Annotated in this window: 54 protein-coding genes and 1 pseudogene (1 of these 55 cut by a window edge); 33 read left to right on the top strand and 22 right to left on the bottom strand. The window is 72.6% G+C overall.

The annotated features are described in order from the left end of the window. The 4 genes in view from ACFYYB_RS41650 to ACFYYB_RS41635 are tightly spaced (at most 29 nt apart) and all read left to right on the top strand, a layout consistent with a single transcriptional unit that may run on beyond the window. Window positions 1–317 carry the 3' portion of a hypothetical protein gene (locus ACFYYB_RS41650; protein ID WP_389443868.1) on the top strand. Its footprint begins 55 nt before the window's first position, so 317 of the gene's 372 nt are visible here — the last part of the coding sequence; its start codon lies beyond the left edge, outside the window; the stop codon is at window positions 315–317. A 29-nt stretch (window positions 318–346) separates the two neighbouring features. Further along, on the top strand, window positions 347–1696 hold the full coding sequence (locus ACFYYB_RS41645) for a hypothetical protein (protein WP_389443866.1): 1350 nt from the start codon (window positions 347–349) through the stop codon (window positions 1694–1696). Window positions 1697–1725: 29 nt separating this feature from the next. After that, complete coding sequence (locus ACFYYB_RS41640) at window positions 1726–2226, top strand: hypothetical protein (RefSeq protein ID WP_389443864.1); 501 nt, start codon at window positions 1726–1728, stop codon at window positions 2224–2226. Window positions 2227–2228: 2 nt separating this feature from the next. Continuing rightward, a complete protein-coding gene (locus ACFYYB_RS41635) occupies window positions 2229–2690 on the top strand; it encodes a hypothetical protein (RefSeq protein WP_389443862.1) in 462 nt (153 codons plus the stop codon). Window positions 2691–2725: 35 nt separating this feature from the next. Here ACFYYB_RS41635 and ACFYYB_RS41630 read toward each other — a convergent pair whose 3' ends face one another. The 4 genes from ACFYYB_RS41630 to ACFYYB_RS41615 are packed head-to-tail and all read right to left on the bottom strand — an operon-like array spanning window position 2726 to window position 6475. Then, window positions 2726–3997 carry a cation:proton antiporter gene (locus ACFYYB_RS41630; protein ID WP_389443860.1) on the bottom strand — a complete coding sequence of 424 codons (1272 nt, stop codon included), beginning with the start codon at window positions 3995–3997 and terminating at the stop codon, window positions 2726–2728. A 16-nt stretch (window positions 3998–4013) separates the two neighbouring features. Next, window positions 4014–4199, bottom strand: coding sequence for a hypothetical protein (locus ACFYYB_RS41625; protein WP_327305495.1), 186 nt, complete (start codon window positions 4197–4199; stop codon window positions 4014–4016). 39 nt (window positions 4200–4238) lie between these two features. Beyond that, entirely contained in the window at window positions 4239–5135 is an 897-nt protein-coding gene (locus ACFYYB_RS41620; RefSeq protein ID WP_389443857.1) for a class I SAM-dependent methyltransferase, read from the bottom strand. Further along, window positions 5132–6475, bottom strand: coding sequence for a cytochrome P450 (locus tag ACFYYB_RS41615; protein WP_389443856.1), 1344 nt, complete (start codon window positions 6473–6475; stop codon window positions 5132–5134). Before ACFYYB_RS41615 ends, ACFYYB_RS41620 begins: the two co-directional genes overlap by 4 nt. A gap of 388 nt (window positions 6476–6863) precedes the next feature. Here ACFYYB_RS41615 and ACFYYB_RS41610 point away from each other — a divergent pair, with 388 nt between their 5' ends. From ACFYYB_RS41610 to ACFYYB_RS41565, 10 genes are all read left to right on the top strand, one after another. Then, on the top strand, window positions 6864–7244 hold the full coding sequence (locus ACFYYB_RS41610; protein WP_389443855.1) for a hypothetical protein: 381 nt from the start codon (window positions 6864–6866) through the stop codon (window positions 7242–7244). A 44-nt stretch (window positions 7245–7288) separates the two neighbouring features. Next, entirely contained in the window at window positions 7289–8236 is a 948-nt protein-coding gene (locus ACFYYB_RS41605) for an ABC transporter ATP-binding protein (protein ID WP_389443854.1), read from the top strand. 140 nt (window positions 8237–8376) lie between these two features. Beyond that, the gene (locus ACFYYB_RS41600; protein ID WP_389443853.1) at window positions 8377–9135 is read left to right on the top strand and encodes an ABC transporter permease; all 759 of its coding nucleotides are present in this window, start codon (window positions 8377–8379) and stop codon (window positions 9133–9135) included. Window positions 9136–9184: 49 nt separating this feature from the next. Continuing rightward, window positions 9185–10447, top strand: coding sequence for a cytochrome P450 (locus ACFYYB_RS41595; protein WP_389443852.1), 1263 nt, complete (start codon window positions 9185–9187; stop codon window positions 10445–10447). Then, window positions 10440–11687, top strand: coding sequence for a flavin monoamine oxidase family protein (locus ACFYYB_RS41590; protein WP_389443851.1), 1248 nt, complete (start codon window positions 10440–10442; stop codon window positions 11685–11687). Before ACFYYB_RS41595 ends, ACFYYB_RS41590 begins: the two co-directional genes overlap by 8 nt. Then, window positions 11684–12625, top strand: coding sequence for a Rieske 2Fe-2S domain-containing protein (locus ACFYYB_RS41585; protein WP_389443849.1), 942 nt, complete (start codon window positions 11684–11686; stop codon window positions 12623–12625). Before ACFYYB_RS41590 ends, ACFYYB_RS41585 begins: the two co-directional genes overlap by 4 nt. Next, window positions 12622–13473 carry an alpha/beta fold hydrolase gene (locus tag ACFYYB_RS41580; protein ID WP_389443847.1) on the top strand — a complete coding sequence of 284 codons (852 nt, stop codon included), beginning with the start codon at window positions 12622–12624 and terminating at the stop codon, window positions 13471–13473. Before ACFYYB_RS41585 ends, ACFYYB_RS41580 begins: the two co-directional genes overlap by 4 nt. A gap of 97 nt (window positions 13474–13570) precedes the next feature. Next, window positions 13571–14446, top strand: coding sequence for a hypothetical protein (locus tag ACFYYB_RS41575; protein WP_389443845.1), 876 nt, complete (start codon window positions 13571–13573; stop codon window positions 14444–14446). Continuing rightward, a complete protein-coding gene (locus ACFYYB_RS41570) occupies window positions 14392–15060 on the top strand; it encodes a VOC family protein (protein WP_389443843.1) in 669 nt (222 codons plus the stop codon). The genes ACFYYB_RS41575 and ACFYYB_RS41570 overlap by 55 nt, the downstream gene beginning before the upstream one ends. Before the next feature lie 251 nt (window positions 15061–15311). Beyond that, a complete protein-coding gene (locus ACFYYB_RS41565) occupies window positions 15312–16733 on the top strand; it encodes an NAD(P)/FAD-dependent oxidoreductase (protein WP_389443841.1) in 1422 nt (473 codons plus the stop codon). Window positions 16734–16799: 66 nt separating this feature from the next. Here the strand turns inward: ACFYYB_RS41565 and ACFYYB_RS41560 are convergent, their stop codons facing one another. Further along, entirely contained in the window at window positions 16800–19343 is a 2544-nt protein-coding gene (locus tag ACFYYB_RS41560; RefSeq protein ID WP_389443839.1) for an AAA family ATPase, read from the bottom strand. Window positions 19344–19621: 278 nt separating this feature from the next. Between ACFYYB_RS41560 and ACFYYB_RS41555 the strand changes: the two genes are divergently transcribed. The 6 genes from ACFYYB_RS41555 to ACFYYB_RS41530 all read left to right on the top strand — a co-directional run bounded on the left by ACFYYB_RS41555 (window position 19622) and on the right by ACFYYB_RS41530 (window position 30011). Continuing rightward, complete coding sequence (locus ACFYYB_RS41555; RefSeq protein WP_389443837.1) at window positions 19622–21874, top strand: TOMM precursor leader peptide-binding protein; 2253 nt, start codon at window positions 19622–19624, stop codon at window positions 21872–21874. Between the two features lie 119 nt (window positions 21875–21993). Then, window positions 21994–23430: a SagB family peptide dehydrogenase gene (locus tag ACFYYB_RS41550; RefSeq protein WP_389443834.1), complete on the top strand. Its 1437-nt coding sequence runs from the start codon at window positions 21994–21996 to the stop codon at window positions 23428–23430. Then, window positions 23427–24239: an HlyD family efflux transporter periplasmic adaptor subunit gene (locus ACFYYB_RS41545; protein WP_389443832.1), complete on the top strand. Its 813-nt coding sequence runs from the start codon at window positions 23427–23429 to the stop codon at window positions 24237–24239. The genes ACFYYB_RS41550 and ACFYYB_RS41545 overlap by 4 nt, the downstream gene beginning before the upstream one ends. 61 nt (window positions 24240–24300) lie before the next feature. Further along, window positions 24301–26634, top strand: a complete 2334-nt coding sequence (locus tag ACFYYB_RS41540; RefSeq protein WP_389443830.1) for an NHLP family bacteriocin export ABC transporter peptidase/permease/ATPase subunit — start codon at window positions 24301–24303, stop codon at window positions 26632–26634. Then, window positions 26631–29630, top strand: coding sequence for an NHLP bacteriocin export ABC transporter permease/ATPase subunit (locus ACFYYB_RS41535; RefSeq protein ID WP_389443828.1), 3000 nt, complete (start codon window positions 26631–26633; stop codon window positions 29628–29630). The genes ACFYYB_RS41540 and ACFYYB_RS41535 overlap by 4 nt, the downstream gene beginning before the upstream one ends. A gap of 198 nt (window positions 29631–29828) precedes the next feature. After that, window positions 29829–30011, top strand: a complete 183-nt coding sequence (locus ACFYYB_RS41530) for a hypothetical protein (protein ID WP_327305514.1) — start codon at window positions 29829–29831, stop codon at window positions 30009–30011. 26 nt (window positions 30012–30037) lie between these two features. Here ACFYYB_RS41530 and ACFYYB_RS41525 read toward each other — a convergent pair whose 3' ends face one another. Further along, the gene (locus ACFYYB_RS41525; protein ID WP_389443825.1) at window positions 30038–31825 is read right to left on the bottom strand and encodes a serine/threonine-protein kinase; all 1788 of its coding nucleotides are present in this window, start codon (window positions 31823–31825) and stop codon (window positions 30038–30040) included. Between the two features lie 160 nt (window positions 31826–31985). Between ACFYYB_RS41525 and ACFYYB_RS41520 the strand changes: the two genes are divergently transcribed. Next, on the top strand, window positions 31986–32816 hold the full coding sequence (locus ACFYYB_RS41520) for an alpha/beta fold hydrolase (RefSeq protein WP_389443823.1): 831 nt from the start codon (window positions 31986–31988) through the stop codon (window positions 32814–32816). A 39-nt stretch (window positions 32817–32855) separates the two neighbouring features. Here ACFYYB_RS41520 and ACFYYB_RS41515 read toward each other — a convergent pair whose 3' ends face one another. After that, entirely contained in the window at window positions 32856–33191 is a 336-nt protein-coding gene (locus ACFYYB_RS41515) for a YnfA family protein (protein ID WP_389443821.1), read from the bottom strand. Between the two features lie 34 nt (window positions 33192–33225). Beyond that, complete coding sequence (locus ACFYYB_RS41510) at window positions 33226–34008, bottom strand: TSUP family transporter (protein WP_389443819.1); 783 nt, start codon at window positions 34006–34008, stop codon at window positions 33226–33228. Window positions 34009–34120: 112 nt separating this feature from the next. On the opposite strand from ACFYYB_RS41510, the gene ACFYYB_RS41505 reads away from it, so the two are divergent. Genes ACFYYB_RS41505 through ACFYYB_RS41495 form a run of 3 tightly spaced genes read left to right on the top strand, consistent with a single transcriptional unit; the run spans window position 34121 to window position 35548 of the window. Next, window positions 34121–34543, top strand: a complete 423-nt coding sequence (locus ACFYYB_RS41505) for an RNase A-like domain-containing protein (RefSeq protein ID WP_389443817.1) — start codon at window positions 34121–34123, stop codon at window positions 34541–34543. A 34-nt stretch (window positions 34544–34577) separates the two neighbouring features. Then, the gene (locus ACFYYB_RS41500) at window positions 34578–35138 is read left to right on the top strand and encodes a hypothetical protein (protein ID WP_389443815.1); all 561 of its coding nucleotides are present in this window, start codon (window positions 34578–34580) and stop codon (window positions 35136–35138) included. Between the two features lie 17 nt (window positions 35139–35155). Next, window positions 35156–35548: a hypothetical protein gene (locus ACFYYB_RS41495; protein ID WP_389443813.1), complete on the top strand. Its 393-nt coding sequence runs from the start codon at window positions 35156–35158 to the stop codon at window positions 35546–35548. Between the two features lie 41 nt (window positions 35549–35589). On the opposite strand, the gene ACFYYB_RS41490 is transcribed toward ACFYYB_RS41495, so the two are convergent. The 3 genes from ACFYYB_RS41490 to ACFYYB_RS41480 form a co-directional block, all read right to left on the bottom strand. Then, complete coding sequence (locus ACFYYB_RS41490) at window positions 35590–36546, bottom strand: sigma-70 family RNA polymerase sigma factor (protein ID WP_389443811.1); 957 nt, start codon at window positions 36544–36546, stop codon at window positions 35590–35592. A gap of 18 nt (window positions 36547–36564) precedes the next feature. Beyond that, window positions 36565–37803 carry an NAD(P)/FAD-dependent oxidoreductase gene (locus ACFYYB_RS41485; protein WP_389443809.1) on the bottom strand — a complete coding sequence of 413 codons (1239 nt, stop codon included), beginning with the start codon at window positions 37801–37803 and terminating at the stop codon, window positions 36565–36567. A gap of 86 nt (window positions 37804–37889) precedes the next feature. Further along, window positions 37890–38609, bottom strand: a complete 720-nt coding sequence (locus ACFYYB_RS41480; protein ID WP_389443807.1) for a TetR/AcrR family transcriptional regulator — start codon at window positions 38607–38609, stop codon at window positions 37890–37892. 137 nt (window positions 38610–38746) lie between these two features. Here ACFYYB_RS41480 and ACFYYB_RS41475 point away from each other — a divergent pair, with 137 nt between their 5' ends. Beyond that, window positions 38747–39271 carry a hypothetical protein gene (locus tag ACFYYB_RS41475; RefSeq protein ID WP_389443805.1) on the top strand — a complete coding sequence of 175 codons (525 nt, stop codon included), beginning with the start codon at window positions 38747–38749 and terminating at the stop codon, window positions 39269–39271. Between the two features lie 138 nt (window positions 39272–39409). Continuing rightward, window positions 39410–39916 carry a hypothetical protein gene (locus ACFYYB_RS41470; RefSeq protein ID WP_389443803.1) on the top strand — a complete coding sequence of 169 codons (507 nt, stop codon included), beginning with the start codon at window positions 39410–39412 and terminating at the stop codon, window positions 39914–39916. A gap of 6 nt (window positions 39917–39922) precedes the next feature. Here the strand turns inward: ACFYYB_RS41470 and ACFYYB_RS41465 are convergent, their stop codons facing one another. From ACFYYB_RS41465 to ACFYYB_RS41455, 3 genes are all read right to left on the bottom strand, one after another. After that, window positions 39923–41752 (bottom strand): alkyl/aryl-sulfatase, encoded by a 1830-nt coding sequence (locus tag ACFYYB_RS41465; protein WP_389443801.1) that lies wholly within the window; start codon window positions 41750–41752, stop codon window positions 39923–39925. A 222-nt stretch (window positions 41753–41974) separates the two neighbouring features. After that, window positions 41975–42370: a hypothetical protein gene (locus ACFYYB_RS41460; protein WP_389443799.1), complete on the bottom strand. Its 396-nt coding sequence runs from the start codon at window positions 42368–42370 to the stop codon at window positions 41975–41977. A gap of 69 nt (window positions 42371–42439) precedes the next feature. After that, the gene (locus tag ACFYYB_RS41455; protein ID WP_389443797.1) at window positions 42440–43072 is read right to left on the bottom strand and encodes a TetR/AcrR family transcriptional regulator; all 633 of its coding nucleotides are present in this window, start codon (window positions 43070–43072) and stop codon (window positions 42440–42442) included. A gap of 166 nt (window positions 43073–43238) precedes the next feature. Here ACFYYB_RS41455 and ACFYYB_RS41450 point away from each other — a divergent pair, with 166 nt between their 5' ends. Next, a complete protein-coding gene (locus tag ACFYYB_RS41450) occupies window positions 43239–44276 on the top strand; it encodes a GlxA family transcriptional regulator (protein ID WP_389443795.1) in 1038 nt (345 codons plus the stop codon). Between the two features lie 17 nt (window positions 44277–44293). On the opposite strand, the gene ACFYYB_RS41445 is transcribed toward ACFYYB_RS41450, so the two are convergent. Next, on the bottom strand, window positions 44294–45235 hold the full coding sequence (locus ACFYYB_RS41445) for an alpha/beta fold hydrolase (protein ID WP_389443793.1): 942 nt from the start codon (window positions 45233–45235) through the stop codon (window positions 44294–44296). Window positions 45236–45367: 132 nt separating this feature from the next. Here ACFYYB_RS41445 and ACFYYB_RS41440 point away from each other — a divergent pair, with 132 nt between their 5' ends. After that, window positions 45368–46006, top strand: coding sequence for a TetR/AcrR family transcriptional regulator (locus ACFYYB_RS41440; RefSeq protein ID WP_389443791.1), 639 nt, complete (start codon window positions 45368–45370; stop codon window positions 46004–46006). 84 nt (window positions 46007–46090) lie between these two features. Here the strand turns inward: ACFYYB_RS41440 and ACFYYB_RS41435 are convergent, their stop codons facing one another. The 4 genes from ACFYYB_RS41435 to ACFYYB_RS41420 form a co-directional block, all read right to left on the bottom strand. Beyond that, window positions 46091–46453, bottom strand: a complete 363-nt coding sequence (locus ACFYYB_RS41435) for a hypothetical protein (protein WP_389443789.1) — start codon at window positions 46451–46453, stop codon at window positions 46091–46093. 40 nt (window positions 46454–46493) lie between these two features. Beyond that, complete coding sequence (locus ACFYYB_RS41430) at window positions 46494–47246, bottom strand: CbtA family protein (RefSeq protein WP_389443787.1); 753 nt, start codon at window positions 47244–47246, stop codon at window positions 46494–46496. A 30-nt stretch (window positions 47247–47276) separates the two neighbouring features. Further along, window positions 47277–47495 carry a CbtB-domain containing protein gene (locus ACFYYB_RS41425; RefSeq protein WP_389443785.1) on the bottom strand — a complete coding sequence of 73 codons (219 nt, stop codon included), beginning with the start codon at window positions 47493–47495 and terminating at the stop codon, window positions 47277–47279. 210 nt (window positions 47496–47705) lie between these two features. Further along, window positions 47706–48998, bottom strand: coding sequence for a phytase (locus ACFYYB_RS41420; RefSeq protein WP_389443783.1), 1293 nt, complete (start codon window positions 48996–48998; stop codon window positions 47706–47708). Between the two features lie 127 nt (window positions 48999–49125). Between ACFYYB_RS41420 and ACFYYB_RS41415 the strand changes: the two genes are divergently transcribed. Continuing rightward, on the top strand, window positions 49126–49599 hold the full coding sequence (locus tag ACFYYB_RS41415) for a histidine phosphatase family protein (RefSeq protein WP_389443781.1): 474 nt from the start codon (window positions 49126–49128) through the stop codon (window positions 49597–49599). Between the two features lie 66 nt (window positions 49600–49665). Here the strand turns inward: ACFYYB_RS41415 and pucL are convergent, their stop codons facing one another. The 3 genes from pucL to ACFYYB_RS41400 all read right to left on the bottom strand — a co-directional run bounded on the left by pucL (window position 49666) and on the right by ACFYYB_RS41400 (window position 53051). Beyond that, window positions 49666–50583 carry a factor-independent urate hydroxylase gene (pucL, locus tag ACFYYB_RS41410; protein WP_243330865.1) on the bottom strand — a complete coding sequence of 306 codons (918 nt, stop codon included), beginning with the start codon at window positions 50581–50583 and terminating at the stop codon, window positions 49666–49668. A gap of 255 nt (window positions 50584–50838) precedes the next feature. After that, a complete protein-coding gene (locus ACFYYB_RS41405; protein WP_389443778.1) occupies window positions 50839–52218 on the bottom strand; it encodes an aspartate aminotransferase family protein in 1380 nt (459 codons plus the stop codon). 68 nt (window positions 52219–52286) lie between these two features. After that, window positions 52287–53051: an SDR family NAD(P)-dependent oxidoreductase gene (locus tag ACFYYB_RS41400; protein ID WP_389443776.1), complete on the bottom strand. Its 765-nt coding sequence runs from the start codon at window positions 53049–53051 to the stop codon at window positions 52287–52289. A 255-nt stretch (window positions 53052–53306) separates the two neighbouring features. On the opposite strand from ACFYYB_RS41400, the gene ACFYYB_RS41395 reads away from it, so the two are divergent. The 4 genes and pseudogenes from ACFYYB_RS41395 to ACFYYB_RS41380 form a co-directional block, all read left to right on the top strand. Then, complete coding sequence (locus tag ACFYYB_RS41395; protein WP_389443774.1) at window positions 53307–53486, top strand: hypothetical protein; 180 nt, start codon at window positions 53307–53309, stop codon at window positions 53484–53486. After that, window positions 53483–53572, top strand: coding sequence for a K(+)-transporting ATPase subunit F (gene kdpF / locus ACFYYB_RS41390; protein ID WP_383949882.1), 90 nt, complete (start codon window positions 53483–53485; stop codon window positions 53570–53572). The genes ACFYYB_RS41395 and kdpF overlap by 4 nt, the downstream gene beginning before the upstream one ends. Before the next feature lie 5 nt (window positions 53573–53577). Further along, window positions 53578–55242 carry a potassium-transporting ATPase subunit KdpA gene (gene kdpA, locus ACFYYB_RS41385; RefSeq protein ID WP_389443771.1) on the top strand — a complete coding sequence of 555 codons (1665 nt, stop codon included), beginning with the start codon at window positions 53578–53580 and terminating at the stop codon, window positions 55240–55242. Next, window positions 55239–55699, top strand: a pseudogene (locus ACFYYB_RS41380) (potassium-transporting ATPase subunit B); the annotation flags it as partial. The gene kdpA and the pseudogene ACFYYB_RS41380, both read left to right, overlap by 4 nt.

Raw genomic sequence — 55699 nt, 5'->3', positions numbered from 1 at the left:
AACCGGACTTCGCGTCGACTCCGGCGGAGAAGAAGGCGGCGGCCGGCACCATCGAGAACGAGCTGGAGCCGGACACGAAGAAGGCCGCGGAGCACGCGGACGACTCCACCGGCTCCGCGCACAAGGGCTTCGCCGGCTGGGAGACCGCCGCGGGCCTGAAGACGGTCGCGGACACGTGGGACCAGCAGGTGAGAGCCCTGATGGGCCGGCTGGCAGCCGAGAAGAACGCGCTGCGCGGCGCCTCGGGGCTCTTCGTGCGCAATGACACCGGCGTGGGCGACCAGCTGCTGTCCCAGTCCAAACTGAACACCCTGTAGGGGCTTCGGTGCCGACCTACCACGAAGTCATGACCACGGACCTGGGCCTGCTGACGACGGCCGCCTCCCAGTGGGAGGCCATGGCAGCCGAGTTGCACAAGGTCGAGATCCGCTACGGCGACACCGTCCAGAAGATCACCGTGGGCCCGGACTGGACCGGCGTGAGCGCCGGGGCCGCGCAGACCAAGTTCGCGGCCACCCGCTACGAGTACGCCGCGGCCCAGAGCCAGGCCAAGGCGATCGCGAGCCTGCTGCGGGACGCCCACGACCTGTTCACCGATCTGAAGCAGAAGCTCGAGAGCGCCCGCGACGACGCGATAGCCGCCGGCATGACCGTGTCCGAGCAGGGGCGCATCGGCTTCGACTACGCCAGGCTCACGCCCGCCGAGCGCAGCGCGTACCACCACGATCCCGACGGCCAGACACTCATCCGCGAAGCCGTGGCCACCTGGCAGCAGCACATCGATGACCGCGTGAAGGCCGTCTCCGGGGCCGACCAGACCGTCAAGACCGCTTTGAGCGCCGCCGTCGTGGACAGCAACAAGGACGCCTTCGGCAAGGGGAACGACGCCACCTTCAACGGGTTCAACGCCCACCCCGAGGGTGACCTCGGGAAGGCCGGGGCACCCGGGGCGGACGAGGTCCCGACGAAGACCGACGGATGGTCGTCCGAGGGCTCGGCCTCGGCGAAGGGGCCCGGGGCCGAGTTCAAGGTCACCGGCCCCAAGTACGGCAAGGAGGGCTCGGTCAAGGCCGCCGCCGACCTCTTCCACCTCAACGCCCAAGGGTCGACGACCAACGGGGACTGGAAGCTCTCCGGGGTCGCCGACGCCTACGGAGGCGCCCGGGCCAGCGCGAACTTCGGTTTCACCGACGCGGGCCTGAACGCCAAGGCCGAGGCGTCCGCGGGGCTCCGCGGGCTCGCCGAGGGCCGGGCCGAGTACGGTCCGTACGCCGGCGTCTACGGGCGGGCCGAGGGCTTCGCCGGCGCGGAGGCGAGCGCCGGCATCAAGGCGGGCAAGGACGGCGTCGTCGGCAGCGCGAAGGCGTTCGCCGGGGCGAAGGCCTCCGTCGCCGGAGGCGCCGAGGTCGCCGGCATCGGTTTCGGTGCCACGGCCGAGGGGTGGGCCGGTCCCGGTGCGGAGGCCAAATGGGGCTGGGAGAAGAACGACGAGGGCGTGTACAAGATCGGCGGCAAGGTGGGGCTCTCCCCCGCCCTGGGCGGATCCGTGGGCATGGAGTTCACGGTCGACCCGGACAAGGTGGCCGAGAGCGTCGGCGACGCGGCCGACGCGGTGGGTGACGCGGTCGGGGACGGGGTAGACGCGCTCGGCAATGCCGCGGGCTCGGTCAAGGACACCGTCGGCGGCTGGTTCTGATGTACTTCCCCGCGTAAGGAGGGCCCACCATGCCCATGGCACTGCCGGTACCGATCGAGTTCCGCCTACCGGAAGGCTGGCTCCCGGCCGCGCCCCCGGAGGGCGTCGACGTCCCCGGGGTGGCCTTCGCCGCGGTGCGTCCCGACACGGACGGCGGATTCACCGCCAACATCACCGTCTCCGGTGAGGTCCCGAAGGATTCGGCGACCCTGGCCGAACTCGCCGACGAGTCGGCGCAGCGCCTGCGCGAGTCCGTCGACCCGGTCGTGGTGGCCGGGCGCCGCGAGGTCGGGAACGCGGAGGCGCCCGCCCTGACCCAGCGGCTGATCTTCTCGGCCGTCGTCGGCGACGTGCGGCACGACCTCGTCCAGTCACAGGTGTTCCTGACCTTCGCGGACGTCCGGGACCCGCGCAGGCGGGCGGTGATCCGGCTGGCCCTGACCGCCACGGCGGCCCAGCACGACGAGGTCTTGGGGGACTTCCAGGAGTTCGTGCGCACGGTTCGCCCGGACACCGTGGCGGGGGCCTAGCGATGGGCCTCCTGGACCAGTACTTCGGCACCCGGCGTCCCGACGAGGGTGTCGCACCGCGTACGCCCCTCGAGGTCCGGTCGGCGCTCCTGGCGCTCAACGGGCCGGGCGTCCCCTTCGCCGTGCGCAACGGAACCCCGAAGGAGGGCGACCTGGTGGCCGAGTGCCGGCTCCCTCACCTGCGCGTGCGGCTCTGGACCCGGATGCGGCTGGACGCGGCGAAGCACGAGGTACGGGCCGTGGACGAGCAGTGGGAGGTCTCGCTGAGCGAGCACGTCCTCGGGCAGCGCTCCCGCGGGCCGGCGAACGCGGTGTACCGGGTGTGGGGGAAGGAGACGGGGCCCGACGGGCGCGAGCACAGGGTCGAGACCTTCCGCTTCGAGACCCGGGAGATGAAGGACCCCCTGCGCCAGGCGGTCCTCGACGCGGGCTGGACCTGGCGCGGAGTGCTGTTCCGGCTCTGACCGGCTCTGACGGTCTCCGGCTGTCCCCGGGGTGGTCAGTGGGTCGCGGTCGCGGGGTGTGGGGTGTCCGGGGCCGGGGCCGGAGGTGGCGGGGGCGCCAGTTTGAGCAGGGGGGCGGTCATCAGGGTGGTGATCAGGGCGATGGCCGTGAGGACCGCGAGGAGCGGGGCGTCGATGATGCCCGCCTCGTAGCCGATGCGCAGGACGACCAGTTCGGTCAGTCCGCGGGTGTTCAGCAGCACGCCCAGAGTGAACGACTCCCGCCAGGGCAGGCCCGCGTAGCGCGCGGCCAGACCCGCGCCGCCGATCTTTCCGAGGACGGCCACCGACAGCAGGGCCGGCAGCGCCGGCCCCCCGCCCGAGGACAGGTCCAGGGCCGACAGGTCCACTCCGAGCCCGAAGCCCAGGAAGAAGAAGGGCAGCAGTACGGTCTTGGACGTGGTGGCCAGCGGCTCGGCGGCGGCGACGGCGAACGGGTTCCCGGCCGGCCACACCAGGCCCACCAGGAACGCGCCGATGAGCTGGTGCACGCCGAGGGCGGCGGTCAGCGCCGCGGAGGCGGCGATCGCGATGACGAGCACGACCCGGAGGGTGGCGAGGTCGGTGGTCCCGCCCTTGCGCGCGAACCACCGGGCCGCCACCCTGCGCACCGGCCCCAGGTAGACGGCGACGACGACCACCACGATCAGCGCGCGTACGGCCGCGTCCCGGTGGTCCGAGCCCTGGGACAGCGCGAGGATCGCCGAGAGCGCCAGCCAGCTGCCCCCGTCACCGACGGCGGCGGCGAACAGGCTCAGCCGGCCGGGGCGGGTGCGGGAGAGGCCCAGGTCCTCCAGCATGCGGGCCAGCACCGGGAACGCCGTGATGCTGATCGCGCATCCGATGAACAGGACGAAGACGGACTCCGGCATGCCCTCGGGCGTGTAGCGGTCCGCGAGCGGCAGGGCGGCCAGCGCGCCTCCGGCGAACGGAATGATCAGGGATGCCTGGCTGACCAGGAGCCCCTCCCGGGCGGTGCCCCGCACCCGCATCGAGCAGAGCTCCTGCCCGGTGAAGAACATGAACACCGCCAGGCCGATCTGCGCGAGCCCGGAGAACATGGGCAGCACGGCCTCCGGGAACAGCCACGCCGCCGCCTCGGGGGCGAGCGCGCCCAGGAGCGAGGGGCCGAGGGCGATGCCCGCGACCACCTCGCCCATCACGCGCGGCTGGCCCACCCGGACGGCGAGGCCGCCGGCGGCCCGGGACACGGCGAGGACGACGGCCGCACCGAGGAAGAAGTGGCCGACGGAGTCGAGGGGAAACATGCGGTGTCCGCTGCCGTCAGTGCCGGGGGCGGCGGCTGAGGGCGATGCCGGCGAACAGGAAGACCACGCCGAGGCCGCCGGCGATGACGGCCGCGGTGGTCTGGGCGGGCTGGTCGCTCGCGTGCAGGACGGCTGTCACGACGCCCATCACGGCGCTGATGTAGCAGAAGATCGTCAGGAAGATCTTGAGGCTCGGATTCATGGGGGGTCCAATCGGATCGGGGCGGCCGTGCGGGCCGGGTCAGTGGGGGGCGGTGCCCGTGGCGGTGAAGCCGAGCAGCATCACGTACGCGTCCGGGTCGGTGCGGAAGCGGTTCCAGCGGTCGGCGGCCAGCGCGAACTCGCCCAGGCTCACCACCCCGGCAGCCACGAGCGGCTGGAGGCGGCCGGGTCCCAGGTGCGGGGCGAAGGCCTCGACGGGGTGGTCGTCGTTGGTGGTGGCGAACGGGCGCAGGGCCACGTCCTCGTAGCCCGCGCCGCGCAGCAGCCTGGTCAGGCGGCGTCCGACGGTCCGGTCTCCGCCCGCCGATGTCTGGGCCCGGGCCAGCTTGCCGTGGATCCCGGCCAGTTCGGGGTACGCGGGCTCGGCCAGGCCCCAGCAGGAGGCGTCGACCTCGGTCACGGCGATCCGCCCGCCGGGCCGCAGCACGCGCAGCGCCTCGGCGAGTACGGCCTGCGGGTCGGCCAGGTGCTGGAGTACGTAGCGCAGCAGCACGAAGCCGGCCGAGTCGTCGGGCAGCGGCAGGGCCGCGCCGTCGGCGACGAGGAGTTCGGCCCCGCAGCCGGCGGCGTGGGCCAGCAGGTCGCCGTCGATGTCGACGGCGGTGTGGGCGAGGTCGGGCAGGGCGGCGCGCAGCCTGCGGGTGACCGCCCCGGAACCGGCGCCGATCTCGAGGAACGGGCCGGCGTGCGCGTCCAGCCCCGCCTCGCGCAGGATCCGCAGCTCGGCGCCGAACGACAGCTCGGCCTGGGCCTCCAGCCGGGCCAGTTCGCCGCTGAGCCCACCGGCCGTGGTGGCGGCGGGATCGTAGGAGCCGCCGACCGGGCGGGCGCCGCCCGTCAGGGGGGCGGTGGTCATCGGGGACTCGGCGATCGAGGACGTGGTGATCGAGGACGTGGTGATCGGGGACGTGGTCATCGGGCCCTCGCAGTCATCCGCATGCCGTGCTTGGGGCGCAGGGTCACCAGGGCCTCCGGCTCCACCGGGAAGCCCGGCTCCAGTTCGAGACGGGTCGCGCGCATCAGGACGGCCAGGACCAGCGTGGCCTCGATCAGGGCCAGGTGCTGTCCGATGCAGACGCGCTCGCCCCCGCCGAAGGGCAGGTAGAGGTGGCTGGGCAGGTCGGCGTCCTCGAAGCGGCCGGGTACGTACGCATCGGGCCGGTCCCAGTGATCGGGGTGCCGGTGCAGCACCCACTGGCTGACGCACACCAGCGTCCCGGCGGGGATCTCGTAACCGCCCACGGTGTCGGGGCCCTTGGCGCGCCGGGAGATCAGCCACACCGGCGGGTAGAGGCGCATGGCCTCCTCGATCGCGCGCCGGCAGTGCACCAGGTCGGGCAGGTCGGCCGCGGTGGGGGTGCGGTCCCCGAGGACGGAGTCGAGCTCCGCCCGGACCTTGTCGGCTTCCTCCGGGTGCTGGTCGAGCAGGTACAGGGTCCACGTCAGGGCCTTGGCCGTGGTCTCGTGGCCCGCCATGACCAGGGTGAGCACCTGGTCGCGCAGTTCCTCGTCGTCCAGCTCGCCGATCATCGCGTCGAGCAGGGACGCGGACCCGTGCGCGGGGGGCTGTGCGCCGGCGACCGCCCGGCGGGAGGCGATGACGGTGCGGGTGATCAACTGGAGGAACATGCGCGCCTGTACGTATCCCTTGCGGCGCAGCGCCGTGTCCGCCGGGTCCGGGTCGGGGGTCGGTACGTAGTGCCCCATGAACCGGTTGGCCGCGTCGACTGCGCGCCCGAAGCCCTCGCCGGCCGCGCCCATGTCCACGCCGAGCACGGCCCGGGTGAGGATCGCCAGGGTCAGCGAGGTCAGGTGGTGTTCGACGGGGAGGGCGCTGCCGTCCCGCACGGCCGGCTGCCAGCGCGCCAGGAGGGCTTCGGTCTCCTCGGTGATGATGCGGTCGAAGGTGGCGACCTCGGTGCGCCGGAAGGCGGGGGCGCACTGCTTGCGCTGACGGGCCCAATCGGCTCCGTTGCTGGTCAGCAGCCCGTTTCCGAGGAGGGGCCGCAGCATCGCGTCGTCGGGGGTGCCGGCCTTCGTGTAGTTGGCGGTGTTGTCCTTCAGTACGTGCCGGGCCAGCTCGGGCCGGTGCAGCATGACCACCCGCTCACCGTCGCCGACGTGGCTGGTGATGTCGCCGTAGCGCCGGTTCATTCCGGTCACGAAGGCCAGCGGGTCGGCACGCATGAGTGCCATGTCCACAGGGGTGTCCGGCCCCGGTGGGACGGTGCCCGCCGGTGCGGTGGTGGCTGTCACGTGAACCTCCGTGGATGACTTGATCCGATGTACGTACGCCCTCTACGCAATCCGGTCCCGCGCTACGTACCGGCTGTCGGCAATTCCGTAATCACCGCAGGAAATACCCCGGTTGTGCTTCCGGCAGGCTCCGTACGGCGATCTGCGTGAGAGCATGCCTACGCACGCAGGGCAGCCGGGCCTGCGGGCGCGGGTGGTTGGGCCACAGTAACTCCCGGAAAGAACAGGCTCAATGCTTATTGAAGCGGCCGGATACTCATCGTCCGGCAGCCTTCGGATTACGTTTCATTGCGTCTTGGCGGGTGGTTCCCGCCGTGTGAATCTTTTGTTGTCGCCGACACGACGACCGCATCGAATCCGCAGCAATCGCATGGAATGGAGAGTCCACATGGCACTCGACCCGCAGCAGCGCGCTGAGTTCGTGAACTCATACACCCGGGTTCTCATCAGCGCCTGGTCCGACGAGGCGTTCTCCGCCAAGCTCGCCTCCGAGCCGCGGACCGCGCTCGCCGAGGCCGGCCTCGAACTCCCGGCGGATGCCCAGGTCGTCATCGTCACCCAGGCCCCCGACGGCCACGAGCAGGGCAACCTGGACGTCCAGGTCGACCTGTGGGAGACGGGCCTGGAGACCGGCCGCTACGAGTTCCACATCCCCGCCACCCCGACGGTCGACGCCGTCGAGCTCAGCGAGGGTGACCTGTCCGACGTCGCCGCCGGCGTGCTCGACGCCTGCAACTACTGCTGCTGCCCCTGCTGCTGCTGCACCTGACAGGTGCGGTGCCCGCAACCCTTCCCACTCCGCTGGAGCGTCGCATGCCCAATGCGCTGACGGAACACCCCGTTTCCGTGCGCGGACTTTCCAAGCGATACGGCGACGTCCAGGCAGTACGCGACATCAGCCTCGATATTCATCGCGGCGAAGTGTTCGCACTGCTCGGGCCCAATGGCGCCGGAAAGACCACGACCGTCGACATTCTGACGGGAGTGCGCAGACGCACCGGTGGAGAAGTGCGGGTCCTCGGCCATGATCCGGCCGAGGATCCGCGGGAATGGCGGGCCAGAATAGGCGTGGTGCCGCAGACGGCGGGCGCCTACTCGGATCTGACCGTGAAAGAAGTCGTCAGGCATTTCGCCGCCATGTATCCGGCCCCGCTGCCGGTCGGCGAGGTGCTGGAGATGGTGGGGCTCGGCTCCTTCCACTCCCGCCAGGCCACCGCGCTCTCCGGTGGCCAGCAACGCCGTCTGGACGTCGCGGTCGGGGTCATCGGCGACCCCGAACTGATCTTCCTGGACGAGCCGACCACGGGGCTGGACCCGGTGGCCCGCCGCGAGGCGTGGGAGCTCGTCCGCTACTTCGCCGACCGCGGCCGTACGACCGTCCTGACCACGCACTACCTCGACGAGGCGGAGGAACTGGCCCAGCGGGCCGGCGTCGTGGTGGGCGGCCGGCTCGTCGAGTACGGGCCGCTGGCCTCGTTCGGCGGGCGCGACCAGACGCCCGCCACCGTCTCCTTCCGCCGCGGCGAAGCGCTGGCCGGCGTCGCGCTGCCCGCGCTGCCGCCCGGCACCGAGGTGGTGCGCTCCGGCCCCGGGACCGTGACGCTGCGCACCGCCGCGCCCTCGCACGCGCTGAGCCTGCTGCTGCCCTGGGCACGCGAGGCGGGCTCGCTGGAACTCCCGGACCTGCGCGTGCACCGGCCCACCCTCGAAGAGATCTACCTGAGTCTGATCGACAGGGAGAGCAGGGAGACCGCCGCATGACCGCGATCGTGCCCGAAATCAGGTCCGGGACGCCGGACTTATCCGGTACCAGGGCGATCAGCCAGGCCGAGCCCGTGTCCGCACGCCCTGCCGCGCGCGGTGCGCGAGGGTACGCGCGGGCCTGCGCGGCGCGGTCGTCGGTGGAACTGAGAGCGTTCTTCCGCAACAAGCAGTCCCTGGTGTTCACCCTGTTCTTCCCGGTGATCCTGCTCGTCGTCTTCGGCTCGATCTTCGAGGGGAAGGTCGAGGGCACCGACACGGACTTCCGGCAGGTCTTCATGGCCGGGGTGATCGCGGCGGGCGTCATGAGCACCGCGTTCTCCGGCCTGGCCATCAACGTGGCCATCGAGCGGGACACCGGCACCATCCGCCGCCTGGCCCTGACGCCGATGCCCAAGTCGGCGTACTTCGTGGGCAAGCTCGTCCGCGTGGTGGTCACCACCGTGCTGGAGACGGCCCTGCTCATCGGCATCGCCGTGACCGCGTTCGGGCTGCCCCTGCCGCAGACCGCCGAGCGGTGGAGCACCCTCGCGTGGTGCCTCGCCCTGGGCACGGCGGCCTGCGCCCTGGCCGGCACCGCCTACAGCGCGCTGATCCCCAACAGCCGGTCCGCCGCGGCCGTGGTCACACCCGTCTTCATGGTGCTGCAGTTCATCTCGGGCGTCTTCTACCCCTTCGAGAACCTGCCGCTGTGGATGCAGAACACCGCCGCCCTGTTCCCCGTGAAGTGGATGGCCCAGGGCTTCCGCTCGGTGTTCCTGCCGGACTCCTTCACCGCCGTCGAGCCGGCCGGCTCCTGGGAGCTGGGCCGCATCGCCCTGGTCCTGGCCCTCTGGGCCGTCGGCGGCCTGCTGGCGACCGGGCTGACCTTCGGCTGGCGCGGCCCGCGGGTGCGCTGAGCAGTGGTGCCGAGCAGTGGAGCCGAGCAGTGATGAGGAGAACGCGTACATGACCAAGGCCGCCGGGCTCCCCGCCCACCTCGCCCACCCCTTCAGCCCCGCCGGGCGGATCGACCCGTACCCGGCCTACGCGTGGCTACGGGCCCACGACCCCGTGCACCGCGACCCGACGACCGGCATGTGGCTGGTCACCGGGCACGCCGACTGCACGGCCCTGCTCAAGGACCCGGCCTTCTCCGCGGCCTCGGGGCAGCGCGAGCGGTCCCGGGACGACGACCTGCCGGTGTCCATGCTGACCACGGACGGCGTCGACCACACCCGGCTGCGCGCCCCCGGCGCCCTGCTGCTGGGCCCGGCCGCCCTGGCCTCCGTGGCCGACGCGATCGCCGCCGACGCCGACGCCCTGCTCGACCGGGCCGTGGAGCGCGGCATTCCCCTCGACGCCGTGGAGGAGCTGGGCGCGCCGCTGGCCACCGCCGTACTGGCCCGGCTGTTCGGCCTGCCCGAAGACGCGCGGGAGACGCTGGCCGCACTGGCCCGCGCCGCGTCCGTCAACCTCGATCCGCTCGCCCCGCCGCACATCGCGGCCCTGGGCCGCGCCGCCATGGGCGAGCTGACCCGGTTCCTCGACGCCCACACCGACCGGGTGGACCCGCACTGCCCGCTCGGCCGGCTCGCCGCCGACACCCGGCTGACCCGGCAGGAGATGCGGGGAGTCCTCGGCCTGACCGTCGTAGGAGGCTGGCAGCCGCTGGCCGAGGCCGTCGGCAACGCCCTGTACTGGCTGCTGCCGCGCCCCGGCGTACGCGCCGCCCTGCGCGCCGCCGGCCAGGACGCGGCCGAGACGGCCGTCGACGAACTGCTGCGCCTCGAAGCACCGATCCCCTTCACCGCCCGCGTCACCGTGCGCGACGCCGCGCTCCCCGGCGGGCGCATCCCGGCCGGGCAGCGGGTCCTCGCGGTGCTCGCCGCCGCCAACCGGGACCCCGCCGTCTTCGCCGACCCCGGCAGCCTGGTGTGGGACCGGCGGCCCAACCCGCACCTCGCCTTCGGCGGCGGCCCGCACTTCTGTCTGGCCGCCCGCCTGGTCAAGCAGTCCGGCGCGGTGCTGCTCGGCAGGATCGTCCGCCGCTTCCCCGAAGCCGTCATCGCCGGCCCGGACCCGCGCTGGGCGCCGTCCCTGATCCCCCGCCGCCTCACCGCTCTGCCCGTGGAACTGGGCGCGGAGGAACGGGAGGCCGGCGGACGGGAGACCGACGTACGAGGGGCCGACGTACGGGAAACGGCCGTACGGGAGGACGCGCGTGCCTGAGGTGGTCGTGATCGGAGCCGGGGTCGCCGGGCTGGCCTGTGCCCAACGCCTGGCGCAGGCCGGCGTCGACGCCCTCGTCCTGGAGGCCCGGCCCCGGATCGGCGGCCGGGTCCGCACCTTCCGCCCGGCCGACGGCGGCCCGGCGCTCGAACTCGGCGCACAGGTCGTGCACGGCGACCGGAACCCGGCCCACACCGTCCTCGGCCGGCTGCCCGCCGCGCCCCGCCCGTCGGCGGCGTACGTCGTGACCGGACGCGTCGCCCGCCCCATGGGGCTCCTCGCCCGCGGGGCGAACCCGCCGTGGCTGCTGGAGGGCAGGCTCGCCGGCTACGCCCCGGCCCCGGGCGGCCCCGGCGGCGGGCTCAGCGTCGGCGACTGGCTGGCGGCGAGCGGCGCCGCGCCCGCAGAAGCGGCCACCGCCCGCGAGTGGCTGCGCCAGACCTGGGCCGCGGACCCCGACCTGCTCGACGCCGCCGGGGTGGCGGCGGCGGTGCGCCAGGACGGGGGCGGCCACGGCGAGTTCACCGTGCCCGGCGGCCTGGACCTGCTGCCCCACACCCTCGCCGAGGGGCTGGACGTGCGCACCGGCACCCCCGTCCACCGGATCGCGGCCGACCCCGAAGGCGGCGTGCGCATCGTCACCGGTGACGGCGAACTCGCCGCGGAGCGGGCGGTCCTCGCCGTACCGCCCGCCGTGGTCGCCGGCGGCCTGCTCACCATCGACGGGCTCGGCCCCGAGAAGACCGCCGCCGCGCGGACGCTCGTACCCGGCGACGGCTTCTGCGCCGTGGTGACCCTGGCCGGCCCGGCCCCCGAAACGGCCGCCGTGTTCGACGCGGACGGCGTCGGCGGGTTCGTCTCCTGCCGGCAGGGCCGCCCCGAGGTGCTGATCGTCGCCAAGTCCGCCGCGGCCGCCTGCGTCCGGGAGGCGGCCGGGTCCGCGGCTCACCTCGCCGGGCTGCTGGCCGTGGCGCTGCCGTGGACCAGGGGCGTGGCGGTCGTGGACGCCGAGACCGCCGACTGGGCCGCGGACCCGTACAGCGGCGGGGCGTTCTGCGCGCCGGGACCCGGCACGGACCGGGCGGCCCGGGACTGGGCCCGTCCCCTGCACGGGCCCGGCGGGCGGCTGTTCTTCGCGGGAGAGGCCGCCGTGACCGGGCGGGCACTGCCGTGGCTGCAGGGCGCGTACGCCGACGGGCGGCGCGCCGCACAAGAAGTTCTGGAGGCGGGAAAGCAGTGACCGTGAACGTCCACTCGGGGTGGTACCTGGCCGCCTTCGCGTCCGAACTGGACGGCGAGGTGACCGCGTTGGACATCGGCGGACGCCGTCTGGTGGCCGTGCGCACGGAGGACCGCCTGCGCGTCCTCGATGCCGACTGCCCGCACCGCGGCGCCCATCTCGGCTACGGCGGCCGGCTCGAGGGCGGCTGCCTGGTGTGCCCCTTCCACGGGCGGCGCATCGGGCTGGGGCAGCCCTCGGGCGAGGGCAGCCGGCCCTGGGTGCGCGAGCACGAGGTCGTCGCATGCGGCGACGCCGTCTTCGTACGCCTCACCGACGGGCCGGACGACGACCGCGGGCTGCGCACCGTGCTCAAGGAACTGGCCGGCTCGATGCCGCTGGTCAAGGCGGTGGAGCGGCCCGTGGCCGCTGCCGCGGACCTCATCGTCGAGAACGCCTTCGACACCGACCACTTCACCGCTCTGCACAAGGTCCACCGGATCCGTGGCATGCGGCATTCGACCGGCGTGCACGGCGAGTTGGTGATGGACGGGGAATTCCCGATGTCGGCCTCGCCCTGGGCCGGCCGCGGCGGCGCGGGGGCGGCGGGGGCGGCGAAGCCGTACGTTCCGCGCTTCCACGCGCGCGCCTACAGCCCCGGTGTCGTCGTCACCGAGTTCGGGCCCGCCGACGAGGTGCACGTCATCGTCACCGGCGCCGTGCCCGACGGGCGCGGGGGCTGTGTCGCCCGGGTCGCCGTCGGCGTGCGCGAAGGCCGCGAGAACCAGCTGCCCATGCTGGTCGCCGGCAGCGAGCGGGCCCTCACCGAGGACATCGCCGTCTGGGAGCACCTCAACCCCCGGGTGACGCCCCGCTACGACGCGGCCGACGCGGCCGTCGTCGCGTACCGGGAGTTCTGCGCGGGCTTCGCCGAGCTCGGTGAGGGGGAGGCACCGTGACCGGGACCGCGACCGACCGGCGCCACCTCTCCCGCGACCCGCTGCCCGGCGAGCGGGAGGGCGCGTACGAGGGACTGCGCACCCTGACCTACGGCAGCGGCCCCACCGTGCTGTGGGTGCACGGCTACACCATGGACGCCACCCTGTGGCGGCCCTTGTGGCGGCTGCTCCCGGGGCTGCGCCACGTCGGCGTGGACCTGCCGGGGCACGGCGGCTCCGAGGCGCTGCGCCCCGGGCTGACCATGCCGGAACTCGCCGCGCGTGTCATGGGGTTGGCCCGGGAGCAGGAGGCCCGGCGGTGGGTGGGCCTGTCCTTCGGCTCGACCGTCGCGCTGGAGATGGCACTCGCCTACCCGGACGAGGTCGACCGCCTCGTCGTGGGGGCGCCGACCCCGGCCGGCGGACCGCCCGACCCGGCGGCCCGCAAGCGGTACATCGAGATGCTGATGCTGCGCCGGATGCGCGGGGCGGAGGCGGCCGAGCTGCTGGCCGATCTGTGGATGGCGGCGCCGCCGGACATCTTCCGGGGCACCGAGGCCCATCCGGTGCTCCGCGCCGAGCTGCGGTCCGTCGTGGCCCGCCACTCCTGGGCCGAGCTGGACAGCGGGGCGATGGCGGGGCTCAGCTCGCACGTGCACTCCGGGGAGGACCTGGCGCGCATCACGGCCTGTACGTTCGCACTAACCGGCAGCGCCGATATGCCCGCATTCCACGCCAACGCCGCTTTGCTGTCCCGGGTGGTGCCCCGCTGCCGTGCGCACGTGGTTCCCGACGCAGGTCATCTGCCCTTTCTCGAACAGCCTTGGGCGGTCGCGCCGCTGCTGCTGGATCACCTGTTGGCCTGTTAGTCACTTAATGGGCCTGTCGGTGCCCGTATAAAGTGATCAAGGGAAATAAATCGGGGGGCGGGGACACATGCCGATATTCACGCTCGAGTTCTTTGGGATGATCCTCCAAGTAATGGGGCTGGTCGAGCAGTCCGACCTCGCCTTTCACTTCGGCCGGCACCTGCTCGAGGAACGGGCGGAGCCGGTACGGAGCGCGGTGAGCCTGCATTTCGCCTCCCAGACCGGGGTGGGCCAGGTGGGGCGCGAGGTGCGCGTGCTCGACGCCGAGGGGCGCGTGCTACGCCGCTGGGCCTACCACGGCATAGGCGGAATCCCGCCAGTCCTGCCGCCCTTCGCCGTCATGCAGCACCCGTACGCGGTCGTCCAGGCCGCCGTACTGGCCAAGGGCGCCGCCGTGGTGGCGCTGGTCGGCGGCATCGGTTCGCCGCGCAACTCCGTGGCACTCGCCCTGGGTGCACGCGGGTGGCGCATGGTTTCCGGCCAGTACCTGATCGTCGACCGCGTCACCGGGGAGACACTGCCCTACCAACTGCCCCTCGAACTGCGCGGACCCGCCCTGGAGGCCGCCCGCGCCGCCGGCCTCACCGACGGCCCCGGCACCGACGTACGAACCGTCTGCTCGCCGCTCACGGGCACGTCCGTGATGGTCCGCCCGGAGCGGCTGACCGCCACGGCGGACATCCGCGAACGGCTCGGCCCGGCCACGCTGGTCCGGCTCTGCAGCAGGGGCGCGCAGCGGTCCCGGCTGGAGGACTGGCACTTCGCCGCCTCGGTGTGGCCCCCGGACGCCTCGGTGGACCCCGCCTTCAACGCCACCCCCCGGATGCGCCTTCTGCTGCCCGAGTCGGGCGCCGCCGAAGAGGCCGCCGACCTGCTCGACGGACGACTGACCGCGACCACCCCGAAGGGAACAGCGCCGTGCCCCGCCGCACCTCGTACGTTGACGGAACTCCTTGCTGGATCGACCACGTAGGCGTCGACCCCACCGGTGCCAAGGACTTCTACGCGGCCCTCTTCGGCTGGGAGTTCCGGCCCGAGGGCGGCCGGGGCTACCACCTGGTGCTGCTCGGCGGCGAGATCGTCGGCGGCCTCGGACCGAGCCCGGCCGGCCCGCGCTTCGGCTCCGCGTGGACCGTGTACCTCGCGGCGAAGGACCTCGACGGCGCGGGACGGCGGGCCGAGCGGCACGGCGCCCGCGTGGTGGTGGCGGGCGTCCCGGCCGGCGGCAACGGCCGCCTCAGCCTCGCCGTCGACCCCCTGGGCGCGGCCTTCGGGCTGTGGCGGGGCGCCCACGACGAGGGCGTGGTGGTCGTCGACGAGGCCGGCGCGCTGACCGGCGCCGCCCTGCACACGCCGCGGCCCGACGAGTCGGGCGATTTCTACCGGGAGGTCTGCGGCGCCCGGCCCCAGACCGAGAAGACGGCGGAGACGGCCGACGCGCGCTGGGTGCCGCGGTTCGGGGTGGCCGACACCGGCGCCTTCGAGCGCCTCGCCTCCGCGGCGGGCGCCCGTGTCCTCGCCCCGGGACTGCTGGCCGATCCCTGGGGAGCGGTGTTCGGCGTGACGGACGGCTTCGGCTCCGCCTAGGCCGTCTCCTTCGGCCCAGAACCCCTCACCGACCGCCGATTACGCAATCCGCCGGATACGTAATCCCCTCGCTGCGCATCCCCGCCTGTTCATTCGTGCCGCTCCTCGTGCGAAGGTCGCTTCGGCCGAAGAAATCCGATGCGAAAAATCCGCTGCGAGATGCGAGACATCCGCTGCGGAGAATTCCCGCGTTCGCGCGTGACGCACGGAATGCGGTGGAATTCCGTCGGGGAACGGGAAAGGCGAAAGCGATGGCATCCGAGATCGTGGTCATGGGCGGTGGGCCGGCCGGCTCCATTGCCGCGGCGCTGCTGGCCCGCCAGGGCAAGCGCGTGAGACTGCTGGAGCGTGCCCATTTCCCGCGCTACCACGTCGGGGAATCCGTGGCGACCTCCTGCCGGTCCATCATCGAGCTGGCCGGCGCGCTGGAGAAGGTGGAAGCACGCGGCTATCAGGTCAAGGAAGGCCTGCTGCTGCGCTGGGGCGCCGAGCGCGACTGGGTCGTCGACTGGCCCGAGATCTTCGGCACCAACGCCCAGACCTCCTGGCAGGTCGACCGCGCGGACTTCGACGACGTCCTGCTGCGCCACGCCGCCTCCCAGGGCGTCGAGGTCGTCGAGGGGGCCCAGGCCCGCAAGGTGCTCTTCGAGGACGGCCGCGCGGCGGGCGTCGAGTGGACCCACGAAGGCCGGGAGCACACCACCCGCGCCGACCACGTGATCGACGCGACCGGCCGGGCCGGCCTGCTGTCGGTGCGCCACCTCGACAACCGCACGCCCCACGACGTGTTCCGCAACGTGGCCGTCTGGGGCTACTACCAGGGCGGCACGCTGCTGCCGCGCACTCCCCGCGGCGGCATCAACGTCATCTCCGCCCCCGAGGGCTGGTACTGGGTCATCCCGCTCAAGGACGACGTGTACAGCGTCGGCTTCGTCACCCACCAGGACCACTTCCTCAAGCGAAAGCAGCGCTACCCGGCGGGCGCGGCGGGCGTGGAGGCCCTGTTCCTGGACGCCGTCGAGGAATCGGAGACCGTGCGCGAGCTGGTGTCGGACGGCGCCTTCCAGCACCACGTGCGCGTCGAGCAGGACTTCTCGTACACGGCGGACAGCTTCTGCGGGCCCGGCTACTTCCTCGCCGGCGACTCCGCGTGCTTCCTGGACCCCCTGCTGTCGACCGGCGTCCACCTCGGCATGTACAGCGGCATGCTCGCCGCCGCGTCGATCACGGCGACCGAGGCGGGCGACGTGACCGAGGACGAGGCGCTGGCCTTCTACGAGGCGCTCTACCGCAACGCGTACGCCCGCATGTTCTCGATGGTGGCCGGGTTCTACGAGCAGTACCGCGGCAAGTCCACGTACTTCTGGCTCGCCCAGCGCCTCGCCCGCGGCCGCCACCCCGAGCTGATGGCCCCCCGGGAGAGCCCGGACCCGATGCGCTCCGCGCCGGACAGCGAGGCGTTCGCGGCGCTCACCGCCGGGGTGCTGGACCTCGACGACGCGCGGCGGGCGGGTGGCGCCGGTCCGCTGCCCGCCGACGTCCTGGCCGAGCGGATGTCCGCCGGGCAGCACGACCTCGGCGGCCACGACGCGGCGACGGGGCTGTACCTGACGACCGCTCCCCGACTGGGCATAGGCCGGTCCGGCCGGTCCGCGGAGGCGGCACGCGCCTAGGGGTCGCGTCGCCTGGTGGGCGGGGCTCGGAGGCTCCGCCGACCGGGCTCCGCCCACCGGGCTTCGTCACACCGGCAGTTCCTCGCCGATCGCGCCCGCCAGTTCGTGCCGGCTGTGGATGCCGAGCTTGCGGTAGATGCGGCCCAGGTGGGTGTCGACGGTGCGCTTGCTGAGGAACAGCTTCTCCGCGACCTGCAGGCTGGAGCTGCCCCGCACCACCAGCTCGGCCACCCGTTGCTCCGCCGGGCTCAGCAGGGTGCGTTCCCGTCCCGGCCGGGGCGGCGGCATGGCGCCGCGCTGCCGGGGCGCGCCGTCCAGGATCGTGGCCGAGGCGGCCTCTTCGCCCAGGGCCTCGTACGAGGCGGCCGCCTGGGCCCGCCAGGTCACGCAGCCGGGGTGGGTGATGCCGCGCAGCGCGAGCCGGTGCCCGCAGTCGAGTAACAGGCGTACGGCGGTGGTGTGATCGCCCAGGGCGGCGGCGACGGTGCCCTGGGCCTGGAGGGACAGCGCCTTGATGAACGGGTGGGCGTCCCCGGCCGCCGGTTCGCCGGTCAGCAGGGCGGCCGCTTCGGTGGCCCGGCCCAGGCCCACGAGGGCGCGGGCCCCGGCCGCGACGGCCGCGACGGCCAGGGCGGGGGCGTTCAGCCTGCGGGCCAGGTGCAGCGCGGCCTCGGCGTCGGCGTGCGCGTCGGCGTGCTCGTCCCGGCGGTGGCGGACCTCGCTGCGCACGAGGTGGCCGAGCAGGGTGGTGGCGAGGTCGTCCGAGGCGCGCGACATGCTGATGAGCCGGTCGGCGAGGGCCGCGGCCCCGTCGAGGTCGCCGGTCCAGGTCAGGGCCAGGGCCGCGCCCACCGGGCCGGCCGCCGACGCGGGCGCCGTCCCCTCCGCGCCGGCCGGGCCGGCCGCGACCCGCAGGGCCATCCGGCGCGCGGTGCCGAGCCGTCCGCTGGCGGCGGCGGCCGCGGCGAGCGCCCCGGCGAAGACGTGCGCGGCCGGGTCGCCGGGGTCGGCGGCGGCGAGCCGGGCGGCCCGGCGCAGGCCGGAGCGGTGTCCGGTGAGCAGGGTCTGTGCGGTGAGCCGCAGCAGGTGTTCGCGCGGCGGCGCGGGCAGGGCCGCCAGTTCGCCGCAGACCCGGACGAACGGGTGGGCGCCTTCGACCCGGGAGACGAGCACGGGGGAGGCGAGCCGGGCCAGGGCCTCGGCGCGCCGGACCGTACCCAGCGGGCTGTCGGCCGCTGCGGCGGCCTGCCGGGCGCAGGCGTCGAGGTCGCGGTGGAGTTCGACGGCGCCGAGCCGCACCGTCAGATCAAGAAACGATTCTTCACGCTCGCGGGCCTCCTTCGCCGCGCTCTCGTCGCCCTCCTCCGCGGGCGCTTCGCGCTGCTCCAGCAGGGTGAGCGCACGGCGCAGGTAGCGGGCCGCGGACTCGTGGTCGCCGACCCCGGAGGCCTGGATGCCCGCGCCCCTCAGTACGTCGATCCCCCAGTCGCAGCCCGCCAGGATCAGCTGGTCCGCGGTCTGCCGGGCCGGGGCGCCGAGCCGTGCCAGTACAGCCGCGGCGCGCCCGTGCAGCACCAGCCGCTCGTGCGCCGAGACCCGGGCGAGGACCGCGGGCCGGACGGCCGTGTGCGTGAAGCGGCCGGGCACACCGGCTTCCAGGAGCCCGGCCCGTACGAGCGTTTCGCGGGCCTGCTGGTCGTGCACCTCGCCGTGCTTGGAGAGCGCGGCGCACACGGCCGGGTCGGTGTCGGGGCCCAGGACGGCCAGCTGCGTGAGCAGTTCGCTCGCGCACGGGTCGTCCTCGCCGAGCCAGGCCAGCACGGTTTCCGAGAGGGCCTGCGCCCCGATCGGCAGCACCTGGTCGGGGTCGGGCGAGCCGGGCGGCACGTGGGTGCGCCGCAGCCGGGTCACCAGGTCGTGCAGCACGAGCGGGTTTCCGTGCGCGAGGGTGTGGCAGAGCGCCGCCAGCTCCTGGTCCACGGGGCTGTCGAAGGCGCGGTCGACCAGCTCGGTCGTACAGGTCGGACACAGCGGCTCCGGCCACAGCCGCATCAGGTACGGCAGGGGCCCGAGCTGCTCCGCCACCTGGGCGGCGGCCGAGGCGGGGAGCGTGGCCACCATCAGCACCGGCAGGTCGTCGAGCCGCCGGGCGATGTACGAGAACCAGCGCAGCGAGTGCGGGTCGGCGTTGGTGAGGTCGTCGACGAGGATGGCCACCGGCCGGTCGACGGCGAGGGAGCGGGTGGTCCGCAGCAGGCCCAGCAGGGCCTCGTGGGTGGGCCCGGCCTCTCCGAGCCCGGGTCCGGGCGCGCTTCCGGGCGTGCTTCCGGGCGCGCCGTGGCCGCCGGCGCCGCCGAGCACCGGGTCGAACAGCTGGCTCACCATGCTGTAGGGGAACTGACTCTCGCTCGGATGGCAGCGCGCCCGCAGCACCAGGGTCCCGGGGGGCAGCAGCCGGGGCACCGCGTTCAGCAGCGCGGACTTCCCGATTCCGTGGGACCCGTGAATGGTGGCCACCGTCGGTCGCCCCAGTGCCAGTTCACCGACGGCACCCTGAAGGAGGCCCATCTCACGCTCGCGGTGGTACAGATCCCCGTTGGGTGAATGCATGGGGTCAATGTCGCATTCCGTCGGGGGCAGATCAAGCCAAAGGGGCAGTAGTGACAGTGCAGTTGGGCCAGCTTCTTACATGGCAACCGGACGGTTCGATTCCGTGCGCGCCACCGCGCGTCCCGCGTGTGTCCTGGTACGTATGGAACACCCCGCCGGGCTACGTATTCGAAGGCCTTCCTGCGTATCAGGTGAAGCATTTACCCGGGATCGGCCCCGTGTTTGGGTTGCCGCTGTGATGCCACGTCAGGGCTGACCGCGAGAACCAAGGGGGACAGATGGAAAAGCCGCGCCTCAAGGCCCATTTCCACGTCGAGGTGGTGGAGGGCGAGCGGGTCTTCCTCTACGCGGAGGGCCAGGACTACCTGGTGCCCGGCAAGGCGGCCGCGGCCGTGCTCCCGCACCTGGACGGCCGCAAGACCGTCATGGAGATCGTGCAGGCCCTCGCCGGCACGCTGCCCATCCCCACCGTCCTCGCGGCACTCACCCGCTTCGGCGCCGCCGGGCACCTGGCCGAGGGCCGGCCCGACCTGCCGGAGGCCACCCTCGCGTACTGGGACGCCCTGGGCATCGACCCCGCCGCCACCCTCGCCACCGCGCCCGTCACGGTCGCCACGACCGCGGGGATCGACCCCGAGCCGGTCCTCGCGGCGCTGCGGGCGCTCGGACTGACCGCCCTCACAGGCGACTTCGACACCGTGCCCGAAGAGGGCATCTCCGTCGTCCTCGTCGACGACTACCTCGACCCGGCCCTCGAAGCCCGCAACGAGCGGCAGTTGGCGGCGGCCAAGCCGTGGCTGCTGGCCCGCACCGGTGGCATCTCGCCCTGGATCGGCCCGTACCTCGACCCGGACCACACCGGCTGCTGGACCTGTCTGGCCCAGCGCCTGGCCGGCAACCGCCAGCTGGAGCGCTACCTGGCCGGCAAGCGCGGCGACTCCGTGCCCCGCCACCCGGCCCGCGCCTCCATCCCCGCCGGACCGCTGGCCGCCGCGGGCCTGATCGCCGCCGAGGCCGCCCGGATCGCCGCCACCGGCGAACCCGGCGCCCTGTGCGGGCAGATGGTCACCCTCGACCTCTCCACCCTCACCACCGACCGGCACCCGCTGATCCGCCAGCCCCAGTGCCGTTCCTGCGGCGACCCGACCCTGGTCAGCGAGCGCAGCCCCAAGATCGTCCTGGCCTCCGGCGACGCCAGCCACACCAGCGACGGCGGCTACCGCGTCACCAGCCCCGAGGCCACCCTCGCCCGCCTGGAGCGGCACATCAGCCCGCACCTCGGCGCCATCACCAAGCTGGTCTCGCACACGCCCGAGTCCAACACGCTGACCTACAGCTACGCCGCGGGCCACAACTTCGCGATGGTCAACGACAGCATGGACCTGCTGCGCCGCAACCTGCGCGGCCAGAGCGGCGGCAAGGGCCGCTCCGAGATCCAGGCGAAGGTCAGCGCCGTCTGCGAGGCCATCGAGCGCTACGCCGGCGTCTGGCGCGGCGACGAGGCCGTGCGGCGCGCCGCCTACCGCGACCTCGACCCCGCCACGGTCGTCCACCCCGCCTCCCTGCTGCACTTCTCCGAAGCGCAGGTCGCCGCCCGCGACACCTGGAACCAGGACCCCGCCAACCGCCTGCACAAGGTGCCGGACCGGTTCCCCGAGGACGTCCCGATCGACTGGACCGGCGGCTGGTCCCTCACCCACGACGAAGAGCGCCTGATCCCGGCCGCCTACTCCTGGTACGGCCACCCGGACCTCCAGGAGCACTTCTTCTGCATCGCCGACTCCAACGGCACGGCCGCCGGCAACTCCCTCGAGGAAGCGATCCTCCAGGGCCTGTGCGAGCTCACCGAGCGCGACGCCGTCGCCGTGTGGTGGTACAACCGGCTGCGCCTCCCGGCCTTCGACATGGACTCGCTCGAAGACCCGTACGTGGACCAGCTGCGCACCTACTACGGCGCCATGAACCGCGACCTGTGGATGATGGACCTCACCACCGATCTCGGCATGCCGGTGTACGTGGCCGCTTCGCGCCGCCGCCACAGCGTCGAGGACATCATGGTCGGCTTCGGCGCCCACCCGGACCCGCGCGTCGCCGCCTTCCGCGCGCTCACCGAACTCAACCAGTTCCTGCCGATGATCGAGAACCGCGACGCCGACGGGAACACCTCCTACCTCGTCGGCGACCTGGAGACCCTGACCTGGCTGAAGACGGCCACCGTCGCCGCGGAGCCCTGGCTGCTGCCGGACCCGGAGCTGCCCGCCACCAAGGTCGGCCCGCGGGCCGGGTTCGACCTCTCCGACCGCATCCGCGAGCAGGTCGAGCGGATCAAGGAGGCCGGCTCCGAGGTCATCGTCGTCGACCAGACGCGCCCCGACCTGGAGCTCAACGTCGTCAAGGTCATCGCCCCGGGCCTGCGCCACTTCTGGCGGCGGCTGGGCCCCGGCCGGCTCTACGAGGCTCCTGTCCGCATGGGCCGCCTCGCGGAGCCGCTCGCCGAGGCCGACCTGAACACCTGGAACGTCTTCTTCTGAGGCGCTCCGCATCGTCTGAAGCGCCCCGCGCGACCACCGCGCGGGGACCGGATCCTGATCCTCCGTCACACCCGCGGGCCGGGGCACGACCCGGCCCGCGCCTCATCAGGGCTGGAGCCATGACCAGTACGAGCACACTCCCGGACGAGGCCGCGCCGGCCTCCGCGGTGTCCGCCACGTACACCCTGACCAGCCGGCTGGCCCGGGGCGGCACCTTCCAGGACGGCGCGATCGCCACCCGCCTCGGCGCCGTGCGCCTGGGCGCCATCACCCCGGGCGCCCAGGCCGCGCTGCGCGCCTACGGCGAGGGCGACCGGGACGAGGCCGCGATCAGCGCGCTCGTCGTGGCCCACGACGGCGAAATGGGCCTGCTGCGCTGGCAGATGCTGCGCTCCCGGCTCGAAGCCGCGGGCCTCCTCGAACACGCGGTGGCCGGCCCGGACGGCGCTCCCGTCGCCCGCCTGGTGCCCGTCGGCCGCGGCTCCACCACCCTCAAGCCCGCCCCGCGAGGCCCCGTACGGCTGAGCCGGCACGCCCTGCTGACACCCGCCGAAGGCACCCTCGCGCTGCGCGCCCCCGGCAGCCCGCTGGCCGTGGAGCTGGCCGCCGGCGCCACCGCACTGCTCCCGCTGCTGACCACCTGGACCGAGGAGGTCCCCGCCCCGCTGGTGCGGCTGCTCGCCACCGCCGGCGCACTGGCCCCCGGCGACCCCGACGCCGACCCGCAGGCCGAGGAGCGCGGCAGCCTCCAGTGGGATCCGGTCGACTTGGCCTTCCACGCCCGGACCCGCGTCCCGGCCTCCGCGCCCGGCTACGGCGGCACCTACCGGCACGCGGACCTCTTCGGCCCCGAGCCGGTCGCGGCCCCCGCCTCCGACGGGCCGCGCGTGGCACTGCCCGTGCCCGACCTCGACGCGATCGCCGCCCGGGACCTCACCCTCACCGAGGCCATCGAGCGGCGCACCTCCACCCGCGGGCACGACCAGGAGCACCCGCTGACCCTGGACCAGCTCGCCGAGCTGCTCTACCGGACCGTCCGCATCCGCCGCACCTTCACCGGAAGCGACGGCCAGGAGCTCGCCGACCGCCCGCTGCCCAGCGGCGGAGCCGTGCACGAGCTGGAGGTCTACCCGCTGGTCACGCGTTGCGAGGGGCTGGAGCCGGGGCTGTACCGGTACGCGCCCGACCGGCACGAGCTGGAGTTCGTCAGCGCGCCGGGACCGGCCACCGCGACCCTGGTCAAGGAGGCCCGCGGCGGCTCGATGATGGAGGACGACCCGCAGGTCGTGCTCCTGGTGGCGGCCCGCTTCGGCCGCGTCATGTGGAAGTACGAGACGGTCGCCTACCCGCTGATCCTCAAGCACGTCGGCGTGCTCTACCAGACCGTCTACCTGGTGGCCACCGCGATGGGCCTGGCCGTGTGCGGGCTCGGCGGCGGCGACACCAGCGCCTTCGCCGCCGCCACCGGCCGGGACCCGCTGCTGGAGGGCACCGTCGGCGAGCTCGTCCTGGGCAGCCGCCCGGCCGGGTCCGCGAGAGGGGAGACGACGCCGTGAAATTCCGCTACCAGGCGCTGCAGCGCAAGCGGGAGCCGGACGAGCTCGACGCCGCCGTCATGCTCGCGGCCCCGCGCGGCTGGATCGCCGTCTTCGTCGTACTCATCGTGATGGCCGGGGCCTGCGTGTGGGCGGTGGTCGCCCGGCTCGACGTCACCGTCGCCGCCCCGGGCGTCCTGACCCACCCCGGCGGCACCAGTCAGGTCCAGAGCCCGTACACCGGCATGGCGCAGGACCTCCTGGTCCGCCCGGCCGACGAGGTCCGCGCCGGGCAGCCGGTCGCCCGCCTCGCCGACGAGGCCGGGAAGATCCACACGATCACCAGCCCGTTCGCCGGCAAGGTCATCAGCGCCCCGCTCACCACCGGCCAGTTCGTCCCGGCCGGGGCCACCGTCGCCACCGTCGAGCGCACCGACCTGCCCGGCGACCGCCTCGTCGCGCTCGTCTTCGTACCCGCCGACCGGGCCGCCCGCCTCGTGCCCGGCCGCCCCGTCGACCTGAACGTGTCGACCGCTCCCCCGGCCGTGTTCGGCCTGCTGCGCGGCACGGTCACCCGTGTCGACCCGTACCCGCTGACCCGCGAGGGCCTCGCGGCGATCGTCGGCGGCGAGCTGGCGGCCCAGAGCTTCGAGCAGGACCAGGCGCCGCGCCTGGTCACCGTCGACCTGATCCCCGCAGCGGGCTCCGCCTCCGGCTACGCCTGGAGCTCCGCCAAGCCTCCGCCCATCCGGCTCAGCTCGCAGACCTCCGTGTCCGCCTCCATCGAGCTGCGCACGCAGTCGCCGTTCGACCTGGTGCTGGGGCGCTGAGCGGTGGCCCCGACGCCGCCGACGCCGAGACAACCGACGCCAAGCTGAGGAAACGGCAGCCATGAGCGACACGAAGATCCGGCCCCCCGTGGCCGCCGCCTCCCGCCGGGACGCCCGCCGCACCAAGCGCACCGCGGCCCGGAGCCGCCGCTGGGCCCGGCGCCGCGCGCACCGGGTGCCCACCGTCCTGCAGATGGAATCGGTGGAGTGCGGCGCGGCCAGTCTGTCGATGATCCTCGCCCACTACGGACGGCACGTCCCGCTGGAGGAGCTGCGCGCCCTGTGCGGCGTCTCCCGGGACGGCGCCCGCGCGAGTTCCGTGCTGGCCGCGGCCCGCTCGTTCGGGCTCGTCGCCAAGGGCTTCCAGGCGGAGACCCACCAGCTGGAGGAGAAGCTCCGGGTCGGGCCGGTCATGATCTTCTGGGCGTTCCAGCACTTCATGGTGGTCGAGGGCATCACCACCCGGTTCGGCCGCACCCAGGTCGCCGTCAACGACCCGGCCAGCGGCCCCCGTCTGATGGAGTGGTCCGAGTTCGACTCCGGGTACACCGGCATCGTCCTCACCTTCGAACGCGGCCCCGACTTCACGCCCGGCGGCCGCCGCAGCAGCACCGCCGCCGCCCTCCTGGACCGCCGCCTGCCGTCCGGGCGCGCCCTGCCCCTGGTGCTGCTGGCCAGCCTGCTGCTGGTGGTGCCGGGCATCATCGGCGCCGCCTACTCGCGGGTCTTCCTCGACCGGGTGCTCGTCTCCGACTCGCCCACGGCCGTGCTGCCGCTGGTCCTGGCGATGCTCGTGACGGCCGTGATGGTCTTCGTCCTGACCTCCGTGCAGCAGCACTACCTGCTGCGCATGGAGATCCGTACCGGACTGGTGGCGTCGGCGCGCTTCTTCCGCCATCTGCTGCGGCTGCCCATCGAGTTCTTCCTGCAGCGCCGCCCGGCCGAGGTCGCCCGACGCGTCGCGAGCAACGACACCGTCGCGATGATCCTCTCGCGCGACGTCGCCGCCACCACCATCAACAGCGTGCTCGTCGTCTTCTACGGCGCCCTGATGGTCCGCTACGACGTCCTGCTCGGCCTGCTGGGCCTGGCCACCGCCGCCTTCAACGTGCTGGTCCTGCAACTGGTCTCGCGCACCCGCAAGGACGCCGTGGACGCGCTGCGCGCCGACCGCGGCAACCTGATCGGCACCACCTTCGCGACCCTGTCCACCATCGAGTCCGTCAAGGCGACCGGCGCCGAGCCCGACGCCTTCACCCGCTGGGCCGGCTTCCTCGCCAAGGTCACCACCGCCCAGCAGCGGCTCGGGCAGACCACCGCGATGCTGACGGTCCTGCCGCCCCTGCTGGCCGTCGTCAACATCGGCGTCATGCTGCTCGTCGGCGGCCTGCGGGTGGCCGACGGCACCCTCAGCGTCGGCATCCTGGTCACCTTCCAGACCCTGCTGGCGGCGCTCAGCCGCCCCGTCACCCAGCTCACCAACCTGGGCAGCCGGCTCCAGGAGATGAACGCCGACCTCAAGCGCATCCACGACGTGGAGAAGTACCCGCAGGCCCGGGGCTTCCAGCCCGCGGCGGCCGGAACGGGCGGTCTGCCGGACGGCCTGCCGGACGACGTCCCCGCCCACCGGCACGACCTCCCGGCCAACCGGCTCGACGGCGAACTCACCCTGGACAACGTCACCTTCGGCTACGGCCCGCTCTCCGACCCCGTCGTCACCACGCTCAGCCTCACCGTCACCCCCGGCTCCCGCACCGCGATCGTCGGCGGCTCCGGCAGCGGCAAGTCCACCGTGGGCCGGCTCGTGACCGGCCTGTACGAGCCGCGCTCGGGACAGATACTCATCAGCGGACAGCCCCGCGAGGAGATCCCCCGTACCGTCCTCGCCGCCTCCATGGCCTACGTCGACCAGGACATCGCGCTCTTCGCCGGCACGGTCCGCGACAACCTGACCCTGTGGGACGACACCGTGCCCGACGAGGTCGTCCTCGCCGCCCTCCAGGACGCCGCCGTCTTCGACGAGGTCATGTCCCGGCCCGGCGGCATCAACGCCAGGGTGTGCGAACAGGGCAGCAACTTCAGCGGCGGCCAGCGCCAGCGCCTGGAACTCGCCCGCGCGCTCGCCTCCCGCCCCACCCTGCTCGTCCTCGACGAGGCCACCAGCGCGCTCGACCCGGCGACCGAGCGCACCGTCATGGACAACCTGCGCCGCCGCGGCTGCGCCTGCCTGATCATCGCCCACCGGCTGTCGACCGTACGCGACGCCGACGAGATCATCGTGCTCGACCGGGGCGTCATCGCCGAACGCGGCACGCACGAGGAACTGGTCGCCGCCCAGGGCAGTTACGCCGCCCTGTTCGACGCCAGCCGCTCCGAGGAGAAGGACACGTTGTGAGCACTCCTTCCGCCGCGGGCTCCCCCGCGGCCGCCCCCGCCCGGACCTTCTGCCTCGACGACCCCACCACCCTGCTGTACGTGGAATCCGGCGCGGCCGACCTGTTCGCCGTGGACCGCGGAGCGGACGGCGGCGACGGTGGGGAACACGGCCGGCGCTACTTCCTGTGCCGCGCCGAGGCCGGCATGCTCGTGGTGTGCGGCACCGGCGGCGAGAGCCGCCACACCGTCATCGCCCGGCCCGTGCTCGACGCCCGGCTCACCCGGCTGCCGCTGTCCCTCCTCGACCAGATCCGCCAGGGCCGGGCCACACTGCCCCGGACGGTCGGCGAGCCCCCTGCCGCACTCGACCACGCCCGGCTCCTCGCCGGCCTGACCTCCGGGCTCACCGCCCTCGCCGACGCGCTCCCCGGCGCCCTCGCGCCCCGCCAGTTCACCTCCCTGAGCACCACCGACGGCACCGAACTCGGCAAGGGCGACGTGGCCCGCTCCGTCGACGGGGTGCAGTTCGTCCGCGTGGAGTCCGGCCTCCTCGACCCGGGCGACCCGGCCACCGAGGGCGCCGACGCGGAGGGGGAAGAGGAGACCGGCGCACTGGAGCCCGTCGGCCCCGGCGCGGAGCTCATCCTGACCGAGCAGGACTGGGTCCGGGCCCGCGGAGACGCCCGCCTCACCACCGCCTCCCTCCTCTCCGTCTACCGCGAGGGCCGGCTGACGCACGCGCTGACAGAGCACTCCGCCCGGCTGCGCACCACCGTCGACCACCGCATCGCCGTCCAGCGGGCCCGCGAGCGCGCCGAACTCGCCGCGCGCCGCGCCCAGGACGGGAAGGTGCTGTCGTCCGCCGTCCGCACCTTCGACGCGGTGCTGCACGACACCGGCACGCGCCTGAAGCTCGCCGACGTCGCCGACGACGAGCCGATGCTCGCCGCCGTCCGGCTGGTCGCCTCCCGGCAGGGCTTCTCGGTCCGCCCCCCGGTCCGGAGCCCCGGCCCGGGCCGCCGCAGCGCCGCCCAAGACCTGCGGGCCATCGCACTGGCCTCCGGCTTCCGCACCCGGGGCATCCGGCTGGAGGACCGCTGGTGGACCCGCGACGTGGGGCCGGTGCTCGGCTACCACGTCACGGGCCGGCCCGTCGCGCTGCTGCCCCTCGGCCAGGGCTACGTACTCGTCGACGAGGGCCGGGTGTCCCTGCTCGACGCCGGTACGGCCGCCCGGCTGCGCCCCGCCGCCGTCGTGCTGTACCGGCCGCTGCCCACGGCCGTGCGCGACGTCCCCAGCCTGCTGCGCTTCGGCCTCTCGCCCTCCCTGGGGCACGGCCGGGACCTGGCCCGGCTCGCCCTCACCGGCGTATTCGTCGCCCTGATCGGCCTGATCATCCCGGTCATGACCGGCAAGGTGCTCGGCGAGTTCGTGGCGGACGCCGACCGGAACCTGATCGTGCAGGGGTCCCTGGTCGTCATCGGCTCGGGCCTGGTGACCGCCGCGCTGTCCGTCGTACAGAACCTCGCCGTCCTACGGCTGGAGAGCCGCACCGGCGCCGCCATGCAGGCCGGGCTGTGGAACCGGCTGCTGTCCCTGCCGGCCGCGTTCTTCACCCGCTATTCCACCGGCGAACTGGGCACCACCGTGCTCGGTGTCACCGCCGCCCAGGAACTCCTGTCCGGGATGCTCACCACGGCCACCCTGGCCCTGCTGACCGGCCTCGCCAACCTGGCCCTCGTCTTCTGGTACGACCTGACCCTGGCCCTGGTCGCCGCCGGTCTCACCGCCGTCGGCGTACTGTTCGCCGCCGCGGCCGGGCGGCTCCAACTGCGCTGGGCCCGGCGCGAGTACACGCACGAGCAGGCGATGTCCGCGATGGTCTTCCAGATGCTCACCGCCATGCCGAAGCTACGGGTGGCCGCCGCCGAGGAGCGGGCCTTCGCCGAGTGGACCCGGCTGGCCGCCCGCGGCCACGGCCTGTCCGCCCGCGTCCGCCGGGTGCAGAACAGCGTGACCACCTTCAACGCCGGTTTCCCCCTGGTGTGTTCGGCGGTCGTCTTCGGGGTGACCGCGGGCCCCCTGCACGGGGAGGTCCCGCTCGCCACCTTCCTGCCGTTCTTCGCAGCCTTCAACCTGCTGCTCTCGGCGGGCCTGCAGTTCACCGCCTCCGCCGTGACCGCCGTGGGCACCGTGCCGATGCTGGAGCGGCTGAAGCCCATCCTCGAAGCGGAGCCGGAGAACGACGGCACCAAGGTCGACCCCGGCGACCTGTCCGGCCGGATCGCCGTCTCACACCTGTCGTTCCGCTACGGCCAGGACGGCCCGCTCGTCCTCGACGACGTCAGCCTCACCGTGCTGCCGGGCGAGTTCATCGCCGTCGTCGGAGCCTCCGGCAGCGGCAAGTCCACCCTGCTGCGACTGCTGCTGGGCTTCGAGACCCCCATGTCCGGCAGCCTGCTGTACGACGGCCAGGACCTCGCCGAACTGGACGTCTCGGCGGTCCGCCGGCAGTGCGGCGTGGTGCTGCAGAACGGCTCGCTCCAGGCCGGCGACATCCTCGCCAACATCGTCGGCTCCGGCGGCCACACCCTCGACGACGCCTGGGCGGCCGCCGAGATGACGGGCCTGGCCGACGACATCCGGGCCATGCCGATGAGCATGAACACCGTGCTCTCCGAGGGCACCAACACGCTCTCCGGCGGCCAGCGCCAGCGCCTGATGATCGCCCGCGCCCTGGTGGCACGGCCGCGCCTGGTCTTCTTCGACGAGGCGACCAGCGCCCTCGACAATCCCACGCAGGGACTGGTCGCCGAGAGCACGCGCCGCCTGAACGCCACCCGGATCGTCATCGCGCACCGGCTGTCCACCGTGGTCGACGCGGACCGCATCGTGGTCATGGACCGGGGCCGGGTCGTCCAGCAGGGCACGTACGAGGAGCTCATGGCGGACACGCACGGACTCTTCGCCCGGCTGGCGGGCCCGCAGATGGCCGACGCGGCGAACCGGCCCTGAGCAGACTTGATATGACGACCGGTCAGTCAGGGGCGGATCTCGGCCATCGGTGCGACCCGCCCCCCTTCGAACCGCTCACGGCAACCACTGCCAGGTGAGATGATCCTTCCGGAACTACGCGCTCCACGACCAATCCGCTCGCCGCGCACACGACGCGCGGCCGGGTACGACCGACCAATCGAGCAGGGGGACCCACCCATGTCACAAGGTCCGAAGACAGCCGCCACCAACCTGAACGTGCTGCTGCCCGTGGCGTACGCGCTGGCCGTCGTCGTCACCGCGAGCCTCGCCTCCGGCACGGTCACCACCGCCGTCGCCGTGGGCGGCGGGGTGCTGCTGGGCCTCTGGTTCGCCTTCGGCCGCCGCGCCACCCGCGGCTGACGCGGCCGACGCCCCGACCGGTACGGCTACGACCGGCGCTTCCAGAGCGTCACTTCGGTGCGGTAGGTCGGGATGTCGTGCAGCTTGTCGGGCGAGGGCTCGATGCCGACGATCTTCACCATCGCCAGGTTGCCCTTGGAGGTGACCGTGCAGAGCAGATCGCCCTGAACGATGGTGCTGTCCGCTCCGGTCAGGGCAGCCCCGTCCAGCCGGTCGGGAATCGGGTCCGTGTCGGCGCCGGTCGCGCACTGCTCGGGGGTGGGGCCCTTGCTCTTGCCGAAGGGCGTTCCGCTCTCGACGGCGTCGAAGCCCATCTGCAGCTCCCGGTTGCTGCTTCCCATCTCCCCGAAGGGCGCCACCTTGGGGAAGTCGAGGTCGACGTCGTTGTACTTGCCGAACTCCCTGGGAGCCAGGAGCTTCAACGGCTTGGCCTGGAACACCACCGTGTAGGCGGGGGCGGCAGGAGCCGAGGGGGCCGCGGACGTCGGAGCCTGGCTCTGCACCGCGGGCGACGCGTTCGGCTGGTCCACCGCCTTGTCCCCGCCCTTGCCCTCGGCCGCTCCCTTGTCCTCGGCGCGCGTCAGGTACCAGGTGCCGCCCGCGGCCAGGGCGACGGCCAGGATGCCCGCGCCGACGATCAGGGGAACGCGGCCGCCACCGCGCCGCGCGGAGGCGGGCGCGATGGTGGGAGCGGGGGCCGGAGCAGTGGTGGTGGGCGCCGCGTACATCGCCGCCCGGGGGTGGGGTGCGCCCTGCATCGGGTCGTGCACCGGGCCCGACGCCCGCGTCGGCGTGTACGGCTGTGGGGCCGGGCCCGACGACGCCTGCGTCGGCACGTAGGTCGGGTGGTACGAGGGGACCGGCGGGGTCTGCGGCTGCGGCTGCGGCTGCGGGGGCACCTGTGCCAGCTGCTCCCGCCGCGCGATCTCCGCCGTGAGCTCGGCGGGGAGCCAGCCCCCGAAGTCGCGCAGCGGCCGCCCCGCCACCCGCTGGCACCACTCCGCCAGCTCGGCCGGCGCGGGTCGCTGGGCGGGATCGGCCGTCAGGCACCGCTCCAGCAGGGGCCGTAGCGGATCGGGGTACTCGCTCAAGTCCGGCGCCTGCTGGGGGGTGTTGGCGATCGAGGCCGCGATCGAGAGTCCCGCGCCGTCACCGTACGGGTGCCGGCCGGTGGCCACGACCGCGGCGATCAGGCCCAGCGCGAAGATGTCGGTCGCCGGGGTGACCGGGCGGCCCAGGGCGTGCTCGGGCGACATGTACTGCGGCGTCCCGATGAACCCGCCGCTGCGCGTGAGCTGGGTGACGTCGGTGGCGCGCGCGATGCCGAAGTCGATCACCCAGGGACCGTTCGAACTCAGCAGGATGTTGCTGGGCTTCAGGTCGCGGTGGATCACCGATGCGGCGTGTACGGAATGCAGGGCCTGTGCGGTGCAGCCGATCAGGTGGAACACGGCGGGCATCGGGAGCGGTCCGTACGCCGCGAGCGCGTCGTCCAGTGCCAGTCCCGGTACGTACGCTCCGGCCAGCCAGGGCTGTTCGCCGCTGGTGTCGTGGTCCACGACCGGCACGATGTGGTACCCCTGCACCCGGCGGGCCGCCTGGACCTCGTGCTCGAACCGGGCCCGGAAGTCCTGGTCTTGGGCGAACTCGCGGCGGATGACCTTCAGGGCGACCGGCTGGTTGCCGCGGGTCCGGGAGAGGTAGACCGATCCCATGCCGCCTTCACCGATCCGCGCGAGCAGCCGGTAACCGGCGATCTCCCGTGGATCGTTCGGCCCCAGTGGACTCAGCACGGCATGGTCGGCGGTCGCCATCAATTCCCCCTATTGGATCAAGAAGTTGAGATCGTACCGGGGTTCGATTGGCCCTCCGGGCGCGAAGGCAGCGCCCCGCGTCCCGGCCCGGCCATGGACTCCGTCGGCGCCGACGGGCACTCTGCCCGGGTAGGCGGGGTCCGGATCAGGGGGCGGTGCCATGGAGTCGGTGGTCGTGGGCGGGGTGCGGATCGCGTACGAACGGACCGGGCGGGGCCGACCCGTGGTCCTCTCGGGCGGTACGGGGATGCCGCCGGTGACGTGGGAACTGTGCGGGCTGCGCGGTGCGTTGGTCGCGGCGGGGTTCGAAGTGGTGACGTACGCCGCCCGGGGCGTGGCACCGTCGGACGCTCCGCCCGCGCCGTACGCGATGGCCGATCTCGCCGGTGACCTCGCGGGGCTGATGGATCACCTGGGCCTCGTGGACGCCGCCGTGGTCGGGTACTCGCTGGGCAGCTTCACCGCCGAACTCCTCGCCCGTACGCGGCCCGACCTGGTCGGCTCGCTGGTGCTGATGGGCGGGGCCGGGCCGCTCCGGGGGCTGCTGGACGCGGTGGTGGAGGCGGAGGCGGAGCTGGTCGGCCTACTGGGGCACCTGCCGCCCGCCTACGCGGCGCTGCAGACGCTGCTGAGCACGCTGCCTCCGCTGGTGCTGCGCGATGACGCGGAGCAGGTGGCCGTCTGGCGGGAGCTCCTGGGCGGGCAGGAAGCGGTGTGGACCTCCCACGACGGCGAGGCCGGCCAGGCCGCCGCGTCGTGGGGGTGGCTGCGCGACCCGGACCGGATGGCGGCGCTCGCCGGGATCCGGGTGCCGGCGCTGGTGGTGGCGTTCGAGCACGACCTGTACTTCCCGCCCCACACGGGCCGTGCCGCTGCCGACGCACTGCCCGACGGGCGGTTCGCGGAGGTGGGCGGGGCGGCCCACGGCGGACTGCTGACCCATCCGGAGGAGACCGCCGACCTCGTGACGGGGTTCCTCACCCCACCGTGAGCGCGGCCTCCACCGGGCCGCCGGCGGGGGTTCGCGCCGTCAGTGGCTGCGGGGCGCGTACATGATCACGGCCATGCCGGCGAGGCAGAGCAGGGCGCCGACGACGTCGTAGCGGTCGGGACGGTAGCCGTCGGCGACCATGCCCCAGGCGATGGACCCGGCGACGAAGATCCCGCCGTAGGCGGCGAGGATGCGGCCGAAGTTCCCGTCGGACTGGAAGGTGGCCACCACCCCGTAGAGCCCCAGCGCGATGACGCCGGCGCCGACCCAGATCCAGCCCTTGTGCTCGCGGATGCCCTGCCAGACCAGCCAGGCGCCGCCGATCTCGAAGAGCGCGGCGACGACGAACAGGGCGATGGAGCGGGCGACGGTCATGCCGCCGACCCTAACGGCGGGGGCGAGGCCGGGATCAGACGAGCGCGTCGACCGCGTACACGGCGCCGAGCCCGGCGGCCAGCGAGCCGAGGAGGAGGCGCAGCCCCTTCTCCGGCAGCCGGGGCTGGAGGCGGGCGCCGAGGTAGCCCCCGATCAGTCCGCCCAGGCCGCAGGCCAGCCCCAGGTACCAGTGGGGCGCGATGTCGGCCCGCCCGGTCAGGGACAGCAGCGCGTACGTGGCGGCGCCGACCAGGGAGGTCGCGAAGGTCGAGGCGAGGGCCGCGGGCGCGACCCGGGCGACCGGCATGCCCCGGCCGACGAGGAGCGGCCCGAGGATGGAGCCGCCGCCGATTCCGTAGATCCCGCCGACCACCCCGACGGCCAGGGCGAGGCCCGTCACGGTGCGCGGCGAGGGCGGCGGCCCGTCCTCCGCCGGTACGGGGCGCAGGGTGCGCGCGCAGAGCCAGACGCCGAGGGGCAGCATCAGGGCGGCCACCAGCAGGCGGAAGGCGGCCGGTCCCGGTACGGCGAACACGCGGATCACCGCGCCGGCGACCACGCCGGGCAGGGTGCCGAGCACCATGCGCCGCACGAGCGGTCCTCCCAGGGCGCCGTCGCGGTGGTAGCGGAGCAGGGCTCCGGGCCCGGCGACCACGTTGTAGAGGAGGTTCGTCGGGGTGACGGCGGGGTTGGGAACGCCGAACACGCTGAGCTGCACCGGCAGCAGGAACACGGCCCCCGACACCCCGACCGGCGCCGTCACCAGCGCGATCAGCAGCCCGGCGGTGATTCCGGCGACGCCGAGCACCCACTCCACGGTGGTCGTCTCCCTCTCGGTCGGTGGTATCGGGAGACGCCGATGAGGACGCTGGTCGCGGCTCAAGCCACGACTCACCGCTCAGGCCACGACTCCCGGCTCAGGCTACGACGTGCACCTCGGGGTGGCGCAGCGCCTGCGCGACCAGCAGACGAAGGGGACGACGCCGGCATGGCCGTACGGCAAGCCGTATCCGGGCGCGGCCTCCGCCTTCCCGAACTACCAGCGGGCGGAGGACCTGACCGAGTACAACCTCAATCACAACAAGGCCGAGATCGAGGCATGGATCAAGGGCCCGCCACCGCCGGCCGACGGCGCCGTCCAGCCGTTCTACGCGAAGGTGCCCGACGGGGAGACCAGCGGCCGCAGCGTGACCAAGCAGCCGACGGACCCGAACGATCCGGATTCCGGGTACAAACAGGGTGGCCTGGGCGCCAAGGCGTCCGATGTGACCGGCGTCGACACGCGCATCCGGTACGACAGCAGCCGCAACCCGCCGTTCACCGTCATGACGTCGATGCCCTACCAGCCCTAGGGGTGTCGTGCCCCTCCGAGAAAGGCGCCAGTACATGTCCGTCGACCAGACCTCCTGGGAAGCCGCGGTGCGCCACCTGTTCGAGGACGCGTACCCGTACGACGCCACGGGCCCGCGCCGCCACGAGGACTGGGTCCTCGACGTCCTCGCGCTGATGGCCCGGGTCCCGGACCCGCGGGGCTGGGCGGGTCTCGACGACGCGGCAGAGAATCCGCGCCGCGAGGGGTACCCCACGTACCCCTTCGTCGCCCACCCTCCGGAGTACGTCACGGAGCGTCTCCAGGAGATCGACCGGGACAGCGCCGAGACCCTGCTCCTGGCCCTCACGGACGACTGCTGCACCCTGTCCAGCCTCAGGCGCTTCACGGAGACCGAGGAGGAGTTGCGGGTGATGGCACGTACGGTCCTCGCGCGCTACGGGGACGAGGCCGGCTATCACACCAACGTCCAGAAGCCCGGCCACGTACGCGGCACGCTCGACTTCACGGAGTCGAGCTGGGCGTACAGCCCGCTGAGCGTCTACTCGGAGGACTACGGCCTGATCGTCCTCTCGGACACCGAGGTGGGCATGTTCTGGAACTTCTCCGACTACTGACAGGATTCCCCCCGCCCGTGGGCAGGGTCCAGCTGGAAGCCGACCTGCTGGTCGGGCACGGGCCCGCCGACGTCCGGGCGGCCCGCGTCGTGCTGCGCCGCGAACCGTCGAACCCGCACGGCTCCGCCGTCCGCACGACCACCGGGATGGCCCAGTCGGAGATCGGCGACTGGCTGGCGGTTCTGGCCGACCACCTGAAGCAGAGCATCGAGACCGGCGACGCACCGCAGCCGTCGTCCCCGCGGACGCACGGGGAGTGGCACGCGCGCTTCCCGGAGACCGCGCAGCTGGTGGGCGAACTGGGCGAGTTGCTCGCCCTCCCCCTCGACGAAGGGGACTACGCCCTGGCGGCAGCCGAACTCGGCATGGAGGTGGGCCCGCCCGACCCGTTCTCGTACGGCACCTGGTGACCGCGCTGTCCGGAATCTGACGGGCGGATCCCCCGCGCACGTCACCACCCGGTGATGAGCGCCGCGTCCCGTTCGTGCCGCTGCCAGGCTTCCGCGAGCCGCAGGAGGCGGGCCGGGGCGGCGATGCCGCGTACGGCCGCGATCTTGTCCTCGGCGACCTCGAAGGTCACGGCGCCCAGGAGCTGGTCGCCGCGGACGAAGAGGAGGGCGGGGGCGCCGTTGACGACCGCGTAGTGGATGGCGCACGCGCCGCCCGCGAGCCGCTGCTTCGCGGGCGTGGACGTGAAGCCGCCCCGCAGGAAGGAGGCGACGCGACGCGGGGTGTCGTACCGCAGCAGCTTCGCGGCCAGCCCGGCGCCGTCGGAGAGCGCGACCACGTCGTCGGTGAGCAGCGCCACCAGCCGTTCGGTGCGGCCGGAGGTGGCGGCGGTCAGGAACTCCTCCACGATCCTGCGCGCCGAAGCCGGGTCGACCTCGCGGGCGCCGCCCCGGCGCGTGGCGGTGACTCTGGTCCGGGCGCGGTGGAGGTGCTGCTGGCTCGCGGACTCGGTGATGTCGAGGATCTCGGCGATCTCGGTGTGCGGGTAGGAGAAGGCCTCGCGCAGGATGTAGACGGCCCGCTCGACGGGTGACAGGCGTTCCATGACGGTCAGCACGGCCAGGGAGACCGATTCGCGCTGCTCGTAGGTCTCGGCCGGGCCGAGCATCGGGTCGCCGTCGAGGAGCGGTTCGGGGAACCAGGCGCCGGCGGTGTGTTCGCGGCGGGCCTGCGCCGAGCGGAGCCGGTCGAGGCACAGGTGGGTGACCACCTTGGTCAGCCAGGCTTCCGGCACCCTGATCAGCTGCCGGTCGGCGGCCTGCCAGTGCAAGTACGCGTCCTGCACGGCGTCTTGGGCATCGGCGGCGGATCCCAGCAGGCGGTACGCCAGCGCGGCCAGCCGGTTGCGGCTGGCCTCGAACCGACTGGTGTCGAAGCGATCAACGCCCATGCTGTCCATGCGGGCCACCCTAGGCGGCTACGCGACCGCCTTCCCGGCGGGGGCATCCGGCGCGTACGGGGCCGCGTCCTCGGTGGATGCGCCGGGTGCGGCGGCCAGGTGGCGCTTGCGCGTGGGCATGCAGAAGGTCGGGTGCGAGTTGGTCCACAGCGACATCTTGAGAATGCCCGCCTTGATCCGCGCGGCCTTCCGGCCGCCCATGTACTTCGGCTTCGCCTGCGCTTCGTGGTCGACCAGCTGCACGATCCCGTCCTGCCGCCCGAGGCTGATGTGGTTGCCCGGGTAGCCCAGCTTGACGTGTCCGATCTTGCTGCCGGTCAAACGGCCCACGATGGCCTTCATGGCCTGCATCCCGGTGAAGCCGGCCGAAGCGCAGGACATCGGCAGCGGCCGGCCGTTCTCGCCGACCGTGAAGACGCTGTCGCCGGCGGCGTAGACGTTCGGGTGCGAGAGCGATCGCATGGTGCGGTCGACGACGATCCGACCGCTCTCGGTGACCTCCAACCCGGCGGCGGAGGCGATGGGGTCGACCGCGAACCCGGCCGTCCACACGGTCGCGTCGGACGCCAGGGCGGTGCCGTCGGCGCACAGCACTCGCGTCGCTTCGACGGCTTCGACGCTGGTGTGCTCCAGGACCGTGATGCCCAGCCGGTCGCAGGCCTGGCGCAGGTGGCTGCGGGCGCCGGCGGAGAGCGGAGCACCCAGCTCGCCGCGGGCGACCAGCGTCACCGACAGGCCGGGCCGGGATTCGGCGATCTCGGTGGCGGTCTCGATGCCGGTCAGTCCGTCGCCGACGACCAGCACGCTCCCGCCCCCGTCCCGCCCGCTCAGGCCGTCCAGCCGCTCGCGCAGGCGCAGGGCCGAGGGCCGGGTGGTGACGTCGAAGGCGTGCCCGGCCACGCCGGGCACACCGCGGTCGTCACCGTGGCTGCCGAGCGCGTAGAGGAGCGTGTCGTAGCCGAGCTCGTCCGCGCCACCGTCGGTGTCGGCCACGGTGACGACCCGGCGCTCGGGGTCGAGGGCGGTGACCCGGGCCAGGCGCAGCCGGATCCCGGTGCCCGCGAAGATGTCGGCGAGCTTCTGCGTCTCGATCTCCTGGCCGGCCGCGACCTGGTGCAGCCGCAGCCGCTCGACGAAGTCCGGCTCGGCGTTGACCACGGTGATCTCGGTGTCCGCCGGGGACAGCCGACGGGCCAGGTTCCCGGCCACGTAGGTCCCGGCATAGCCGGCGCCGAGGACGACGATGCGGTGCTTCATGTGATGCTCCTGTCGGTTCGCTGGGCTCTCGGTGACTTGAGCGGGACAGCGAACCGATTCCTGACGGAAACCCCTTGTGACGTGGGTCACGCAGCGGCGGGAGCGCCCGAAATCTGTGCCGCGAGGCCGTCCAGCAGCGCCTGGAGGCCGAAGGCGAAGGTGTCCTGCGGGGCATCGGCGTAGTCGGAGCGCGCGGGGGGAGCCGACGGGGAAGGGATGGCGGCGCCCGGGTCGACCCGGGCCTTGAGGCGGGGGAAACGGGAGGCGGCCTCGACCGCCTCCTTCATCACGGCCCCGAACACCTCCTCGGGGTCGCCGCCCTCGCGCTCGATCCGACGGGTGAGCGAAGCGGTGGCGGCGGCCGGCGCCGCATTGCCGAGGACGTACGTGAAGACGGAGGCGGCGGCCCGGTCCGCCTGGGGGCCGGTGAAGCCGGCGCTCTCGTAGACGGCGAGGGTGTGGTCGTCGTGGCGGGCCTTGCCGACGCCGTGGAAGAGGTGGGTGGCGAAGGCCTGCACCAGCCAGGGGTGGCGGGTGAACATCCCGTACAGGTCGCCCGCCATGGCGGTGGCGGCGGCGCGCCAGTCGACCGCGTCGAGGTCGGGCAGCCGGACCTCGTCCCACACCTGGTCCCCGGCCAGGGTGAGCAGATCGTCCTTGTTCTTGACGTGCCAGTAGACGGCCGTGGCGGCCGAGTTCAGCCGCTTGCCCAGGGCGCGCATGTTGAGGCCTTCCAGGCCTTCGGTGTCGAGCAGCTCGACGGCGGTCCGGACGATCTGTTCGCGGGTGAGCGTGTCGCGTGGCATGGCTTCACGATAGGCGACGGACCGCCTTCTTGCACAAAGTTCAAGAAGGCACTTGCACAGCGTTCAAGTCGAGTCCTACAGTTCTCGGCGCCGGGACTTGAACTTAGTAAAAGTCCGCCACCGAGAGGGAGAAGACCATGAACACGAACACGCTCTCCGCCGTCGCCCAGATCCTCGTCGCCGCCGCCTTCGTGTCGATCCCGCTCCTGCGCCACCGCTTCGGCGCCGTCGCCAAGGCCGCCGCCGTCGCCGAGCTGCGGCGCCAGGGCGTCCGCCCGGAGGTGCTGGAGGAGAACAAGCTCCGCTTCGACGCCAGCGGGCACGAGTGGTGGGCCTCGGGCGCCTTCGCCGCCGCGAGCCTCGCCGCCGCCACCCTCAACCTGGCCGGCAGCCCGCTCGGCACCACGCTGACCTGGATCTTCTCCACGCTCGCGCTCCTCGCGAACATCCTGATCCTGCAGAGCCAGCTCGGCGCGGTGAAGTCCGTACGGGCCGCCTTCCGGCGCAAGGGCGACCCGGAGCTGCTGCGCGTCGACGTCCCCGCGTTCCTCCAGGCCGCCGAAGGCGCCTTCCCCTCCTGGACCCGGGTCCTGCAGAACGTCCGCCACACCGTGGTCTTCGCCGGCTCGGCCCTGGCCCTGACCGTCGCGGCCCTCGCCTGAGCTGTGGGTGGCACCACGATCTGCGGGCTTGGTGCCATAAATGCTCGCAATGGTGCCATACATGTGCCACCATGGCACCACTACGGCGCACCGCGCGGTCCGGGCGTTCGCGGAATCACCATCGGAGGGGGCTGGACCATGGAGACGGCGCAGCGTCAGGAGCAAGCGGCAGCAGCATCCGGCGCCTTCGCGGCCTTCACCGCCTTCGCCCGCTTCGTACTCTGCGGCGGAGGCGTGGGGATGGCCTCCAGCTTCGCCGTCGCGGCCCTCGGCTCCTCGATTCCCTGGGTGCTGGCCAACGCCCTGGTCACCGCCGTCTCCACGCTCCTGGCCACCGAGCTGCACGCCCGCTTCACTTTCGGTGCGGGCCGGCGGGCGACCTGGCGCCAGCACGCACAGTCGGCCGGATCCGCCGCGGCCGCGTACGCGGTCACCTGCGCGGCGGTGCTCGTCCTGCGGCAGGTCGAGGCGTCGCCCAGTGCCCTGCGCGAACAGGTCGTCTACCTGTCCGCCTCCGCGCTCACCGGCGTCGCGCGGTTCGCGGTGCTGCGCCTCGTCGTCTTCGCGCAGCACCGCTCGAAGGCCGCGGCCACCGTGGGCACCAGCAGCGCCCTCAGCCCCGCGGACCTCTGCCGCGCGGCCTGATCCCCGTCACGGAGTGACGATCGGGAACGCCGGGTCGGGCTTCGTGACGTAGGAGAACAGGCGGCTGAGGAGGGCCGGGGATCCCTCGGTGGAGAGGGAGTCCGGGGCCCGGCCCGCGAGGACGGCCAGCAGCTGCGGCTTGGTGAGGGTGAGGGTCAGACCGGCCGGGGTGCGGGGGTCGGTGACCGTGCGGTGGGTGAGGGCGCCGTTGTGCAGGGTGAGGCGGTGGCGGCGGTCCTCGTCGGTGAGGACGAGGTCAATGGTGAGGTCCTCGTCCCAGGCCCGGGGGCCGTCGATCCGGATGGCGATCGAGTCGAGGAGCATCTCGGTGGTCAGGGCCATCAGCATCTCCGGGGTGGCCGTGTCGACCTTGGCCGCGTTCTCACCGTGCCGCAGTTCCATGGCGGAAGTGAGGTAGAAGTTGCGCCAGGGGCCGTTCTCCGCGCCGTGGCCGAGCCGGTCGTAGACGCCCGCGAGGGTCTCCTTGGCGTCCGTGCGGCCGGGATCGGCGAAGACCAGGTGGTTGAGGAGGGTGGCCGCGAAACGCAGGTCACCGGAGTCCGCGTAGGCGCGGGCCTTGGTGAGCGTCTGCTCGGGGCCGCCCATGGAGTCGACGTAGCGCTTGGCGAGTTCGACGGGCGGGTGCTCCCAGAGGGTGGCGGCGTTGCCGTTGAACCAGCCGAGGTACCGCTGGTAGATCGCCTTGACGTTGTGCGAGAGGGAGCCGTAATAGCCGCGCACGTGCCAGGAGTTCTCCAGGGCGGGCGGCAGGTGCAGTTCCTCGGCGATCTCCGGTCCGGTGAGGCCGTCGTTGAGCAGACGCAGGGTCTGGTCGTGCATGTACGCGTACAGGTCGCGCTGCGTGGTGAGGAACGCGACGACGTTCTCCCTGCCCCAGGTGGGCCAGTGGTGGGAGGCGAAGGCCACGTCGTAGTCCTCGCCGAAGTACTCGATGGCCTCGTCGAGGTAGCGCGACCAGATGCGGGAGTCGCGGACGACGGCGCCCCGCAGGGTCAGGATGTTGTGCATGTTGTGCGTGGCGTTCTCCGCCAGGCACAGCGCCCGCTTGTCCGGGAAGAGGAAGTTCATCTCGGACGGCGCCTCGGTGCCGGGGGTCAGCTGGAAGACGATCCGTACTCCGTCGACCGTCTCCTCCTGACCGGTGGCGGTGATGTCCACGGTGGGCGGGACGAGACCGATGCTGCCGGTGGAGGTGGTCATGCCCAGGCCGGCACCGATGTGGCCGTCGGGGGCCTTGGGCAGCTGGTCTCCGTACATGAAGACGGCGCGGCGGGTCATGGCGTTGCCGGCGTAGACGTTCTCGCTGACCGCGTGCTCCAGGAAGCCCTCGGGCGCGAGGATCGGTACGCCCTCCTCGCCGCCGCTCGGAAGCACGCCGCGGGCACCGCCGAAGTGGTCGCCGTGCGAGTGGGTGTAGATCAGGCCGGTGACCGGGCGGTCGCCGCGGTGCTCGCGGTACAGCGCGAGCGCGGCGGCGGCGGTCTCGGCGGAGATGAGCGGGTCGATGACGACGACCCCGCGGTCGCCCTCGACGAGGGTCATGTTCGAGAGGTCGAGGCCCCGTACTTGGTAGATGCCCTCGGTGACCTCGTACAGGCCCTGTTTCACGGTGAGCTGCGCCTGCCGCCACAGACTGGGGTGCGCGGTGTCGGGGCACTCGGCCTTCAGGAAGGCGTACGCGTCGTTGTCCCACACGGTGCTGCCATCGGCGTCCTTGACCACGGCGGGCACGAGGGCGCCGATGAATCCACGGTCGGCGTTCTCGAAGTCGGTCGTGTCCTCGAAGGGGAGGCCCTCGAAGGGGAGGTTGGCCATCAGTCGCTCCATTCAGCGGGGGGCGGCGCCGGACATCGCCCCATCTGAACATCAGAGCCGGTTGGGTGCACTTTGGGATGGTTTGCGGCCAGGGGTGGTTTACGGCATGCGGCCGTGGTGGCGGACGGGCGGCCGCGTGCGGCTCCACGGGGCGGCGAACTCCGCGCCGGCCTCCCCCAGGCGCTCCACCAGACGGGTGCGGGCCGGGCGCGGCGGCGGCGCTCAGCCCTGTACGGCCAGCACGATCCGCAGGACGCAGGCCGCGAGCACGGCGCCGGACACGACGCTGGTGACGACCAGCCCGCGGGTGCCGCGGGGCAGGCGGTCCGGCAGGCTCACCTCCTGCGGACGCTTGGGGTCGTAGATCACGTCGATCCGGCCCCCGACCCGGACCGGCGGGAAGACGAACGGGCCCACGGTGTACCGGCGTGCGGGGGAGCCCACCGGGGTGTACTCCAGCAGGATCATCGAACCCCCCGCGACCTGCCCCACGTCGACGCAGACGGCAGAGTGCCGGACGCCCCGCTTCAGCAGCGGGCTCGCATGGGCGTAGATCCCGAGCGCGACGCAGAACACCACCAGCGCGACCACCGCGACCAGAAAGACCCAACCACTCACCGACAACGCCCCCCGACCGACGGAAAGCCCAGATCATCGCCGACCACCGGCAGGGCCGCAAGAGACGTCCTAGGCGTCCGGCGGGGTCGCCCCCGTGAGGGTGTCGACCAGCGCCTGGGCCAGGACGGTGGCGGCGCCGATCCTCGTGTCCTCCCGCTCGTCGCCGGTGACCTTCCCGATCACCGCGTCACGTACCGACTGGGAGATGTCCAGGCCCCCGTACAGCTCGGGGAAGGACAGCGCCATGAGGCAGACGCCCACGTTCGCCGAGAGGATCGACCGGCCCGCCAGCGCCGGGGTCGTCCGCAGCCGGCCCGCCGCGCGGCAGCGTTCCACGGCCGTCAGGAGCAGGGCCTGCGCCTCCGCGATCGCCTGCGGCTTGGCCGCGCCCGCCGGGGTGAACATCAGCCGGTAGAGGTGGGGGTTGCCGAGCGCGAAGGCGACGTGGCTGTCCCAGGCCGTGCGCAGGTCGGCCACCGGATCGCCGGTCTGCGGATTGCGCCGCTTGTTGGCGAGGAAACGCTCGAAGCCGAGGTCGGCGACGGCGGTGAGCAGCCCCTCCTTGTCACCGAACTGTCGGTAGATCTCGGGCATGCCGACCTTGGCCCGGTCGCAGATGGCCCGGGTGGAGATCGCCGGCGCCTCCTTGGTGGCGAGCAGCTCCGCGGTGGCGTCCAGAATGCGATCTCGGGCCGTTGACATGGCGTCGATGGTAGCAGCGCTAACAGATTCGACCTGGGAGACATAGGGCCCGGGAGAGCCACCTCACGGCATTTCGTAATCATCGATTACGCTTCACGTTAGCGATGCACACATCCGCTCGTGAGCGCCCGCCGAGAAGCACCCACGGAGACGTCATGGAGACCTCATGGAGACCTACGGACACCGGCTGGACCTCGATTCCACGGAGTGCGCACCCCTGGAGCCCCTCGCACGGCTGGTCGTGATCGTCCTCTTCGAGGGCGTCGACCTGCTCGACGTCACCGGACCGCCGGAGGTGTTCTCCCTGGTCCCGCGGGAGACGGACGACGCGGCCGGCTACCGGGTCGTCCTGGCCGCGCGGACCCTCGACCCCGTCACCACCTCGGCCGGGGTGCGCATCCTGCCGGACCTGACCTTCTCCGAGGCCGCCGCGCGGAGCATCGACACGCTCCTGGTGCCCGGCGCCGTCGAGCTGGACGCCGAGCGCCGCGTCCGCGCCCTCACCGACCCGGAGGTCGTCGACCGGGTGCGGACGCTCGCCGCGCGCTCCCGCCGGGTCGCCTCCGTCTGCGTGGGCGCGCACCTGCTGGCCGCGGCCGGGCTGCTCGACGGCAAGCGGGCCACCACCCACTGGTCCACCGCGGAGCAGCTCGCCGCCGAGTACCCGGAGGTCGAGGTGGACGCCGACCCGGTGTTCATCCGGGAGGGCGAGGTGTGGACCGGCGCCGGGATCAGCGCCTGCCTTGACCTCTCGCTCGCCCTGGTGGCCGAGGACTTCGGCGAGGGCGTCGCGCTGCGCGTGGCGCGGCAGCTCGTGATGTACCTGAAGCGGCCGAGCGGGCAGAGCCAGTTCAGCGTCCCGCTGGAGCCGCCCTCCGCGACGCGGCGCGGCGAGGAGCTGCGGCACTTCATCAGGCGGCGCCTCGGCGGCCGGATCGGCCTGGCCGAGCTCGCCGCACACGCGCACGTCAGCGAGCGGCAGTTGGCCCGGATCTTCAAGTCCGAGCTGGGCACGACCCCGGCCGCCTACATCGAGTCGGCCCGCGTGGAACTGGCGCGGGGCCAGCTCGAAGCCACCGATGCCACGCTCGACCGGATCGCCTCCGCCTGCGGGTTCGGCACCGCCGACACCCTCGTACGGGCCTTCCGCCGCACGCTCGGCACCACGCCGACGGAGTACCGGCTCCGCTTCCGGACGGGCTGAGCGGCGCGCGGCCTGCGCTACGCGGCCTCGTGCGCGGCCGGGTCGAGGGAGTCGACGTCCTCCATGAAGCTGAGCATCCGGGCGTTGACCAGCTCGGGGTGGTCGATCTGCGGGCCGTGCCCGGTCGCGGCGACGATCTCGGCGCGGGCTCCGGGGATCAGCCGCGGCACCCGCTCCAGCTGGCGCTTGGGGTGTACGAGCAGGCTCCGCTTGCCCATGATCAGGTAGAACGGCGTGCGGATCGAGCCCAGTTCCGCGTCCGACAGCGGCAGCGGGGCGGGCCGCTTGATCCGGAAGGCGCGGACGCCCCGCTGGATCATCGTGCGCAGTTCGGGGTCGATCAGGACCGGCTGCTCCAGCCACTTGGCCAGGCGCGGGCGCAGCGCCTTGGGGGCGAAGGTCGCGAAGAGGCTGGCGAAGATCCACACGAAGAAGCGCAGCCCCACCTTCTCCAGGCCGCCCGGGTCCAGGGCGGTGACCGAGGCGAGCCGGCCGGGGCGCAGGTGCACCTGGTTGATGACCAGCCAGCCGCCGTAGGAGGACCCGACCAGGTGGACGTGGTCCAGGCCGAGCGCGTCGAGGGCCTCGTCCATCCACTGGGCCGCGCGCTCGGGCTGCCACATCACCTCGCGCTGGACGCTGCGGCCCGGGTCGCCGGGGGTGTCGAGGGCGTAGACGGGCCGGTCGGCACTGAGGGCGACGGTGTTGGGGTACCACTGGGCCGAGCAGCCGCCCGAACCGTGGATCAGGACGATCGGCGTACGGGACTCCGCCGCCGGGTTCGTGGGGCCGTACCGGTAGACGTGCGTGGTCCCGAAGCTCGTCTCCACGTCCGTCTCGGAGCGGGCGGGCGCCCCCTTCGCGTAGAGGGCGTCGCAAGCCGCGAAGTAGCGGTCGCGCAGCTCGTCGCTCACGTAGTGGCCGATGTCGCGGCGTACACGGGGCTTGTTGTCGGGCACGGGGGCACCTCCTGGAGGACCGGGGATCCGTTCTTCGTGATACGACCGTACCATGATGTTGATACGGCGGTACCATGAAAAAGAGCCGCGGGCTCATCACCCACCGGCACCGACGGGCGGAGACACCAGAACATGCCGAAACGCGTGGACCACGAGGAACGCCGTACCGAGATCGCCGAGGCACTCATCCGCGTCGCCGGACGGCGCGGGCTGCACGCGGTCGGAATGCGCGACGTGGCCGCCGAGGCCGGAGTCTCCCTGCGCCTGGTCCAGTACTACTTCCAGACCAAGGAGAAGCTGCTCTTCTACGGGCTCCAGCACCTGACCGACCGCTTCACCGCCCGGGTCGGCGCCCGCTTGGCCGCCGCCGGCCCCGCCCCCGGCCCGCGCGCCACGATCGAGGCGCTGCTCCTGGCCTCGCTGCCGACCGACGAGGACGGCCGCACCTTCCACCTGCTCTACAGCTCTTACTCGATCCTGTCCGTGACCGACGAGGCCCTCGCCGCCCAGCCCTTCATCGACAACCCCGACGCCGCCGAGAACGCGGTGGCCGGGCTGATCGGCCAGGCCCAGGAATCCGGCCTGGCCGACCCGGACGTCGACGCGCGCATCGAGGCGATCAGCCTGCTGGCCATGGCCGCGACCATGGGCACGAGCATCCTGGTCGGCCAGCGCGGCCCCGAGTCGGCCGTCGCGGTCCTGGCCCACCACCTGGACCGGATCTTCAGGACGGGCACGCCTCGTCCCGGAGCGGACGCTCCCCCGTCGTGAGGTACGCGGCGACCGTACGGCCGGAGCGGACGGTGCCGTCGCCGGGGTGCGCCCCGGGCCGCCGCGGCCGGGAGCGCGGGGTCGTCAGACCACCACGACCGTCACCGCCGCCGCACCCATGAGTACGGCGGCGGAGTGGATGGCCGCATGGCCGTAGTCACCCGACCAGAGGTGGCGGGCCAGGCCGCCGATGGCGGTCAGGCCCGCGATGATGCCGACCTGCGCGAGCAGGGTGACGGTGGTGAACGGCGTCAGCAGCAGGAGCACCGCGTTGAGCCAGAACGGGGCGGCGCCCGTCCAGCCCCGCCACTCCCGCACGCTCCGCCACTGCTGCCGGGTCGGCAGCCGAGGCTGGCGGAGCAGGTGCGGCAGGTGGGGGCGTCGCGGCCCCTCACGGCGGCCCTTGGGTCTTCGGTGGTCCCCGAGCTCTCGGGTCGCCATCGTCACCGCGCCGCCACCAGCCTTTCAGTCACTCGCACGCAAGACGTCAACTCGCAGGCTGTACAGCCTCCTTGGGAGTGAGGGCGGGGGCAAGGGCCCGTTCGGCAAGAAATCCGAAAGCCAGGCCGAAAGTGGTCCACATCGCGGCCTGAATGGCGAGCGAGGCGAGCCGGAACTGCCAGACGAGCGCCGCCGGGAAGCCCTTCGGCACCTCGTTGATGCCCGGAAGCAGCGCGTAGGCGATGCCGACGGCCACCACGAAGGCGAGCGCGGCGACGACCGAGGCGTTCCAGTTGCCCAGGCGCGGCGCGAGGCGCCGGCCCAGGATCAGCGCGGCCGCCGCGAGCAGCAGGCCGAGCGCGAGCATCAGGACGTAGAGCGTGGTCCGCTGGACCGTGGTCTCGGGGTCTCCGACGGCCGGCGGGTTGGCGGGGTACTTGAAGAACGGCACCAGGGAGACGGTGACGAACAGACCGCCGGACACCAGCAGTGCCGTGGCCCGGGGGCCGAAGCGGCCGATCCGGCCCAGGGCGTAGCAGTAGACGAGCGCGGCGATGCCGCCGAGCGCGATGCCGTAGAGCAGGGTTCCGGTGCCCAGACCGGCCGTGGCCTGCAGGGCCCGGCTGACCGGGGCCGCCTCGGCGTCACCGTGATCGTGGGATCCGGCTTCCTCGATGGCGATCGCCGCGTCCACCTGGGACTCGCCCAGGAGGTACGCGACGAGGAACGCGGCCACGCCCGCCAGCAGGCCGGCGAGCATGCCCCGGACGAGGAGCGCGCGGGGGGAAATGGTGTTCATGGAGTTGTCGGTCCCTTGCGGATCGGTGGATCAGTGGCAGGGGAAGCCGAGGAGATGGCGACCGTCGTGCATCCACTCGTGGATGGTGTCGCCTTCGAAGATCGCGGTGGCGCCCTGCTCGGCGCCGACGAGGTAGAGCAGGACCAGCATCAGGACGCCGGCGAACAGCGCCCAAGGGGCCAGAGCGGAAAGCGAGATGGGTGCGACGGCCAGGGGTGCGGCAGTCGTGGGCACGGCGGAGTCGGCCATGGCAGGAACCTCCAGAGGGAACACGCGTCCCGGTCAGTGGTGCTTGCGACGACGGTGGCGGGTCTGACTTTCCTCCCCCTCCGGGAGGATTCACAGTGGCGCGACCGTGCCGGATTTTCAACCGGACTTCCGTCATACCGTCGTCTTGTCGTCCGTTACGGTACCGCTCTTTATGACGGCCTTACAGGGCCGTATCAGGAGGGCTCCGTCTCATCCGATGGCGTCGACCACCTTGCCGAGATCGACGAACTTGAAGCCGGTCGCCTCGCGGTCGCCGTCGCCGGGGGTCTCCCGGCCGTCCTGGACGACCAGAAGGCCGCGGGGGTAGCGCCTGCCGAGGGGCGCGTTGAGGGCGGCGGCGCCGTCACAGACCTCGGAACCGTCGAGGGTGGCGGAGGCCGCTGTGATCCGGAAGGCGCCCTCGAACGCGTTGCGCTCGTCGCGCTCGCGGTCGTAGGCGACGAACGTGTCGTCGCCCTGGCTGGAGGCGAGCAGGTAGCCGTCACCGCCGGCTTCGGTGATCAGGGTCAGGCCCTCGACGTCGGCCTTCAGGCGCTTGCCGCCGTAGCCGGGATCGGCGCCGGGCGCGCACTCCTCGGTCTGCGCGTCGTAGGTGCCGGGGACGCCGTACTCGCGCACCTTGTCGATCAGCTTCGGCGTGCCGGTGAGGCCCGCGTCGATGCGCCAGATGCCGACGTCCTCCTGCCCCGCGTACAGGGTGCCGTCCGCGGGGTCGACGACCATGCCCTCGACCTGCGGCAGCTCGCCCGGCTCGGCGCAGGGCTTCCAGGCGGCGCCGTTCGGCAGGCGGAAGGAGGACGGCAGGTCGAGCGTGCGCACCTGCCGGTAGCCGACCGTGCCGGCGGGGGTGGCGACCAGTTCCAGCAGGGCGATCCGGGTGCGGTTGCGCTGGCTGACCACCGCGTAGGACCGGCCGGTCTTCCGGTCCGTCCAGGTGGCCAGGCCGTAGGCGGTCTTCTGCTCGTTGATCTCGGCCTGGTCGGCGGAGAAGACCGGGCGCGCGGCCGGGTCGGTGACGTCGGTGAGCGGGCCGCCGGGCCGGTCGCGGTCGATCCGGTAGATCCGCAGGCGGTCGTTGCCCCGGTCGCTGACCACCGCGACATCGGCGCGGCCGCGGCCCAGCCGCAGGCCGTTGACCAGGTCGACGTTGTTGAAGCGGCCGGGAGCGTCGTCGGCGTCCGGTCCGGCCGGGGCGGGCAGCGACTGCACCTGCCGGGCCTCCAGGTCGTAGACCCGCAAGCCCCCCTGCTTGGCGGTCGCGATCACCAGGCTGCGGCCCGGGTCGGCGGCGTTGCGCCAGATCGACGGGTCATCGGCGTTGGCGTCCCCACCGGCCTCGTCGTCGAACAGCGGCGCGGTCTCGGCCTGGGGCCGGACGCTGCTGATCGAGAGGGCCTGCGCCGGGAGCGCGACGGACGCGGCGAGTGCCGTGCAGAGCACGAGGACGGAGGCACGGGCGGAGGCGCGGACGGCCGAACGCATGGTCAATGTTCTTCCTTTGCAAGGGTTTTGCCCTGAAGGAAAGACGCTCGCCGGGTTGATGGTCATGCGCACGCTCGGCAGGTGGCCGGTGGTTGAACGGGGTGCGAAACCCCCGGACAATCGGACGGTGCACCCCACCATCGTACGAGTCCTGCTCGTGAACCCCCCGCTGGACGAGGCGGGCCGCCGGCACCGCTTCCCGTACGCGGACCCCTGCCCGGGGCACGAGGGGCTGAGCGGGCAGAATCACGGCGCGTGGGCCGGCCGGGCCATGGACGACGTGGCCGCGGAGGATCCCGAGGGGCTGCGGCGGTGGATGGCCGACACCGCGTACGCGCCCCCGGGCGGCGGGGAGTCGGTGGAGGCCCTGATCGCGCGGGTCGGCGCGCACCTGGGCGCCCTGGCGCCGGGGACGCACCGGGCGGTGGTCGGGCAGGGCGTCGTGCGGGCGGCCGTGGTGTGGGCCCTGGAGCTGCCCCCGGCGGCCTTCTGGCGGCTCGACGTACGACCGGAGTCCGTGACGGCGCTGACGGGGCGCTCCGGGCGCTGGAACCTGCTCGTGGGACGGCCCGAGCAGTCCCCGGAGGGCGCCTCCGCGTGAGGACGCGGAACGGCCCGGACCCCGCGACGCGGTCCGGGCCGACCTACCGTGGGTGCGGAGCGGCCGTCAGGCCACGATCCAGTCGCTCGTCGCGATCACCGGCTGCACGCCGTCGCGGTGCACGGTGCCCTCGATGAGGCCGTACATGCGGTCGGCCGCGAAGTAGACCTCGTTGTCGTTCTTGAGGCCGAAGGGCTCCAGGTCGACGAGGAAGTGGTGCTTGTTGGGGAGGTTGAGGCGCACCTCGTTGACCTTGGGGCAGTTGTCGAGCACGCGCTCGGCCATCTGGTTCAGGGTCTGCTGCAGGGAGTACGAGTAGGTCTCCGCGAAGGCTTCCAGCATGTTCTTGCGGACCTTCTTGTACGACTGGTCCCAGTCGTACTCGGCGTCGTCGGCGGCGAGCGCCGAGTGCGCCCAGCGCGCCGTGACCTTGGTCGCCAGGATGCGGTCGTACGCCTCCTGCAGCGTCGTGTACTTGTCCTTGATGAAGCCGTGGAACTCGGAGTTGGTCGAGTTCATCACGGTCAGGTCCTTCAGACCCGAGATCACCTGGAGACCGGTGGTCTCGCTGTACGTGATCTGCGCGGTGCGCACCTCGGTGCCCTTGAGGGCGAAGGAGTGCTGCTCCTTGCGCGTCGGGACCGGGATCCGCTCCCAGGCGTACTCCTCGACGCGGATCTGCGCCTCGCGGATCGGGGCCTGGGAGGAGACGAAGTGCTTGGCGAGCAGGATGCCGAAGGCCTCGGGGGAGGCGACGCCGTGCTCCTTGGAGAAGGCGTACACCGTGTTCTTGGTGGTGTCCGTGGGGAGGCAGTTGGCGTTGTCACCGGTGAGGTGGACGTCGCGGAACTCGCCGCGCAGCGCGACGGAGACGTTGAGGTCGCGGATCTCGTGCCAGGAACCGTCGCTGCCCTTGCGGGTGACCTTGACGATGCGGTTCTCGGCCTTGCCGTACTGGTTCTGGGCGAGGATGTGCTTGCTCATGCGCTGTCTTCCTTCGGGTACTCGGGAACACGGAGTCCGGTGGTCTGGATCCCGTACGCCCGGCGTCCGGCGGACGCGCAGCCCGCCCCCCGCCGTTCGGTCACGCCGATTCCTCGCGTGGACCGCCCCGGGACTGACGTGCATCCCGGTCCGTAGGTGCCTGTTGATTCCAGCACGTCTCCATGCCGTTCGTAAGAGAGCGGATCCTCCGAGAACAGGCACCCACGGCTTGGGCAACCGTACGATCTGCGCAGCTCAGACCGTGTGCGCGTCGGCCACCGTCAGGGCCTCGTCGATGATCCGCAGCCCCTTCTCCACGTCCTCGGCCGACACGTTGCAGGGCGGCGCGACGTGGATGCGGTTCCCGGCGAGCAGCGGCCACAGTCCGGCCTTCTTCAGGGCCGCACCGAACTCGGCCATCGGCGCGTTGTCCGCGCCGGCGGCGTTGTACGGGACCAGCGGCTCGCGCGTCTCCTTGTTCCGTACGAGCTCCAGGGCCCAGAACGTGCCCAGCCCGCGCACCTCCCCGACGGACGGGTGGCGCTCCGCGATGGCGGCGAGGCCCGGCCCGAGCAGCTCCGCGCCGGTGCGGGCGGACTGCTCCACGGTGCCCTCCTCCTCCATCACGTTGATCGTCGCGACGGCGGCGGCGCAGGCCAGCACGTGCCCGGAGTACGTCAGCCCGCCCGGGTAGGGCCGGCGGGCGAAGGTCTCGGCGATGGCGGCCGAGATGGCGACCCCGCCGAGGGGGACGTAGCCGCTGGTGACGCCCTTGGCGAAGCAGATGAGGTCGGGGGTGACGTCCCAGTGCTCGGAGGCGAACCACTTACCGGTGCGGCCGAAGCCGACCATGATCTCGTCGAGGATGAAGACGATGCCGAAGCGGTCGCAGAGCGCGCGGACCCCGGCCAGGTAGCCGTCGGGGTGCACCAGCACGCCGGGAGCGCCGCCGACGGTCTCCAGGATGATCGCGGCGATGGACTGGGGGCCCTCGAACACGATGGTGTCCTCGAGGTGGCGCAGCGCGCGCTCGCACTCCTCGGCGGGGGTGGCCGCGTAGAAGGGCGAGCGGTAGGCGAAGGGGCCCCAGAAGTGCACGACGCCGGCGGTGGCGGTGTCGTTGCCGAAGCGGCGCGCGTCCCCGGTGAGGTTGATCGCGGTGGAGGTGGCGCCGTGGTACGAGCGGTAGGCGGAGAGCACCTTGGCGCGGCCGGTGTGCACCCTGGCCATGCGGACGGCGTTCTCCACGGCCTCGGCGCCCGCGTTGGTGAAGAAGATCTTGTCGAGGTCGCCCGGGGTGCGCTCGGCGATCAGCCGGGCGGCCTCGGAGCGCACGTCGACGGCGAAGCCGGGCGCGACGGTGCAGAGCTTGCCGGCCTGCTCGGCGATGGCCGCGGCCACCTTGGGGTGCTGGTAGCCGATGTTCGTGTAGACGAGGGCGCTGGAGAAGTCGAGGAAGCGGTTGCCGTCGTAGTCCCAGAAGTAGGAACCCTCGGCACCGGCCACGGCCAGCGGGTCGATGAGCTCTTGGGCCGACCAGGAGTGGAAGACGTGACTGCGGTCGTCGGCCTTCACCGTGGCCTTTGCGGAGAGGGCGAGTGCGGCGGCGTCGCGTGCGTCGGCTTCTGCGTTCATATTCCGAGGGTAGTTGTCCACGATGTGGAATCCGGTGGGGATGGCGGGGGCCCGGGGGCGGGGCGGCCTCACACGACGTGCCGGCCGCCGTCGACGGTGAGCACGTCGCCGGTCGTGTAGGCGGCGTCGACCAGGTAGAGCGCGGCCTCGGCCACGTCCTCGGGGGTGCCCACGCGGCGCAGCGGGGTGTTCTCGGTGATCCACTCCCTCGAGCTCTCCCAGACCTGGTCCTCGCCCTCGTACCAGGGGGTGTCGATCAGGCCGGGCGCGATCGCGTTCACCCGGACGGCGGGTCCGAGCTGGGAGGCCAGCAGCCGGGTCATGTGGTTGACCGCGGACTTGCTGACGGCGTAGGGAATCGAGCTGCCCAGCGCGCGGGTCGCGGAGACCGAGGAGATGTTGATGATCGAGCCCGCACCGGAGTCCCGGAGGAAGGGGGTGGCGGCGGCGATCATCTGCCAGGTGCCGATGACGTTGACCTCGAAGATCTCGCGCCAGGCGTCGGCGTCGGCCGCGTCCAGGTCGCCGAGGGGGATGAACCGGGTGACGCCCGCGTTGTTGACCAGGATGTCGAGGCGTCCGTAGGTGTCGACCGCCGTCCGGACGATCCGCCGCGCGTCGTCGGCGTCCGCGACGTCGCCCCGTACGTAGACGGCGTCGGGCAGTTCGGCGGCGAGCGCCTTGCCCGCGCTCTCGCTGCGCGCCGAGTTCAGGACCACGCGGATGCCGGCCGCGGCCAGCCGGCGGGCGATGCCGGCGCCGATGCCGGAGGAGGAGCCGGTGATCAGGGCGACACGGGTCTCGGTACGGGTCTCGGTACGGGTCTCGGACATGGCATTCCTCCTGGCAGGGGTTCGCTGTGCGCGTGTTCCGTGTGCGTGTTCCGTGCGCGTGTTCCGTGTACGGACGGCCGGAGCATAACGCGAATACCGCATGCCGGAACTGAATTTCCACACTTCGGAATTCGATCTTCCACCCAAGGTCCACGAATAGTCACATACCAGGCATATCGGTTTACACCTGCTGAGCCTGAGCGCACGCCGTGCCCACCCGCGTTAGGGACCCGTCAAGGCCGCGCCAACGGGCGTATGGGCCCCGTCAAGGAAGCCTGTGAGGAGCCGAAAAGGCGTTCCACTCAGAGGTGTCCGAAAAACGCCCGCCCACGAACCCTCCGGGAGCTCACGATGGCCGATCTGGCCTTCGTCGTCATCACGATCGCGGTCTTCGCGCTGGTGGTCCTCGTCGCCAAGGGGGTGGCCAAGCTGTGAACGCCGAAAACGTCGTCGGCCTGGTGGTCGCCGTAGCCCTGCTGGGGTACCTCGTCGTCGCCCTCGTCTTCCCGGAGAGGTTCTAGCGCCGATGAGTCCCGTCCTCGCCGGGGTGCTCCAGCTGCTCGCGCTCCTCGCGGCCCTGGCCCTCGCCTATCGCCCCCTGGGCGATTACATGGCCCGCGTCTACTCCTCGAAGAAGCACTACGCCCCCGAGAAGTGGATCTACAAGGCCGTCGGCGCCAACCCGAACGCCGAGATGCGCTGGCCGGCGTACCTGCGCTCGGTCCTCGCCTTCTCGGCGGTGAGTGTCCTCTTCCTCTACCTGCTCCAGCGCCTGCAGGGCCACCTGCCCGGCTCGCTCGGCTTCGTCTCCATCAAGCCGGACCAGGCCTTCAACACGGCCGCCTCCTTCGTGGCCAACACGAACTGGCAGTCGTACGCCGGCGAGCAGGCCATGGGCCCGCTCGTGCAGACCGGCGGCCTGGCCGTGCAGAACTTCCTCTCGGCCGCCGTGGGCATGGCCGTGGCGGTGGCCCTCGTACGGGGCTTCGCGCGCTCGCGCACCGGGGAGCTCGGCAACTTCTGGTCCGACCTGGTCCGCGGCACCGTCCGCATCCTGCTCCCGCTGTCGCTGATCGCCGCCGTCGTGCTGGTGGCCTGCGGGGTCATCCAGAACTTCTCCGGCATCCACGAGGTCGGTCAGTTCCTGGGCGTGAAGCAGCAGTGGAACGGCGGCGCGGTCGCCTCGCAGGAGGCCATCAAGGAGCTGGGCACGAACGGCGGCGGCTACTTCAACGCCAACTCCGCCCACCCCTTCGAGAACCCGACCCCCTTCTCGAACCTCTTCGAGGTCTTCCTGATCCTGCTCATCCCCTTCTCCCTGACCCGCACCTTCGGGCAGATGATCGGCTCGGTCCGCCAGGGCTACGCGATCCTCGCCACGATGGTCACCATCTGGCTCGGTTTCACCGCCCTGATGATGTGGACCGAATTCGGCCACCACGGCCCGGCGCTCCAGGCCGCGGGCGGTGCGATGGAGGGCAAGGAGGCCCGCTTCGGAATCGGCGCCTCCGCGATCTTCTCGGTCGCCACGACGCTGACCTCGACCGGTGCGGTCAACTCCTTCCACTCCTCGTACACGGGACTGGGCGGCGGCATCCAGATGCTGGGCATGCAGCTCGGCGAGATCGCGCCCGGCGGCGTCGGCTCCGGGCTCTACGGCATGCTGATCATGGCGATCATCGCGGTGTTCATCGCCGGCCTGATGGTCGGCCGCACCCCCGAGTACCTCGGCAAGAAGATCGGCACCCGCCAGATCAAGTTCGCCGCCTGCTACATCCTCATCACCCCGGCCCTCGTGCTCGGCTTCACGGCGCTGGCGATGGCCCTGCCGACCCCCGTCACCTCGATGTCCAACGGCGGCGCCCACGGCTTCTCCGAGATCCTCTACGCCTACACCTCGGCCGGCAACAACAACGGCTCGGCCTTCGCGGGCCTGAACGCCAACACCCAGTGGTTCAACACGACCACCGGTCTGGCGATGCTGCTCGGCCGCTTCCTGCCGATGGTGTTCGTCCTGGCCCTGGCCGGGTCGCTCGCCGAACAGCAGCCGGTCCCCGCCACCGCGGGCACCCTGCGCACCGAGAAGCCGCTGTTCGCCTTCCTGCTCGTCGGCACGATCCTCATCGTCACCGGCCTCACCTACTTCCCGGCCCTGGCGCTGGGCCCGCTCGCCGAAGGGCTCGCCTCATGAGCACCGCCACCCCCACCCGAGCCCCGCACGGGGACCTGCCCAGCGGTCACAAGCCCGAGAAGGCCAAGATCGGCGGCGGCATCTTCGACCCGAAGCAGCTGCTGAAGTCCTTCCCGGACGCGGTGCGCAAGCTCGATCCCCGGGTGATGGTCAAGTCGCCCGTCATGTTCGTGGTGCTCATCGGCTCCGCACTGACCACCGTCCTGGCGATCTCCGACCCCGGCAACCTCTTCGGCTGGGCGATCACCGCCTGGCTGTGGCTGACCACGATCTTCGCCAACCTCGCCGAAGCCGTCGCGGAGGGCCGGGGCAAGGCCCAGGCCGAGACCCTGCGCAAGGCCAAGACCGACACCGTCGCCCGCCGCCTGAACGGCTCGGCGGAGGAGCAGGTGCCCGGCACGGAGCTCCGTATCGGCGACCTGGTCGTGTGCGAGGCCGGGGACGTCATCCCCGGCGA

The organism is Streptomyces sp. NPDC002886 (assembly GCF_042888445.1).
GTDB lineage: Bacteria > Actinomycetota > Actinomycetes > Streptomycetales > Streptomycetaceae > Streptomyces.
Note: the sequence above shows the minus strand (reverse complement) of the source record. Positions and strands in the feature narration are given on the sequence as shown.

Coding starts and splice junctions, on each gene's coding strand:
- ACFYYB_RS41575 (WP_389443845.1), top strand. CDS start 13,571: ATGATCCTCCAAGTAATGGGGCTGGTCGAGCAGTCCGACCTCGCCTTT.
- ACFYYB_RS41465 (WP_389443801.1), bottom strand. CDS start 41,752: ATGGCCAACCTCCCCTTCGAGGGCCTCCCCTTCGAGGACACGACCGAC.
- ACFYYB_RS41595 (WP_389443852.1), top strand. CDS start 9,185: ATGACCAAGGCCGCCGGGCTCCCCGCCCACCTCGCCCACCCCTTCAGC.
- ACFYYB_RS41485 (WP_389443809.1), bottom strand. CDS start 37,803: ATGAAGCACCGCATCGTCGTCCTCGGCGCCGGCTATGCCGGGACCTAC.
- ACFYYB_RS41425 (WP_389443785.1), bottom strand. CDS start 47,495: ATGGCCGACTCCGCCGTGCCCACGACTGCCGCACCCCTGGCCGTCGCA.
- ACFYYB_RS41450 (WP_389443795.1), top strand. CDS start 43,239: ATGGAGACCTACGGACACCGGCTGGACCTCGATTCCACGGAGTGCGCA.
- ACFYYB_RS41475 (WP_389443805.1), top strand. CDS start 38,747: ATGAACACGAACACGCTCTCCGCCGTCGCCCAGATCCTCGTCGCCGCC.
- ACFYYB_RS41620 (WP_389443857.1), bottom strand. CDS start 5,135: ATGACCACGTCCCCGATCACCACGTCCTCGATCACCACGTCCTCGATC.
- ACFYYB_RS41520 (WP_389443823.1), top strand. CDS start 31,986: ATGGAGTCGGTGGTCGTGGGCGGGGTGCGGATCGCGTACGAACGGACC.
- ACFYYB_RS41470 (WP_389443803.1), top strand. CDS start 39,410: ATGGAGACGGCGCAGCGTCAGGAGCAAGCGGCAGCAGCATCCGGCGCC.
- ACFYYB_RS41490 (WP_389443811.1), bottom strand. CDS start 36,546: ATGGACAGCATGGGCGTTGATCGCTTCGACACCAGTCGGTTCGAGGCC.
- ACFYYB_RS41395 (WP_389443774.1), top strand. CDS start 53,307: ATGGGCCCCGTCAAGGAAGCCTGTGAGGAGCCGAAAAGGCGTTCCACT.
- pucL (WP_243330865.1), bottom strand. CDS start 50,583: ATGAGCAAGCACATCCTCGCCCAGAACCAGTACGGCAAGGCCGAGAAC.
- ACFYYB_RS41640 (WP_389443864.1), top strand. CDS start 1,726: ATGCCCATGGCACTGCCGGTACCGATCGAGTTCCGCCTACCGGAAGGC.
- ACFYYB_RS41420 (WP_389443783.1), bottom strand. CDS start 48,998: ATGCGTTCGGCCGTCCGCGCCTCCGCCCGTGCCTCCGTCCTCGTGCTC.
- ACFYYB_RS41400 (WP_389443776.1), bottom strand. CDS start 53,051: ATGTCCGAGACCCGTACCGAGACCCGTACCGAGACCCGTGTCGCCCTG.
- ACFYYB_RS41530 (WP_327305514.1), top strand. CDS start 29,829: ATGTCACAAGGTCCGAAGACAGCCGCCACCAACCTGAACGTGCTGCTG.
- ACFYYB_RS41635 (WP_389443862.1), top strand. CDS start 2,229: ATGGGCCTCCTGGACCAGTACTTCGGCACCCGGCGTCCCGACGAGGGT.
- ACFYYB_RS41525 (WP_389443825.1), bottom strand. CDS start 31,825: ATGGCGACCGCCGACCATGCCGTGCTGAGTCCACTGGGGCCGAACGAT.
- ACFYYB_RS41550 (WP_389443834.1), top strand. CDS start 21,994: ATGACCAGTACGAGCACACTCCCGGACGAGGCCGCGCCGGCCTCCGCG.
- ACFYYB_RS41565 (WP_389443841.1), top strand. CDS start 15,312: ATGGCATCCGAGATCGTGGTCATGGGCGGTGGGCCGGCCGGCTCCATT.
- ACFYYB_RS41630 (WP_389443860.1), bottom strand. CDS start 3,997: ATGTTTCCCCTCGACTCCGTCGGCCACTTCTTCCTCGGTGCGGCCGTC.
- ACFYYB_RS41560 (WP_389443839.1), bottom strand. CDS start 19,343: ATGCATTCACCCAACGGGGATCTGTACCACCGCGAGCGTGAGATGGGC.
- ACFYYB_RS41455 (WP_389443797.1), bottom strand. CDS start 43,072: ATGTCAACGGCCCGAGATCGCATTCTGGACGCCACCGCGGAGCTGCTC.
- ACFYYB_RS41515 (WP_389443821.1), bottom strand. CDS start 33,191: ATGACCGTCGCCCGCTCCATCGCCCTGTTCGTCGTCGCCGCGCTCTTC.
- ACFYYB_RS41500 (WP_389443815.1), top strand. CDS start 34,578: ATGTCCGTCGACCAGACCTCCTGGGAAGCCGCGGTGCGCCACCTGTTC.
- ACFYYB_RS41405 (WP_389443778.1), bottom strand. CDS start 52,218: ATGAACGCAGAAGCCGACGCACGCGACGCCGCCGCACTCGCCCTCTCC.
- ACFYYB_RS41480 (WP_389443807.1), bottom strand. CDS start 38,609: ATGCCACGCGACACGCTCACCCGCGAACAGATCGTCCGGACCGCCGTC.
- ACFYYB_RS41625 (WP_327305495.1), bottom strand. CDS start 4,199: ATGAATCCGAGCCTCAAGATCTTCCTGACGATCTTCTGCTACATCAGC.
- ACFYYB_RS41540 (WP_389443830.1), top strand. CDS start 24,301: ATGAGCGACACGAAGATCCGGCCCCCCGTGGCCGCCGCCTCCCGCCGG.
- ACFYYB_RS41440 (WP_389443791.1), top strand. CDS start 45,368: ATGCCGAAACGCGTGGACCACGAGGAACGCCGTACCGAGATCGCCGAG.
- ACFYYB_RS41610 (WP_389443855.1), top strand. CDS start 6,864: ATGGCACTCGACCCGCAGCAGCGCGCTGAGTTCGTGAACTCATACACC.
- ACFYYB_RS41555 (WP_389443837.1), top strand. CDS start 19,622: ATGGAAAAGCCGCGCCTCAAGGCCCATTTCCACGTCGAGGTGGTGGAG.
- kdpA (WP_389443771.1), top strand. CDS start 53,578: ATGAGTCCCGTCCTCGCCGGGGTGCTCCAGCTGCTCGCGCTCCTCGCG.
- ACFYYB_RS41605 (WP_389443854.1), top strand. CDS start 7,289: ATGCCCAATGCGCTGACGGAACACCCCGTTTCCGTGCGCGGACTTTCC.
- ACFYYB_RS41430 (WP_389443787.1), bottom strand. CDS start 47,246: ATGAACACCATTTCCCCCCGCGCGCTCCTCGTCCGGGGCATGCTCGCC.
- ACFYYB_RS41645 (WP_389443866.1), top strand. CDS start 347: ATGACCACGGACCTGGGCCTGCTGACGACGGCCGCCTCCCAGTGGGAG.